This window comes from Streptococcus sp. 27098_8_148 (assembly GCF_041432105.1).
GTDB lineage: Bacteria > Bacillota > Bacilli > Lactobacillales > Streptococcaceae > Streptococcus > Streptococcus parasanguinis_AE.
In genome coordinates, this window is sequence record NZ_JAPVYY010000003.1 from 55,687 (window position 1) to 113,357 (window position 57,671).

The window sequence follows — 57,671 nt, forward strand, 5'->3', positions numbered from 1 at the left end:
TCAAATAAGAGACTCATGTTTACTCTAATCCTTTCATATAAATGTTCGTTTACACTTTAGTTACCTAGATCAAGATTTAGATAATGAAAACTAGTCAATTTTCTCAATAATGTTTCCAAGTCTATCTAATACAAGACAGGAATAGTCATTTAGTGGGATTATGTGAACATTAACGAGTTCTTCAGCAGCACAGAGAGAAACACGCATAGCAGATCCATTTCCAAAGCTATTGTAAGGATCACGATTGTCACTATTGATCCAACTACTAAACCGAGCAGCGTAGCCCGCATCGGGATACATTTTTCCATATTTCTTCATGGCGTCAATAAAGTCATCTTTCTGACCACCATTCATGATTGCTTCTGCGACGGCGCAGGTCATAACAGTATCATCTGTGAAAAAACAATCCTCACGAAATAAGGGAAAATCCTTCGTTTTAATATTGTTGCATTCGTAAACTGAACCTACAATGTCTCCAATAATTGCTCCTAGCATGGTATTCCTCCTTACGAACTATTGGTTTAGACTGACATTTCTACTTGCCATACTCTTTTATTTTATCAACATATTCGGTTAAAAGATTCTTTGAGTAAATTTTTTCATTTTTTGAATTTCTAACTTCTTTCCAAAGAATAGAAGCAACTTTTAATTTGTTTGAGTAGTTGCGACTATTTTCGTCTGCACAGAAATCCTTTAGAAATTGATTCCATTGACAAACCGAATGGTCATACTTAGCATAGTCTGAGTTTCCATAATAAACTTTTAGCATATCTTGGATTGTAAAACTCAAATCATTTTCTCTTTTTACTTTTCTCCAAGCAGTCGCCATATCAGCAGTAAATTTAAAGGGCGAAACATCTGTTAAAGTTGAGAAATATTCTCTAAAGTGTGCATTAAAGGAGAATCCGCATTCAAGTAAGGGCGTATCTAAGGTAACGACTTCTACTAGTTTCTTATTTCTTTTTGTTGATGATTTTTTAATCAAATTTCCCTTAAAGTACTGCTCAATAATATCATTGAGTTCTTGTTTTGTACCTCTATTTTCAAGCCCTAATGACTTGCATATCTGTGAAAGTTCATCACGATACCAGTAGTATTTATTAAACTCATCAAAGGATGATATTTTTTCAAACACAGGTCTGCTTTCTATCAATATAACACCTCCTTAAAAACAGTTTAGGTTTTCATCTCAAAATAATGGAGTTTTAGTTTCTTTATTTTGAGGATTAACTACGTTTCACTAACAAACTCACACACTCAGCGGTTCGAACTTACCGTATCATCCGTGAAAAAACAATCCTCACAAAATAAAGGAAAATCCTTCGTTTTGATATTGTTCCATCCGTAAACTGAACCTACAATGTCTCCAGTAATTGCTCCTAGCATAAGATTCCTCCTTCAAGACTGACATTTCTACTTGTCATACTCATCTATTTTATCAGCATATATCGTGTTTAATGGATAGATTTGTAATATCTTTCCAAACAATGATCACATTTTCCTCAGAATTAAACGAAAATCTAGATAAAGGCACAACGTTTCCGTTATAAATAATTTCCATATAATTCGACAAGTGTTTGGGGTTCACATACTCCACTTCAAACCCATCTTCTATTTCTAAGGTATATCCAGGTATTTGAGAAACAAAGTCTTTTCCATCTTCTAAAGAATCAAACACGACAAAATCTTTAGAATGATCATTTTGGCACAATTCCAATAGATACATCTTTCATTCTCCCAATATTTGAAAAGCTAACCGATATTTTAAGCAACTTACAATCAAATTATCTAGCCTTAATATACGCATTTATCATATAACGAAGATAATTAAGTTTGGTTTATCCAGGATCTACATCTATAGAAGTTATTTTATAACCATCCTCTTGGTATAAAAATTCTAATTGTAGGGTTAAATCTACTAATTCAGAATCGGAGGTCATCTGATATTCAACAGCAAAGCCAGTTTGATCATTAAATTCATAAACTTGTAATTGAGAATACTCATAATTCGGATGGAAATTACATTCTACACCATATTCATCAATTTTATCAAAATCATTTAATTGTAATGACTCGTCGATATATTCAAGTAACTCTTTTACATCAGTAACTTCTGAACCATCAACACAATCCATAATATCTCTATAATTATTTAGATGAATTGCTCTTAAAATCTTTTTAAGTACTTCAATTACTTTTTCTTCATTTTGGTAGTTCTCTTTGTACTCAAAATCATCGAATATTCCCATGATAATAATTCCTTTTTTTGTAATCAAGTTTAAATCTTATGAAAATTAAAAATGTTTCTCAAACAAGCTTACACACTCGACGTGATGCGTCTGCGGAAATAAATCAACCGGCTGGACTTTCTTCAATTCGTATCCCAACTCTTGATAGAGTTTGATATCACGCGCCATAGTAGCCAAATTACAGGAGATATAGGCGATGCGGTCAGCGCCTGTTTGGACGCTTGCTTTGATAAAGCTTTCGGTCAAACCCTTGCGTGGGGGATCGACTAGGATAGCAGTTGGCTGGATTCCTTCCTTGAGCCAATTCTTCATGGCATTTTCTGCTGTATCACAGACATAGTGGGCATTGGTGATGCCGTTTAAGCTAGCATTCTTCTGGCTATTCTCCACAGCTTCGGGGATAACTTCTACCCCATAGACTTCCTTGACATGCTTGGCAACTGATAGGCCAATGGTCCCGATTCCGGAATAGGCATCGATAACCACATCATCTTCACTTAAGTCTGCAAAGTCGATGGCTGTCTGATAGAGCTTCTCTGCCATTTCGGTATTGACCTGGTAAAAGGCTGGTCCAGAGATTTGGAAGCTATTTCCCAACATTTGGTCAGTAATGTAATCCTGACAATAAAGTGTCCGCCATTCTTTTCCAAAAATGGCATTGGTATTCTGGTCGTTGATATTTTGCATAACGGATTTGATGGCTGGGAATTGCTGGATCAACTGCTCGATCAACTGGTCCACACGGAACACCTTGGGACGAGTAGTGACCAAAATGACCATGATTTCTCCAGAATGATGACCTCGGCGGACCACCAGATTGCGAATTAAGCCAGACTGTTCCTTTTCATCATAAGGCTTGAGATCAAACCGACGAATCAAATCTCGAAGAGCCAAGACTACTTGGTCAATGACTGGATCTTGGATATAAAAATCTTCAATCGGCATCAAATCATGAGAGTTCTTCCGAAAGAAGCCTGTCTCTACCTGACCATTGACACGACGAACAGGGACCTGGGCCTTATTGCGATACTGGACAGGGTTGTCCATCCCCAAGGTCAGGGGTACTTCGATATCAGAGATTCCTGCCATCTTGTAGAGGCTATCCTTGACCTGCTTGGCCTTGAATTTCAGCTGCTCCGAATAAGCTAGGTGCCCTAAGTCGGCAATACCGCTTCGCAAGTAAGCTAGGTCTAGCTCTTCATTGCGGTGAGGGGATTTTTCTAGGTACTCCTCTACTTTTCCGTAGCCGATCTTCTTATTGACTTTGAGCACGCGCATGCGGATAACTTCTCCTGGCAGGGCATTCTCCACAAAAAAGACCAGGCCATCGACCTTAGCCACTCCTGCTCCCTCGTGTGTCAAATCGACAATCTCAACGGTTACAATTTCATTTTTCTTTAACATCATTTTCTATCTTTCTACAAATTAAAAGGGATGGAGTCCTAAACTCCTATCCCCTTATTATATCATCTCAGTCCCATTTGGTACAATTTCTTTTTATAAGCGTCAAAATCAACCAGCAATCCTTGGCCACCGTACATATCGTAGGCATCGACCCAATCCCCATTTTCTGGGATGGTTACTCGTTCAATTCCTTTTCCAGCACTACCGACTAGGCCAAGTCCATTGGTCAATAGGAAAGAGAAAGGAACATTGGTAGACGTCATGGCAAAGACTTTCCCAAGGGCTTCAGATCCCGTAAAGAGTTTGGTTGGATCCTTGATCTGATGCATGATAGCGGACATGACCTCTTGTTGGCGACGGGTCCGACCAAAGTCTCCTTCATCGTCCTTGCGGAAACGCGAGTAATTGAGAAGGGTCCGGCCATCCATCCGTTGTTTTCCAACCTTGATGGTTTGCTGCGGAACGACACCGTCTTTCATGTTCAAATCATCTGGTACTTCTACTTCACTGACCTTTTCGCCATCAACCGTTGAAAACTGCGCATTCATCTCGACCCCATTTGGGAAGAGGGTATCGATCGCTGTCGCAAAGGTCTTGAAATCGACCATGGCGTAATATTGGATGTCAATGTCAAAGTTATCTTTGAGCATCTGACGCACCAATTCAGCCCCTTGGTTGTTATTTTGCTCACCGATGGTGAAGGCAGTATTGAGCTTCTGGTCATAGTAGCCATCATATTCAGGAATATTTTGCTGGCTTACACCATCGATATGGACCAGTGTATCCCGCATGAAGCTGACCATCTTGATCTTGCCTTCTTTGTTATTAACATTGACCACCATGATGGAGTCTGTCCGGGTTTCATCTGACTTCTCACCGATCCGACCATCTGTCCCCAAGATCAGGATATTAACCCCATCTCGCGACTTCTTGCCGTTAAATTTCTCGACGACAGCAGGCTTGGCATCTTTACCAGCTGGTTTACTGTTGAGGCCTTTCACAAACATAAAGACCATGCCACCGATAATGAGCAAGAAAAAGAGAGCTATCCACTTGAGGATCCGCTTGACGCGGATCTTTTTCCGTGGTTTCCTAGGTAGATCGCTCGTCGCAGCAACTGCTTTTTTCTTTGTTTTTTTGCTACGTGATTGGTAAACAGGAAGGTCACCAATCGGTTCAGCAATCTCCCCTTGCACTTCTTCAGTAGCAGCTACTTCAGGCTGTTGAAGGGGTTCTGTTTCCTCATAAACTCCTTGGCTTTTTTTGAGCAAATAATTGTATTCTAGTTGTTCTCGTTCATTCAAATAATGAAAATTTGAGTATAAGTACTCTAATCGCTTTCGCTCATGGTGAGATAGAAAGTTGGATTCGTTACTCATCTTTTCTCCATTCCGTTATCTTTTATGGTATAGACCTGATACTGACCCAAGACTTTTGTCTGAATGCCCAGACTGTCTAATTCTTGATAGGCAAACTGCACTAGATCAGGCGCTTCATTTAGGAGGTCAATAATGAAAAAGTATTCTCCTAAAGCTGTTTTTAGGGGGCGACTTTCAATCTTGGTTAAATTGATTCCCCGCCAAGCAAAGGTGGACAAACCCTTATAGAGGGCTCCTGCCAGATTACTTGGCAAGGTTAAAGCCAAGCTAATCTTTTGACTCGAAAGATTTAAAGTTTCTGAAATCAAGGGCTCTTTTGTCCCTAAAACCCAAAAACGTGTGTAGTTGTCCTCGATTTCTTGGATATCTTTGGCCTGGACTTCCAAACCGTACTCACTGGCTGCTGCCAGAGGGGCAATAGCCGCAATCTCCAATTCTGGATGTTCTGCTACATAGCGGGCTGCATAGGCTGTTGAAGCCGTCATTTCCATAGCCACATCTGGATAATGGGCCCTTAGAAAAGCCTTCCCTTGGGCCAAGGCCTGTGGATGCGAATAGACCGTTCGAATAGGCCGATCTTTTCTAGCCACCAAGAGCTGTTGCTTGATGGGATAGACCACTTCTGCAACTGCCTGGATGGTCCCTTGGTGAAAGAGGTAATCGATGGTCTCGTGGACACTGCCTTCAATCGAGTTTTCAACTGGGACGACTGCAAAATCAATTTCTTGATTTTCATAGGCCTTAATAACATCTGTGATCGTCCGATAAGCGATGCGTTCAGAAGTTGGAAAGCTATGAGTGGCCACATCATGGGTAAAAGATCCCTTGGGACCAAGATAGCCTACAAGCATCGAATGATCTCCGCAATTTCTTCAGGTGTTTTGTCCTCGACATCCACAATATGGGTAGCAATATCCTCATACAAAGGCAAACGACCATCAAAAATCTTCTTGAATTCTTCTTTGGTGTGGTTTAAAAAGAGGGGACGTTGCATGGCTTTGTCATTTTGAATGCGTCTGTACAAGGTTTCAAAATCTACCCGCAGATATATGTTGTGAGGATTTTTTTCCAAGAGCGCACGGTTATGAGGGTTGACGACAATCCCGCCTCCAGGAGAAATAATGGCTGCTTCATTTTCCAATAAACGCTCCAGCATTTCAGCCTCGCGACGACGAAAGGCAGCTTCTCCTTCCACTGCGAAATAGTCATTGATCGACATACCGATCTCTTCAACAATTAATTCATCCATATCATGGAACTTTGGATCAAGAATGCGACCAACGGTCGTTTTCCCAGCTCCCATAAAACCAAGTAAAATTTTAGCCATGCAGTAAGGTCTCCAAATCTTCAAAAAAACTAGGGTAACTGGTGTTAATGGCCTCTGCCCGATCCAACACCACATTTCCATCTCTCACCAATAAGGCAGCAATGGCAGCCATCATCCCAATCCGGTGATCTCCAAAGGTCTCTAAGTCAGCTCCATGTAGGGGAGTTGGTCCGGTGATGACCATACCGTCTTCCGTTGGCACGACATTGGCACCCATAGCATTGAGACTATCTGCTACGACCTGGATGCGATCCGTTTCTTTCACACGAAGCTCCTCAGCATCCGCAATCACGGTCTGGCCATTTGCTTGTGTCGCTAGTAAAGCAATAATCGGCAATTCATCAATCAAGCGTGGAATCAACTCCCCATCAATCCGAATCCCTTTTAAGGACGAAGTCTTAACAGTGAGACTTGCAGAGACCGCTTTTTCATCGCGATCCTCCATGGTGAGATCTCCCCCCATTTCTTGAATCACTTCGAGAATCCCAGTCCGCGTTTGGTTGGTGCCCACATTTTCAATCTTGATCACACTATCTGGCAGAACGAGGCCAGCCACTAACCAAAAGGCTGCACTGGAAATATCTCCAGGAACGATGACTTCTTGACCTTGGAACTCTTGTCCGCCCTGGATGCGGATGATTTTTCCGTCTACCTGGATCTCTCCGCCAAATTGGCGAATCATATCCTCTGTATGGTCACGCGTCTTTTCCTTCTCGATAATCGTCGATTCACCCTCAGCCTGTAGAGCCGCAAAAATGAGAGCAGACTTGACTTGAGCCGATGCCATTGGCAAACGGTAATGAATCGGTTGGAGCTGACGGGTCCCTTTTTCATGTAAAGGTGGGCAATCGCGATCTCCCTGACCAGCAATCTCTACCCCCATCTGACGCAGTGGGATCGCGACACGATCCATGGGACGTTTGGAAAGACTATCATCTCCAACCATAGTCACTGCAAAATCCTGACCTGCTAGAACACCCGATATCAAACGAATAGACGTTCCTGAATTGCCCATGTCAAGGGGAGATGTCGGGGCTTGAAGACCTTGAAAGCCTACTCCTTGAATCCGAATCACATCCCCGTCATCTTGGATGGAGACTCCTAAATCTCGAAACACCTGGATGGTAGAAAGCACATCTTCGCCTCGCAAGATATCATAGACCTTGGTTTCGCCCTTTGCAAGACTTCCAAAAATAATGGATCGGTGACTGATGGATTTGTCACCAGGGACACGAATGGTTCCCTTTAGACCCTTGCTATTGGTTCTTAATTTCATTGCCATCTCCAGAGTGCTTTTCCACATATTCTATCATAAATAGGACATGAATTCAATTTTTGATCAAAAATTTGGAACAAAAAACGAATGTTTCCAAGCATTTTTTGAGCTTGTTTTCCTCTAGTGGCGAACGAAAATACCAGAGTCGAAATGACAACTCTGGTAGAAAATTCTACTTGTATAAATCTTGAATCGGCTCAAAGATGATCTTTTCAAGATCTGCAAGATAAATAGACAATTGTTGTTGTTTGGTGAAAAATTCATTCACAATCGGACTTGCTTGGATTTTTTCCATATAGTCCTTCATTTCTTGTTGCACAGCTTCTGTTGGAAGTTGACCGGATTGCATCAAGCCTTGCAGTTGATTTTGAAAAGCGACGTATTCGTCAAACAGCGTTTTCGCTTCTGGATTTGCTTCGATCGCTTGCTTGCTTTCTACGACAGCCTTGTATTCAGGAAGGTCTCGAAGGGTCCGAGAGAGTTCATTTGCTACATCATAAATATTTGCCATTTTCTAGGCTCCTTTACTGATAAGATACTTCTATTATACTGCTTTTCCTTCAATATTCCTAAAATGAAGCAGGACTTTTGACGCAAATCCTTCTGTAGACCTAGCGAGCAAGGACAGTATAAGACGTCGCCTGGCTGATCAATGTTTGAGCCCGCTCTTGATCCTCTGCATTTTTAAAGGTCAGCTGCAAAATCCCGTGGATATCTTCACGATTCTCTTCATTGATGTGAATATTAACCAAGGAAATCCCTTGTAGGAGTTGCAAGATTTCGAGGATCACACCTTCCTGATCGGGGACATCGATAAAGAGATCATAGGCACTATCGCGTCCAGCACGCTGATGGATCTGCATTTCTTTTCGGTGCTTGCGCCCTTCATGGAAAAAGGACCAAATAGCCTCCTCGTTATCAGCTTGAATGGTCTCGGCCACTTGATCCAAACGGTCTTTGAAATCTGCAATCCGCTCTAATATCGCTTGAGGGTTGGACAAGAGAATAGAAGTCCACATGCCTGGCTCACTTTCCGCAATCCGTGTCATATCCCGAAAGCCACCAGCCGCAAAACGGCGAGTCATTTCATGCTCTTCCCCATAAGCTACGGCCTGCTCGACCAGAGTCGAGGCTAAAATATGAGGAAAATGGCTGATCTGGGAAGTCACCCGATCGTGTTCCTCGGCGTCGATTTCAATAAATCGAGATCCCAATCCACTCAGAAGCTCTTTCAACTCTTCCATGGCACCCCCTGTCGTCAAGCTGGAAGGGGTAAAAATATAATAAGCATTCTCAAATAAGGTGGCATCTGCTGCTGCAGCACCTGTCTTATGACTACCAGCCATGGGGTGTCCTCCCACAAAGCGTACATCCTTATCTGTAAACACTTTTTCAGCTTGTGCGACAATTTCTGCCTTGGTAGAGCCTGCATCTGTCACCAGTACCCGGTCTTTCAAATGCAAGCTAGCTAAGGTTTCTAAGTAAGACTTGGTTTGCTTGATGGGAAGGGCCAAAATAATGATATCTGCTAAAGGGGCAAAAGCTGCGAAATCATCCGTCACTTGATCCACCATTCCTCTTTCAAGGGCGATGGTTCGAGAGGCTTCACTACGATTGTAACCAAGAACGGTCAAATGTGGGTGGGCCCTCTTAATGCCCAGCGCGAGGGATGCACCAATTAAGCCCAAGCCTGCAATATAAACAACTTTCTTCTCCAAAGGAAAACTCTTTCTCTTAAAAATTCTTCGTAAAATCCCGGTGCTTGGCAACGGCTTCTTTCAATTCTTCCAAGTTATCGGAAGAGAATTTTTCAAGCACTTCTGTAGCAAGGACTGTTGCGACCACTGCTTCCATCACTACACCTGCAGCTGGCAGAGCTGTTGGGTCGCTGCGCTCAACCGTTGCCTTATAAGGCTCATGGGTTTCAATATCCACACTCATCAAAGGTTTGTAGAGGGTCGGAATAGGCTTCATGACACCACGAACCAGAATGGGCTCACCGTTTGTCATGCCCCCTTCAAAACCACCAAGATTATTGGTGCGACGGGTATAGCCAGTGTCCTGAGACCAGATGATTTCATCCATGACTTGACTACCTTTTAGGCGACCTGCGTCAAAACCAAGACCAAACTCAACTCCCTTAAAGGCATTGATAGAGACCACTCCTTGAGCGATTTTGGCATCCAATTTCTTGTCCCATTGCACATAAGATCCTAGTCCAACAGGCACACCACCAACCAAGGTTTCTACAATTCCCCCGATGGTATCGCCATCTTTTTTCACTTGGTCAATGTAGGCCTTAACAGCTTCTTCTTGTTCTGGCACAACGATCGAAACTTCCGACTTCGCTACCTTTTCCTTGATTTCTGAAACGGTTAGATTCTCGGGAATTGCAATCTCGATTCCCCCAAAATTAACAATGTGGCTGGCTACTTCAAGGCCAATTTCTTCTAAAATCCGTTTAGCAACTGCACCAACGGCTACACGCATGGTTGTCTCACGGGCAGAAGAACGCTCTAAGGAATTACGAAGATCGTCAAAACGGTATTTGATCCCTCCGACTAGATCGGCATGACCAGGACGTGGCTTGGTGATCTTACGCAGATTTTTCTTTTTCTCTTCGACCGGTGCTACATTCATGATCTCCAGCCATTTTTGGTGATCCAGATTGGTCACATTCAGAGTAATCGGACCTCCCATGGTCAATCCATGACGGACCCCTGATGTGATCTCAACACGGTCACTCTCGATTTTCATCCGATCACCACGACCATAGCCACCTTGTCGACGTTTGAGCTCTTTATTAATATCCTCTTCAGATAAAGGAAGGCCTGCTGGAACCCCCTCGATGATGGCTGTTAGTCGAGGCCCATGGGACTCTCCTGCTGTTAAATATCTCATACGACCTTATTCCTTTCTTTCTAAAAAGTCCTTCATTTCTTGAAGAGGGATTTGATGAATCGCTGCTTGCCCCAACTCTGGAACAATTACTAATTTCAAGTTCGTCCCACGCGCTTTTTTGTCATGAGTCAAGGCTTGATAAAGGGCTTCTTTATCCCAGTTCTCATAGGTCACCGGAAGGCCAAATTTCCGGCACATTTCTTCGATTTGTTGGCTGATTCCTTTTGGCATCAAGCCCTTTTCTTCTGCAACTCGGGAGAGCTGCACCATGCCCATACTGACGGCTTCTCCATGCATAACCTGCCCATAACCAGCTGTCGCTTCAATAGCATGTCCAATAGTATGCCCAAAATTGAGATACAGTCGAATACCATTGTCCAACTCATCTGCCACCACATGGTCTCGCTTCACCAGGCAAGAATGGGAAATGATGCTCTCTGCATGCTCTAAAATACTCTCGCTGGAACCATCCATGGCTTCCAATTCTTCCCAGAGTTCAGTATCTTGGATGAGGCCATACTTGATGACTTCGCCCATCCCCTCGATCAATTCACGGTGTCCCAACGTGCTTAACACTTCAGGATCAATGAACACACCGTCCGGTTGGGCAAAGGTGCCCACCATGTTTTTGGCAAAGGCTGTGTTGACTCCAGTCTTTCCACCGATAGAAGAGTCCACCTGGGCGGTCAAGCTAGTCGAAATCTGAACAAAGGAAATTCCCCGCATATAAGTCGAGGCCGCAAAGCCAGCCAAATCACCAACTACGCCACCCCCAAGAGCAACGATTCCATCACTACGTGTCATACCCTGGGCAGCTAGAAAGTCATAAACTTTTGAAACAGTGGTCAAATTCTTACTGGCTTCCCCTTGAAGAAACTCAAAGCGCACCACTTGAAAACCAGCTTTCTCAAGGCTCTTCTCTACGATAGAGGCATATAGCTTAGCCACGCGGTTATCTGAAATGATAGCGACTTTTTTATCGCCCCAAAGAGTGCGCAGCCAGTCTCCAACCTGGTTGAGACCACCTCTTTCAATCACAATCTCATAGGAATGTCCTGGAATAGGTACCGATACGTTCATAGGGATCTCCTTCGTGTTATTCTTTCATTCTATCTTATCATGAAATAAGGCACATGTCTCAAACAAAATGAAAAAGAGACTAGAGCAAGACTGTTTTTTTAAAAATCAGTTCTTGTTCTAATCTCATAAAGCTTTTTCAATAGGAAAAGGTAAAACCCTCTCTTAGTCACATACAAATTGGTGATATTCTGTTGTCAATGCTTCCCATACAGACTCTGTAGGAAATACTTTCCCAGTCATCAATTCAAAGGCTGCTTCAGCTTGATAAAAGAGCATTCCTAGCCCATTTACCCTTTGATTTCCTTGATTCACCGCTAATTGCAGAAAGGGGGTCACTGCTGGATAGTAGGCCATCTCTACGATTAAGGCATGTGGGGGAAACGTCAAGTGACTCGCTATCGGAAGAGACTGACCATCCATCCCAACACCAGTGGCATTTAAGATGAGATCGGCTTGATTAAAGGAGCTTTGAACGTCTTCATTTTTCTCAATCGCATACAATTCTATCAAAAAATCAAAGCCATCTTCAATCAACTGAACGATTGAACGATAATGAACCAATCTCTCCTCTCTCACAAAGACAAGGATTCGTTTTACACCTAGATGAATGGCCTGTGCAATAATCGCTAAAGCTGCACCACCTGCCCCTAAGAGAACCATTGTTTTTCCCTTAATGGAGAAAGCTGGAGGTAAACTACGAAAGAAACCAATCCCATCCGTATTATAGCCCTTAAGCTTGCCATCACGGTGAACAATGGTATTGACAGAGCCGATCTTTCGGGCCATCCCATCCACTTCGTCTAGATAAGGAAAGACCTTCTGCTTATAGGGCATGGAGATATTGGCTCCAATCATATCCAACTTACGAATTTGGCTGATGGTGCTTTCTAAGTCTTCTTCAGCAATATCCCAAGCTAGATAAGCAGCATTGGTCGCTGTTAATTCATAGGCTAGATTATGGATAAAAGGAGAGATACTATGACGAATAGGATGGGCAATGACTGCTGCCATCCGAGTATAGCCATCAATCTTCATTCAATAACTCCCGAATTCTTCTCATATTTTCAAGAGGGATTTGACCTGGAGCACTTTCTTCTCCAACTCTAGCATAAGACCAAGAAGAGCCTGTCAAATCAGCTGTCAAACGTGAAATTTTCCCGATCTTACCCATGGAAATGGTGACATACTCTTGCTCAGGATTCAACGTCTTGAAACCACGCGTATAATTCATCAAATCAAGGACATCTTGTTCATTGTGGGCCATAACGGATACCTTGACTAATTTTGGAGAAAAACTGGTCAATTCCGATAAGATCTCCATCATATTTTCCGGTGTCTCTTGGAAATTGTGGTAGCTGAGAACAAGATTTGAAAATTCCAACATCTCTTCAAAGACTTCACGGTGACTATAATACTCAAAATCGATATAATCCGGATGATAGATGGATTGAATATCTTTCAGAATCCCAACATATTCCTCGTTGGTCAGCTCCATCTCTCCGCCTTCAGCTCGAGTCCGCAAGGTGAATAAAATCTCGCGTCCAGCAAATTTCTCAAAAACTGCAGGAGCAACAGTTAAGATCTCGCTTTTTTCTAAAAAGTCCGCACGCCACTCAATGACATCTGCATCCTCGTAACGCGAACTATCTAGTTGTTGCGCCTCTTCTAAGGAGCGAGGCATAATCGAAACAACTAACTTCATACATCCACCCTAATCGTAAATACTTTTAAGTAATTACTACTTTCTTCTTTCTTGTTCCATCGAAAATCTCCCGGAAGTCCGTATTCCGCTACATAGCGATGCTTACGACCTTGAAATCCCTTTTCGATTTGTTTTTTAAATTTTTCTTTGTTGACATTTGCCGCATTGGTACTGAGAATCAAGGTCCCACCTGGATTTAAAATCTCAAGAGCCTCGCTGACCAATCGATGATAATCTTTAGCGACTGAAAATGTCCGTTTTTTATTCCGCGCAAAGCTAGGCGGATCGAGCACGATCACATCATAGCTTAGGTCATGGCGTTTGGCATATTTGTAATAGTCAAAGACATCCATCACGACAAAACGATGAGCATCCAGCGCCAAGCTATTTGCCACAAAATGCGCTTCTGATAATTCTCTACTTCTCTTAGCCAGATCGACCGAAGTCGTCTCTACTGCCCCACCCATTGCCGCAGCCACAGAGAAGGCTGCTGTATAGGAGAACATATTGAGCAAGGACCTGCTGGCCGCTAAGCCCTCTACCAAGCTACCTCGAACTTCATGCTGATCCAAAAAGATCCCCGTCATCAAACCATCGTTGAGAAAGACTTGGTAAGAGACCCCATTTTCAAGAATCAAAAATTCTTGCGGAGCTTCTTCTCCATAGACATGAGCCGATTCATAATCTAATCCTTTAAAGCGAATCTTTTCATAGCCGCCTCGAACTTCTGGAAAAGCCTCTTGAAAGGCCGCTAGAATGGATTCCTTGATCTGAAATACGAAGGGATTGTACCAAGAAAAGACAACAAACTCACCATACAAGTCAACCGTAAAGCCACCAAAACCATCTCCCTCTTGGTTAAAAAGACGAAAGGCGGTCGTCGTTTCATCCGCATAATAAGAACGACGGTATTGCTTGGCCTTACTGAAAAGCTTTTTAAAAAAGTCTTGATCAAAAGCGACCAACTCTTGTGAAACAAACCATCCAATCCCTTTATTTTGTTCAGATAAGTATCCGACTCCTAGGGATTGTCCATCTCCTGAAAGCAATTGAACCGCTTGATCCAAAGCAGGAAGTGAGTCAAAATCTTGCTTTTCAAGAAGAGATTGTCCTTGTTTGATTTTTGTTGCGACTTGGCGACTGACTGTGAGTTTTTTCATACCCTCTATTATAGCAAAAGTCTGCAGTTTTCACAAAGAGAGGCTTTATTTACTGGAACTTTTTTTACCGTTTTATCCTAGCTTTCATCATTTAGCTTCAAATGATATAAAATGCCGGATCTTTCCTATTTCTTTCATCTCCTTTACAGTCATTTTTTTCTTTCTCCATAAAATTGTGGTATACTTGTATATGAAAATTTTTAGGAAATAAGACAAGGAAGTAACATTTTGTGAAAAAAATTACGAATTCGATACTCAATTTCATGAGTACCAGACTAGGATTTGTCTTGACCCTTCTGTTGCTCTACTGGTTCAAAACCATGTGGGCCTATTCAGTTGATTTTAATTTAGACATTCAAGGACCCTATCAGATTTTTCTAGCAGTGATCAACCCATTGCCGATCAGTCTGCTCTTCATCGGTCTAGCACTCTATATCAAACGAACCAAGCTCTTTTATAGTTTGGCCTTTGGGATCTACCTTCTCTTATTTATTTGGTTGATTTCCAATTCCATCTATTATCGAGAGTTTACAGACTTCGTAACGGTCAATACCATGTTGGCTTCCAGCAAGGTTTCTGCCGGTCTCGGAGCTGCTGCTTTAGAATTGTTCCGACCTTGGGATGTGATCTACATTCTAGATTTCCCTATTCTCGCTTTCTTCTTCTTTAAGAAGTGGATTCGAATGGACAATCGTCCCTTCAATAAACGAGCTAGTTTTGCGGTTACCTCTTTATCGGCCATGCTCTTTTCGGCCAACCTTTTCCTCGCAGAAATTGACCGACCTGAGCTCTTGACTCGTGGGTTCTCAAACTACTATGTCGTTCGTGCCCTAGGCTTACCAGCCTTTCTAGGTTACAGTGCTAACCAGACCTATGCTGCCAACAAAGAACGTTCCAAAGCCTCCGAAGCAGATTTAAAACCGGTGGAAGAATATATCCAACAGCATTATGCAAAGCCTAATCCTGAGTACTTTGGAATGGCCAAAGGCCGTAATGTTATCTACATTCACTTGGAAAGTTTCCAACAATTCTTGATCGATTACAAGTTGAAAGTAGACGATAAAGAATATGAAGTGACACCTTTCTTAAACTCACTTTACCACTCGAAAGAAACCTTTGCCTTTTCAAATGTCTTTAACCAAGTCAAGGCAGGGAAAACGTCTGATGCTGAGACCATGATTGAAACAGGCCTCTTCGGACTCAACCAAGGTTCCTTTATGGTGAACTATGGTGGAACCAATACCCAACAGGCTGCACCATTTATTCTTTCAAAAAATGGTTACAACTCGAGCGCTGTTTTCCACGGGAATGCTGGAAGTTTCTGGAATCGAAATACCGCCTATAAACAATGGGGCTACAATTACTTCTTTGATGCCAGCTACTTCACCAAACAAAACAGCAGCAATTCCTTCCAGTATGGTCTTAATGACAAATACATGCTCAAGGATTCCATCAAATACCTAGAAAGATTGCAACAGCCTTTCTATACGAAGTTCATTACGGTTTCCAACCACTATCCTTATACGACCAGCCTGTCAGGAGATGATCTTGGCTTTCCTCTAGCTAAGACTCAGGACGAAACCATCAATGGCTACTTTGCGACCGCTAACTACCTAGATTCTTCGATCAAGGCCTTCTTTGATTACCTGAAAGAATCTGGTCTTTACAAAAATTCCATCATCGTTCTCTATGGGGACCACTACGGAATTTCAAACTCCCGCAACCCAGCTCTTGCTCCTCTACTTGGTAAGAACTCTGAAACGTGGTCAAGTTATGACAATGCCATGTTGCAACGCGTACCTTATATGGTAGTTATTCCAGGTATGGATAAGGGTGGCATCATTGATACCTATGGTGGCGAAATTGATATGCTCCCAACCTTGGAACATTTGCTAGGCATTGAATCCAATAAATTCCTCCAAGTTGGTCAAGATATGCTCTCTCCAGAACATGATCAAATCGTCGCCTTCCGCTCCGCTAACTACTTTGTAACTCCAGAGTATACGAGCTATAGTGGCCGGACCTATTACACCAAAACAGGTGAGGAAATCACCAACCCAGACGAAAAAACCAAGGAAGAACTGGATAAGATTAGGGAAGCTGCTAACCTGCAATTGAAGATTAGCGATAGCATCCAGACCGGTGATCTCCTTCGCTTCTTCAAAGGCAATGATCTTGGAAAAGTCAATCCAGAAGATTATTCCTACACCAATTCCTTCAAGGCATTGAAGAAGATTGAAAAGGAAAAAGGTGACAAATCAACCAGCCTTTATAACCAACGTGGCAACCAGTCTACCGTTGATCTCTTCAAGGCACCAACTTATAAAGAATTGCACCCAGAAGATGATAGTTCTTCCTCAACAGAGACCAGTAGCAGTTCTTCTAAATAAAAAGAATCCCTGAGTTTAAAAACTCAGGGATTTTGTGATTTCTTTAAAAAGATTACGCTTTACCTTCATCTAGGACTTCAAAAACAGAAGCTGTTAAATTCTCCACGTAGAATGGTCGTTTATGACGACTATTCCCAACCATCAATTTCAATTTATTTGAATTTTGGAGGTAATATGGAAGTCCGCTGGCGTTGAAGATGACCAAGTACTTCTTGTCTCCTGTTAATTCATAGATGACAAGGCCACTGGTATCAGTTGCAGATTGAATAAAGACTTGTTGGTAGATTTTATCATAGCTTTCAAGTCCTAAGACAGGAAGACTTGTCTTCAAGGCGATCAAGCTTCGGATATAGGCAATTGATTCCTTGTTTTGACTGACCAGATCCCAATTAACCTGATTCACATAATCTGGAGCATTGTAGGAATTCATGGCCCGCTCACGATCCAAAGGTGTGATCTCTCCATCAGGACCTGTCGCTACCAATTTAGTCCGCATAAACTCTTGCCCCAATTGCATAAAGGTCATACCCTGGAAGAGCAGGTTCATGGCCGTAGCCAACTCTGAGCGCTTGACCAAGCCTGCTACTTCTTCATTTGGATGGAGGGTCTGAAGCAAGTCATAGAGATTATAATTGTCATGAGCCTCCACATAATTCAAAACCTGATTCGGACTTAAATAATGACCCAGCTCCGCACTACCTAGGACAGCACGCGCAACGATATTCTCTGTTGATTTTCGGCTGACAAAGCCACGTTTGATGGAACCATAAACCTCAGCTCCTTTAATAGCATCGCGCTCCGTGTCGTTAAAGAATCCAATACGTGGCAATTGCGCCGCATTGTCTTTCTTAGCCTTGTCCTCTGGTGCGAGACCGGTTCCCATGTCCCAACCTTCTCCGTAAAGAAGAATGCGTGGATCCAGAGCATCCATCGCCTCCCGAATAGCATTCATTGTCGTCACATCATGAATGCCCATCAAATCAAAGCGGAAACCATCGATCTGGTACTCTTTTACCCAGTGCGTAAGGGAATCAATCATGTACTTGCGATACATTTCATGCTCACTTGCCGTCTCATTACCGACACCTGTCCCATTTTGGAAGCGCCCATCTGGCTCCATCCGGTAATAATAATCCGGAACTGTATTTTGGAAAGGACCATGCTCCGTTGAGTAGGTATGATTGTAGACCACATCTATGACTACAGAAATCCCAGCTTCATGATAAGCCCGGATCATAGTTTTAAGCTCTTTCATGGTTTGTTTGGGATTGGATGGATCTGTTGAAAAACTGGTTTCTGGTGCAGAATGATTCTGAACATCGTAACCCCAATTGTAGGTCACACGACCTTCTTCATCGTACTGTTTATAGCGATCAGATATCGGCTGTAATTGCACGACATTGACCCCTAACTGACGGATATAATCAAAGGCAGTCACATCGCCATGGCTATTGACGGTTCCTTCTTGGCAAGCCCCCAGATAGGTCCCACGCAAAGACTCGTCCACACCTGATGTCGGTGACTTGGTCAAATCCCGAAGGTGCATCTCATAGATCACTGCTTGACAAGGATTGTCCAAGCGCCAAGGAGTCGCATCGGCTCCTTTTATAGTGCCCCAATCAAACTGACGATCTGCTCTTGAAAGAATGGCAGAGCGCATCCCGTCCGCTGTCGTTGCAATACTATAAGGATCGCGCGTCACTTGAGTATGGTGTTCAAAATGGACACGATATTGATAAGCCATGCCACTTAAATTTCCTAAAAAATCTAAAATCCAAACACCATGGGTATTTTCTGGGTGGTAGCTAGACTCTTGTTTGCCACGCGTCATCGGAATAGTTTTCCAGATAGGCGCATCCAGCTCGGTTGATTGATAAAGCAACAATTCAACTTTCTTAGCGGTAGGAGCCCACAATTTAAAGCAATGCTCCCCTTCTTCCTCACGATGGCCGAGCCAGCCTTGATACGCCCATTTAGCATCAAACTCTCTAGGGCGCATCGCCATATCGTAGGCATGAGGCTGACGATGGCTGTATGCATGACTCGTCAAAGCAGCTTGCAAAGAATAATAGACTGTATCGTCTCCATCGAGAATCCACACTTCTCGAACATGCCCTTCTGGTAAGAGTTCGATTTCAAAATCACGGGTCTTGGTGAGCCAATCCCCTTCTTTAACCAGGACATGGCCCCGGTTCAAGGCATCCTCACTCTCGTATACCAGATTTCCCTCTACTCCAAAATAATCCAACTTGGAGAAAGAGACTGATTTTCCTTCTACTTGATCCTGCCACTGCCACATATCATAGGCAAAATAATTTCCTTTTTGCTTATGAAAATGAAGCTTTACATGGTATTGTCGCATAACATTTTCCTATTTCCAATTTAATACCGAAGGAACCATTCCTCGTAAAACACGTAATGGAATCCAACTATTTGTTTTTATTCTTCAGATGGGTGAACCAAAGCATCGTTGTTGATTTCATCAATATTTGCAAAGAATTCCAAATGATTATGGAAGACTTCCAATTCAACTGGAGTATCTCCTCCGTATTCCCCATCTAGATTGATGCGGAATGGTTGAGCATTTTTTCCTAACATTTCAATCGTCAACTTCTTGGTCTTGAGATATTCTACATTTTCATCGTGCACATGTTTGCCCCCATTGATGGCCTGAATCATCAATGACAACATGTTAAAGAGCTTAGCAGTTTTTACGATAATCAAGGTAAAGTTCCCATCATCAAGCTTAGCATCTGGCGCGACACTTTCAAAGCCAGCAATCGAGTTGGTAAGAGCCACAAAAATCATAGACGCTGGCCCTTCAAAGACACCATTGTCATGCTCAATCCGTACCTTACGAGCCTTGTTTCGCGGCAACATTTTAGCTGCCTCAGCCACATAGGCAAAGTAACCCAAGCGAGACTTAACACTGCTTGGAACACTGAAGGTCAATTCTGTCATGGTTCCTGCAGCAGCAATGTTGATGAAATACTTGCTACCATAGGCACGACCAATGTCCATTTGAATGGTTTGGTTTTTTTCTATAATGCGGGCAGCTGCCACAGGATCTCCCATCGGGATCTTCAAGGCACGCGCATAGTCATTGGTGGTACCGGTCGGGATAAAGGCCATCTGCGGACGATTTTCCAGACCTGCAACCCCATTGACCACTTCGTTAATCGTACCATCTCCACCAGCAGCAATGATTAAATCAAAGCCTGCTTTTGCGGCTCTTTCTGCTTCATTTTGGGCAGAAAATGGTTCTGGAGTCGTTTGATAAGCGCTGGTTTCATAGCCCACGTCTTCGAGTACGTCCAAGACTTCCGCAATATTTTTCTTGATAATTTCTTGCCCAGAGGTCGGATTATAAATTAAACGGGCTTTTTTGATTCGTTCTACCATAAAGATCCTCTATAAACTTTCAAGCCAGGCCTCATCTTCTACCTGGATTCCTAATTCTTGTGCTTTGGTTAACTTGCTACCAGCGTCACTACCAGCAACGACCAAATCTGTTTTTTTGGAAACCGATCCAGTCACCTTAGCGCCCAGACTTTCTAATTTTGCCTTGGCTTCTGAACGCGTGAGTCGCTCTAGCTTCCCAGTCAAAACGACTGTCATTCCTGATAGGGCCGCATCAGCAGCGACTTTCTCACCAAGATAAGACAGATTGACTCCAGCTTCTTTGAGCTCTTGCAATAGGCACTTGGATCCTTCTTGTGCGAAATAACGCTTGAGGCTTTCAGCCACGACCATACCGAGACTGTCAATGCTGGCAATCCGTTCTGGATCAGCTGTAGCCAATTGATCAAGGTCATGGAATTCTTGGAGCAAGATTTGACTAACCTTGCTACCGACATGGCGGATCCCCAAACCAAAGAGTAATTTCTCAGCTGAGTTTTCTTTTGAAGCTTGAATGGCTTCATAGAGTTTTTCAGCAGATTTTTCTTTAAAGCCTTCCAAGGTCAATAGATCCTCGACTGTCAGACGATAGATCCCAGCTACATCCTCTACCAACTGAGCTGCGAAGAGTTTCTCTACAACAGCTGGACCCAAGCCTGTGATATTCATAGCATCCCGACTTGCAAAGTGGTTCAATCCTTCCTTAATCTGTGCTGGACAGAGTGGATTGATACAGCGAAGAGCCACCTCATCCTCAAAATGAAGCAACTCACTCTGGCAGCTCGGACAATGAGTTGGAATGGCTAATGCTTGATCAGATACCCGTTTATCTTTGACAACACGCAAGACCGCAGGAATGATATCACCCGCCTTGTAGACGATGACGGTATCATCCTGATGAATATCCTTTTCAGCAATATAGTCCACATTGTGCAAGGTTGCCCTGCTAACAGTGGTTCCTGCTAGCTGGACTGGAGTTAAATTGGCAGTTGGCGTCACAACACCGGTCCGTCCAACCGTCCAATCCACCGATAGGATTTTCGCTTCTTTTTCTTCAGCTGGAAACTTATAGGCGACAGCCCATTTAGGAGCCTTAACGGTAAAACCTAACTCTTCTTGAACAGCAAGGTCATTGACCTTGATGACGATCCCATCGATATCGTAGGGAAGATCTTCTCGAAGTTGAGCTACTTTTTGGATAAAGTCCCAAATTTGCTCCATATCCTCAGCCAGCACTCGCTCTTGGTTCACGACAAACCCTAAGCGGGCTAATTTCTCAAGCACGCCTTCCTGACTGCTTTGATCCGTCGGACTCACTTCTTGATACAAGAAGGTCGCGAGATTTCGCTTGGCCACGATTTTCGTATCCAATTGGCGAAGGGTTCCTGCTGCAGCATTCCGCGGATTAGCAAACTCAGGCTCGCCGTTTTCTTGACGGATCTGATTGACCCGATCAAAGGAAGCCCGTGGCATGTAACACTCGCCTCGAACTGTAATGTTCACTGGCTCTGGTAACACCAAAGGAATGTCCTTGACCCGCTTGAGGTTCTCTGTAATATCCTCACCGACAGAACCATCCCCACGTGTTGCGCCCGTTACGAGGACACCATTTTCATAGGTAAGGGAAATGGACAAGCCATCGATCTTCAGCTCACATACATAGCTGATAGAAGGAAATTCCTTACGGACACGCTGATCAAAGGCTTCTAATTCTTCACGCGAAAAAGCATCCTGCAAACTATAAAGGGGATACTGATGCTGGTATTTGGTAAAGCCTTTTAAAACCACCCCACCTACACGGTGAGTTGGACTCTCTGGTAAGATCTCATCTGGATGAGCGGTTTCTAGTTCCACCAACTCCCGATATAATTGATCATATTCACTATCTGAAACAGATGGAGCGTCTTTTGTGTAATACTCGTAAGCATATCGATTGAGTAATTCCACTAATTCTTTCATTCTGGTTTTCATGTTCTTATTTTATCATAAAATCTTAATTTAGCCTTGAATTTACTGCATTCTTAGCATGAAAAAAAGGAGCCAAAGCTCCCTTTTCTTATTTTGTAAAATCGATCCGTTTAGAAAGTTGATTGATGACAATCGCTCCAAAAATCAAGGATGCAAATTCGCCCAATCCCATGGTCAACCAGTTATAGAAGAATGGTTGGCCTTGAAGGTAATAAAGTTCCAAGGCAATCGTAAACATGGAGATGGAAAAGAAAATCGCAAACAAGAAATGGTCTAACCGAATAAGGCCGTTGAATACGAACTTGTTTTTGAACCGACCAAATAGAATAAGTCCAAGTCCTAGGAAGACAAAGGTTGAACCTCCACCAACAAAGACATCGATCCATCCAAAACTAAATAAGTTAGCAATCATACAACCAAGCGTCACCCCAATCAGATACTTCTTATTGTAGAAGGCTAAGAAATTCATCATCTCCGAAACGCGGAATTGATAGCCATAGTAGGCCATAGCGTTAAGAGGTGGGGTAATGGTCAATACGATATAAATCGCAGCAACAATGGCAATTTGTGCCATATCACGAGCAGTTAACTGTTTCATCTATTCTCCTTTAGCGGTTTTCCCGCGTGTAATATGCTTGGCGAAAGGATCTTAAGCACCAAGGGTTGAAGGTTTGATTTCTTCAACCTTTCAAGTATAGCATATTTTGAGGTTTTATGGTAGACTGAATTTATGAAAATACTAATTAAAAAATTTTTTGATAATGAAATTTTATCCTATCTCTTTTTTGGGGTTGCCACAACCATTGTTTCCGTCGGAACCCGCCTCTTCATCTATCAAGTGTCTCGTGATGAACGATTAGCGACCGCGATTGGAAACATCGCTGGGATCCTCTTTGCCTTTGCGACCAACGATACCATTGTCTTTAAACAAGAAAGAAAGGGCTGGTTTCAGCGCTTGATTCGATTTGCAATTGCGCGCTCTGGGACCTTTATTCTAGATATGGCCTTGACTGAGATTTTTGTCAAGCAATTCCCAGGAATTATCGGGCAATTTGTCAACAATAACAAGAGTCAAATCAATCTGATTGAAACCCTCTTTGCACAAGTGGCCATTGTGGTCCTCAATTACGTCTTTAGTAAACTCTTTGTCTTTAAAAACAAAAATAAGGCTTGAAACGATTGTTTCAAGCCTTATTCTTTTAAACTTCTATACTTGCATGCTCTGCACTTAATTGATAGATGGTGCCTTCAACCCCAAAATAATCCTTAGCTAGATCTTTCAATTCCTGCATGGCTGTTTGGGCCCGTTTGGCCTGCTCCTCGTTGATGGCTTCAATGACCAAAATAGCGTCCTTGGTATCTTCAGTTAGCATGGTTCTTTGAGCCTCACGCCAATTCAAGCAACGGCAAACGGCGCCTTCTTGGTCGTAGTAGATGATCTCCCCTTCCAAAGCTGGCGCATCTTCGTCAGCTCCTAATGGAAAGAAAGGTTCGCCTCCTTTCGCTTGACCTAGAGAGAGGCCACCCACCAATTTATCCATATCTTCTCCCCCACAAGGAAGGGCATAAGCCATCGACACGCTATTGTAAAGATCCACCAAAGGATTAATCGGATAGAATTCACGTCCCTGGTAAACCCGTTTTAAGAGCGCCTCGATGGAAGATCGGGCTCCTTTTTTTGTTTTAAACTTGCTAAAAGCTTGGCGCCACTCTTGAACGAACTCACTCTGGGTATAGTTTTCTTCATCGATAAATTCCAATGCTCTCTTGGCACCCTTGTCCAACAATTCTTTGAAATAAGGATCCTTGGCTTCATCTACTGTATTATCAATACCATACAAGGACATCACTGTAATTCTAGATGTTGGAAATAAATCCCAAAATGCTTGATCGACTGTCACTTTCATTGCTTTACCTCACTATAATGTCTTTTTTGACCTTTTTTGACTTGCTCCCAATCCAAGGTGATATTCTCACGAACTCGGATCAGATACTCCTCTAACTGTGCGACTTCTTCTTTGGAAAATCCTTTTAAGGCAGTTTTTTCAGAGTAAAGATGCTCCCCTAAAATGAAGGGGTAAATCTGCTTACCTTTTTCAGTTAATTCCCATTCCTTGATTTTAAGGTTTTCACCCCTTGGACGCTGTTGAATCATTCCTCGTTCTTCTAGTTTTTTTACGGATCGGGCAACAGTTGAGCGATCGACTTTTAAGAGCTCAGAGAGTTCTTCCTGAATCATTCCAGGTTGCTCGGCAATTCGCACCAGATAGAGGTATTGACCACGCGCCAAATCTAAATCTCGAAATTCAATATTTGATATAGAATCCAGTGCTCGCGCAATGATGCCTATCTCACGCAAAATACTCATCTCACTCCTCCTTTCCTATTGACAATAGCATAACACATTTTTATTGCAAATGCAATAAAAATAGATAAGAAAAAAAGAGGCTGGGACAAAAGTCCTAGCCTCTCAATTATTTTTGAATTGTCGAGCAAGACGCAGTGGTTGAGTGGGCTCTACTACGCTGATCCCATCAGCTTTTACAGCCCTACTCAACTGTGCGGAGGTGGGACGACGAAATCGAATTCTAACGAATGACCGATTTCTGTCCCACTCTCCCTTATTCCGTTTTTTCTTTTTTTATCAAGCGTAACCGACGCTTTAATTTTTGTGAAGCTTCTCTATGCCGAAAGTCCACTTCTTCTGATTTTAACTTAGAGACAATTTCTCCACTGCGCGTTTGGAACTTGGCTTCTCTGGCAAATTGGATACTGGCGTTTAAAATACAACCAATAATCATGATTTTTGCCACCAAGATGAACCAGAACATGATGACCGCTAGGACGACCGAACCGAAGAAACGAGCATCTAAGAAATGACTCACATAACGATCCACATATTTCCAAAAGATATTCAAGATCGCATACAGGACAGCAACAACAAAGGTCGCCCCTGGCAATACATATCTAAATTTTGGAATTTTGACATTTGGAAGGGTGTAATAGAGCAAGACCAGACTGACAAAAAGCAAAAGGTAGATGGTCGGCTCTGTCAAATTCAGTAAGCGCACATAAATCGTCCGATCAAATGAAAAGGTCTGATAGAGATAACGAACGATCATTTTCCCAAACATGGAAAGGATCAGCGAGAGTCCAAACAAACCCTGCAAGGCAAAACTGATCAGAAAGCTAAAGAGTCGCCCCCAGATAATACCACGCTCCTTTTCCACCCCATAACTCTTGTTATAGGCTTTTTGGAGGTAGGCAATGCTCTGAGAGAAGATCCACAAAGCAGAAACAATCGAAAAACTCAGTAAGCCTGTTGACGGTTTGGTCAAGACACTCGAAATCATCTGTGCCACTATTCGATATAAGGAGGCTGGCAAGACTTTTTGTAAGCTCAAAAGAATTTGGGTAGGACGAATATGAAAGTAGGGTAAAATATTGGCTGCAATCAGCATCAAAGGGAAAATGGAGATCAGCAAATAATAAGCCACCGCAATGCTGGTGATATCAGACTCTGCACTCTGATAAAACCGCACGAAGCCCTTTATAAATGGCTGTCCCAGTACTTTTTGTAGGACCTTTTTCATTCGTCACCTCCCCATTTTACTAAAAAAGAGCAAAGAGCGAAACCAGACACTTGCCTTCAGCTCCATTCTTTCCTCTCTATTTTTTAGTATGTTCCTTCTTCACCTTGACTAGTCAAGATCACTGGACCATCTTTTGTAATCACAAATTGATGCTCGTATTGACAAGAAAGTCCACCGTCGAGGGTCTTATGGGCCCAACCAGTTTCCATATCTGTATCAATCTCCCAAGTACCGGTATTAATCATTGGCTCAATCGTCAAGACCATCCCTTCACGTAAGCGAAGACCGCGTCCAGCACGACCATAATGCGGGACCATTGGTTCTTCATGCATGGTAGGCCCGACACCGTGTCCGACCAAATCACGCACCACGCCATAGCCTTTGCTTTCTGCATACTCTTGAATCGCTGCACCAATATCTCCCAAGCGATTGCCAACGACCGCTTTCTCAATTCCCTTATAGAGACATTCTTTGGTCACGTCCATCAAATCTTTGACTTCTTGCGAAACATTTCCAACCGCATAAGCCCAGCAAGAGTCCGCCAAGCCACCAGTATAGGACTCAGTGTATTTCTTCATTTGCGCCACATTGTCAAAATCTAATTTCGATACATCCAAAACAGATTTATCAAGCGGTTCTGATAAGACCATGTCTACCTTGAGGAGATCACCATCTTTGAGAATGACATGACGTGGAAAAGCATGGGCTACTTCGTCATTCAAACCACAGCAAGTCGCATAAGGATAGTCCATGAGACTACCTTCTACACCGATTTGAAGCGGCAAGACATTGGCTTCTTTACAGCGACGACGGACATATTCTTCTACTTCCCATAGGTCAAGCCCTGGCTTGATCAAGTCACGTAATCCAATATGGATACTGGCAAGGAAATCACCTGCACGATCCATGGCTTCAATTTCACGTTGTGATTTTAATGTAATCATTGTCTCCTCATTTCTTTTTGTTTAATTAATCTTAATTGTAATGGTTGCTTTCGCAACTAGCTGCAGATCTAAATACAAGCTAAAATCAACCAAGGCCGAACGTCTGGTTCGTCGAACTAGTTGTGGTTCAATGCGGATCACATCATCCACCTGCACAGCCTGTAAAAAATTGATGATCAACTGTTCGACAATCAAGCTACGCCCACTGTGTTGCATCATCTTGCGAATAATCTTCATCAGCACTTCGATCATGACCCCATTGGCCAAAACACCGCTTTTCTCCAGCATACTTGGCTCCACTGTGAATTGGTAATGGTCGTTCTCTGTCTGAATCTTTTGACCGATCTGCTCACTAAAGGTTGGTAAGCTCGAAAACTGCACCTTGCTAATCCGATCCATGACATCCCGACGCGTAATAACTCCCAGCAAGGTCTGGTTATTACGAACAACAGGAATCATTTCATAATCTTCAGCGATCATCCGTTGGCTAATCGTCGCAATGCTGGTGGACAAATTAGTGGTAAAAATGGTCCGTGACATCACCTTATCAAGGGTCGTCTGAGGCGCCTTATCTCCAGCATCTCTCATGGTTACGACTCCCACTACCATCTGGTGCTGATTGACAACCGGAAAACGACTAAAGCGATTCTTTCGAACCAAATCTAAATAATCCCTTACCGTATCCGTCTCAGAAAGATAGCCGTACTCATGGAAGGGCCGATAGACCTGCTCGACTGTCAAGATATCCGTCTTGATCTGCATGTTAGACAAAGCCTTATTGATCATGGTCGCGACGGTATAGGTATCGTGTGAAGTTCGGATGACTGGGATTTGTACCTGATTGGCCAGATCAATCACATCCTCACTCACTTCAAAGCCACCCGTCACTAAGACCGCATTGTCATGCTTAAGAGCCAATCGTTGGATGCTAGTGCGGTCACCCACGATCAAAAGCCCCCCTTCAGACACATAGTCAAGGACGTGCTTTTCTGTCATGGCACCGATATAAAATTTATTAAATTCTTTTTCGAGTCCCTCTTCACCAGCTAATATTTCAGAACCGGTGATTTCTAAAATTTCCCGATAAGTCAGGTGCTCTAGTACAGCTTTTTGCGATTTGACACGGATGGTCCCGCTTCTAGGACGCGTTTCGACAATTCCTTGATTTTCAGCTTCTTTAATGGCACGATAGGCCGTCCCATCACTGACATTCAAAAAATTGGAGATACTGCGGACACTGACCCGTTTTCCAATCGGTAATTTTTCGAGATAGTCTAAAATCTCTTGGTGTTTACTCATAGAAGTCCCCTCTACCTAGGCGGAAATCATAATAATCGCGCATTTTACGCGTATAGCGGTCACTCCCTTTGAATTGACGAAAGAGACGAAAACCAGCCTTCAAAGCAACCTTTTGACTCCCTGCATTTTCAACATGGGTGACAATCTTAAGCTCCTTCAGTTGAAATTTTTCAAACGATAGAGAGACCAACTCTTTGACCGCTTCTGTCATCAGACCCTTTCCCCAAAAATCTTTGTGTAAAAAGTAGCCTAACTCAGCCTCTCGCTTAATTTCATCCAACTTTTCAAACTTGATGGAGCCAATCATCTGATTGGTTTCCTTATCACAGATCGCCCAAACCCCCAAAGGATTTTTCATGAAATAGTTGGCTAGTACATATTGAGTTTCAGCAAGATCGGCTTGTGCAGGGAAGATAAATTGTAAATTTTCAGGATTCGAAGCAATCTTATAAAAATCTTCCGCATCCTCAAAGAGAAAAGGTCGTAAATACAACCTTTGTGTTTCAATTAGTGAATAGGCAGCTAAGTTCGTCCAAATATTCATTTCAAACTCCATTGTTCGTGTATCCAGCCGCCACTATCAGATCCCAAGTTCTGTCACTATTCCTCTACCAACTGGATGTCTGCTCCAAGTTGGGTCAATTTATGAATAATATCTGAATACCCGCGAAGGATGTATTCCACATTTGTAATTTCTGTTGTTCCAGAAGCCATGAGACCGGCGATCACTAAAGCCGCACCAGCTCGAAGATCCGTCGCTTTCACACTGGATCCTGTCAATTGATTTGGCCCTTCATAGATAATGTGGTCGTTTAAGGTCGAAATGGTGGCTCCCATTTTAGCCAATTCTGGCACATGGTTGACCCGTTTTTCATAAATCGTATCAACAATGCGCCCACGTCCTGCAGCCGTTAAGAGCAAAGGTGTGATCGGTTGTTGCAAATCAGTCGCAAAACCAGGATAAGGAGACGTTTTAATCTGGATCGCCTTCAAGCCCGTCTGCTTTTCTACAAAGATGCTATCTTCAGAAATGGTCATGCGCACACCCATTTCCTCTAACTTGGCAATATAGCTCTCCAAATGCTCATACAGGACATTATTGATCTGGATACCTTCTCCAATAGCAGCTGCAAGGGCAATATAGGTTCCAGCTTCGATGCGATCTGGAATCACCTGATGTCTCGTTCCATGCAATTGTGGAACACCATCAATGATTATGATATCCGTACCTGCTCCCCGAATATGGGCTCCCATGTTGTTGAGCAAGGTTACCACATCGATAATCTCAGGTTCCCGCGCAGCATTTTCGATCACTGTCCGACCTTCAGCCTTGACCGCTGCCAAAATCGTATTGATCGTTGCACCGACACTAACAGTATCCATATAGATATTTGCTCCTTGAAGAGGCTTGCCATCAGTCGCAAGTTTCATACTAGAGCCATCCATGGTCATAGCGGCTCCCATTGCTTCAAAGGCCTTCAAATGCAAATCGATCGGACGTGGTCCAAGGTCACACCCTCCAGGTAGTCCAACAGTTGCTTGACCATAACGTCCTAACAAGCTACCATAGAAATAATAGGAAGCTCGCAAGCTATTGATCTTTCCAAATGGCATAGGCATATTCTTCACCCCACGTGGATCAATGATCAAACTGTCTTCTTTGCGCTCGATCTTAGCGCCCATGATGGTCATGATTTCAATCAGACTCGCCACGTCGGAGATATCCGGTACCCCATCTAGGGTCACGATATCGTCCGCCAGAATGGTCGCTGGAATCAGGGCTACTACACTATTTTTTGCACCACTAATGGTCACCTCTCCTTTTAGAGGGCGACCACCATTTATTACAATTTTTTTCATCTTAATAATTTATTAGCTCTTTCAAGTCTTTTTTCCTTTTACTATCGTTTTTGGTAACGGAAATAAAAGGGACAACGTATTCAAAATACTGCATCTATTATACCACAGATTGACCTATTTTTCCATCTGTAGGAATTTTCAAAACGAAAAAAAGCTAGGATCAACTTGACCCTAACTTTTCCATTTCAACTAATTATTTTACAGCTTCTTTCAAGGCTTCTACCTTGTCCAAACGTTCCCATGGAAGGTCAATATCTGTCCGTCCCATATGGCCATAAGCCGCTGTTTGACGATAGATTGGACGTTTCAAATCTAGCATTTGGATAATCCCTGCAGGACGAAGATCAAAGAGCTCACGTGCTGCTTTTTCAAGCTTACTTTCAGCGACTGTTCCCGTACCGAAGGTATCAATCCGAACAGAGACAGGTTGAGCAACCCCAATGGCATAAGCCAATTGCACTTCTGCTTTCTTAGCAAGACCTGCTGCTACAATGTTTTTGGCAATATAGCGAGCTGCATAAGAAGCCGAACGGTCTACCTTAGTGGCATCCTTACCAGAGAAGGCACCACCACCGTGACGTGAGTAACCACCATAAGTATCCACGATAATCTTACGACCTGTCAAACCTGAGTCTCCTTGAGGCCCACCAATAACAAAGCGACCAGTAGGGTTGATGAAGAATTTAGTCTCCTCATCTAGATAAGAAGCTGGAATCACTTCTTTGATGACCTTGTTAATCACATCTTCGTGGATTTGTTCATTGCTGACATCTGGATCGTGTTGAGTTGAAATAACCACTGTATCCACGCGCACTGGGCGGTCGTTTTCATCGTATTCAACAGTAACTTGTGACTTGGCATCTGGACGAAGATAGCTGATTTCCCCAGACTTACGAAGCTCTGCCAAACGACGAACCAACTTGTGGCTGAGTGAAATTGGCAATGGCATGAGTTCTTCTGTTTCATCCACCGCAAAACCAAACATGAGACCTTGGTCTCCAGCTCCAATCAAATCAAGTGGATCTTGATCTGCATTTCCACGAACTTCCAAGGCTTCATTAACCCCTTGGGCAATATCAGGAGATTGTTCCACCAAAGATGGGTGTACTCCTACAGTCTCAGCAGAGAATCCATATTCCGTATTAGTATAACCAATCTCTGCAATGGTATCACGAACCACACGGTTAATATCCACATAAGCAGTCGTTGAAATCTCACCAAAGACATGCACGGAACCAGTATAAACAGCTGTTTCCGCAGCCACGTGAGCTTCTGGATCTTGCTCTAAAATAGCATCTAAAATAGCATCTGAAATTTGGTCTGCAATCTTATCTGGATGCCCCTCAGATACTGATTCAGACGTGAAAAGTTTACGTTCTGACATAAAAATGTCCCCCCTTAAAAAATATTGTTATAGAGTTACAAAGTACTGATAGAAGATTTCTACCACCTTATCGGGACCATATAACACTTCATTATAACACATTACATATGATATGGAAAATGATTTTTCAAAAAGCCCATTAAATCAGCTTTTTCGGTCTATGCACTACCCAGTTAAACTGACTTAAACAGTCCTCAAAGTTCCTAAAAAGTTCACAAAAATACCCCGTAGGGTATCTATCAATTGACGAGTTCAGCAGGCAAGATCTAGCACCCTCACACGGTGCTTTTTTATCTTCAAAAATGGTAGACATCCGCGTACCAATGGGTACTCGAAAACCTACCACCTACTTAAATGATAACAGTTCTTTAAAAATTTTCAACCCTATCTACTTTAATCAGTCTCCATTTTTAAATAATATACCTCCAATAAATACCAGGACTCCTAAAACCAAGGATAAAATATTTGGACCTGTCCAATAAGGATCTAGCGTACCTATGATGGAAACAATAAATAAGACGGCTGATGTATTTAAGAGACCCACATTTCCATTCCTCATAGCTATGAAAAGGATGAAAGTCGCAATCATAAAACAAATATAATGGATGGCACCAATATATAAGATCAGTAGATACATGGGGTTTCCTAAAAATAAAGGAAAAATCATAATACCAAGGTGGCAGACTGCTATTATAAGGGCGCTCCATAACCAAGACGAATGAAGAATGATCCTCTTTGGCGAATTTTCTTTATCATTGTTTGATTGTATATCAGCATTCAACAGATCGTTTACATCTATCTCTCCTTCTACTTGAGAGTTTTCCATCTCTGATTTAGTTTCAATAGATGATAGATCTTGTACTTTCACCTTGGACTCCCAGCTATCTGCAACTTTCTCAAACAAACCAAAAACACGACAAGCAATATAAATCGATAAGAGAAGATAAAAGAGACCGTAAAAACTTATACGAGTGATGAAAGAGTATACTGCACCTATCTCAACAAGAGAAGATAAAATGAGCAAGAGAGAAAATACTTTCTGAAGTTTCTCACTTGTATTTGTGATCATAACATTAATCAGAAGTAGAAACATTAACTCCATTACAATGTATCGAAGTGTAAAAGCGTAAATGTCACTCGTTCTATCCATACCAATCAATATAAATAGTGGAGAAATATTTGTAGAGGCAACAAATAGTACTAAATAAGCTATCGATGATTTCCAACTATCTTTACTTTTCCAATTGTTTAAAAGCTCCCTCATTTCTACATTCTTTATAAGCAAGCAAATCCATATTAAACAAATGATATTTAGCAGAAAGGAAATGTTCATCAGATTTGTTGGGGAAAAAGAGGGTAAAACAAGCATAAGTAGTTGGATAATCGAGAGGAGAAGAACAGCTATCAATCCTTCAACATTTAAACGTTGCTTCATGATTCTCCAAATTACCCAGCAAATAATCATTCCATTCCATATAGAAAAAATACTAGAGGTAGTGATCAGTGGTATATCTCCATTTAAATTTTGGGCATTATAGCTCTCTACTAGACTACTACCATAAGAAACAAGATAAAGAATTGCTTCAAGAATTAGCAGTATACCATACCATTTTTTTCTAGACATAGATTCTCCTCCACTTTCTAAGAAAAGTATTTAACGATTCATTTATTTAAATTATAACACAATTTGTAACCGTTTTCTTAGTGCGTTATCAGTACTAAATAAATAAAAAAGATAGGATTGAACATCCTACCTGCTAGCATCACTCTTCATTTTTAAGCAATACAATTCCAATTAAATCCAAAATACCTAAACATAAGGGAGCAATTCGAAATATTTCCCAGTCCGGATCAAAAGCCAAGATGATAGACAGCAGATAGAGTCCAACACTCGCATAGAGAAGGCTTTTATTCCCCTTCTTCATCCCTAGTCGAATTAGAGAGGCTCCAATCGCAAGACTTAATAAGTTTGGACCAAGGAAAATCAAAACGACAAATCCCCAACCATCACCCCAAGGTGCAAAGTAAAAGACAAACAATACAAGATAGATAATGGATATGTAAAATGTCACTGAAAGAAGAATAGAATGTAAGCTATTTTCTTTTGGAGGATTCTGAACAAATACAGAATTGGGATAATCTTCACTGATCTTGCTATGTTCTTTATTATCTTCAAAATGTTTCTCTTGATTTGTCATCATTTTCTCCTACCTTTCTTATATTTTTATGTTTTTCCTTTAACACCATTATACTTGATTCCATTATTCTTTTCATGATAGCCATCTATTCAATGCTATCTCTTAAAAATTAATTTGGACAGGTTTACAATTAGATTGTTAACATATCATGAAATAGTTGGGAAATCTTCCCTAAATAAAATCAGCCTCTGCAATAGCTCGTTTCACTTCTTCAATTGGTAAATTGACCAGTTCTACTTCTTTTTCACGGTAAAGATACTCGGCATATTCATCGATGCGGTATTGATGGATATAAACGACCCGCTTGCAGCCGACTTGAAGCAATTGCTTGGTACAATTGAGACAAGGAAAATGCGTCACATAAGCTGTAAAGCCTTTGGGAATTCCACGTTCAGCTCCTTGCAAAATCGCATTGACTTCCGCATGAATCGTCCGGACACAGTGTCCCTCGACCATGAGGCAGCCATCCTCTAAACAGTGATCTGTCCCAGAAACAGACCCATTATACCCGGTTGCAATGACCTTATTATCCTTAACTAGAACAGCGCCTACTTTCGCTCGATTACATGTCGCTCGATTCGAAATCAGTAAGGCCTGTGCTGCAAAATATTCATCCCATGCTAGTCGATTATGTGTCACCTTTATATCCTCCTCATATCGGTTACGATTATTTTCATTATAGCATGAAATCAACAAGAAAAAAAGGGAGTGGGAAAGAACTCCTAATATAAAAAAGGTTGAAAAGGTTCCCCAAACCTTTTCAATCTTCCCACCCCCGCACAGCTTCAACAGTCTGGGAGACTGTTGAAGGTTGCAGATAAAGGAAACATAGTTTCCGTCAACATAGGTCATCTTTAGAGCTTAAAAAGCGAATAAAGATACCAATCAACCACTGCGTCATACAGTTATTTCTATCATACATCAAAGGCTGGACAACTTTTGCCCAGCCTATTATAAACATTATTTACCAAGTTTTGCTTTAGCTGCATCTGCAAGAGCTGTGAAAGCTGCTGCATCGTTAACAGCCAAGTCAGCAAGCATTTTACGGTTAACTTCGATCTCAGCCAATTTCAAACCATGCATCAATTGTGAGTATGAAAGTCCGTTCAAACGAGCTGCCGCATTGATACGTGTGATCCATAATTTACGGAAGTCACGTTTCTTTTGACGACGGTCACGGTATGCATAGTAGTAAGAGTTCATTACTTGTTCTTTTGCAGTACGGAACAAGATATGTTTAGCTCCATAGTAACCTTTAGCTAATTTAAGAATACGTTTACGACGTTTGCGTGATACAACGCCACCTTTAACACGTGCCATTTATATTTCCTCCAATATTTCCTAGAATTCTTTACTTACAAATACGCAATTATTTTAAGCGAGTAAGCATTGCTTTGATACGTTTAAAATCTCCTGCATGCACCATAGATGCTTTACGAAGATGACGACGTTGTTTCTTAGTTTTTCCGTGGAAACGGTGAGAAGTGTAAGCACGGAAACGTTTAAGTCCACCAGAACCTGTACGTTTGAAACGTTTAGCTGATGCGCGGTGTGTTTTTTGTTTTGGCATGATATTTTCTCCTTTTTTTAACTTTCTGACAGATTATTTCTTGTCAGTTGCTGGCGCCAATTGCATGAACATTTGACGTCCATCCATCTTAGCTCGTTGTTCGATGATCGCCACATCTTGTGTCGCTTCAGCGAAGTCGGCTAAAACTTTAGCACCAATCTCTTTGTGGGTAATCATACGACCCTTAAAGCGAATGGATACCTTCACTTTATTTCCTTTTTCAAGGAATTTGCGAGCATTGCGAAGTTTTGTATCGAAATCACCCTTGTCAATTACTGGGCTCAAACGAACTTCTTTCACGGTCACAACGCTTTGTTTTTTGCGTTGTTCTTTTTGCTTCTTCTGGTACTCAAATTTGAACTTACCGTAGTCCATAATTTTCGCAACAGGAGGTTTAGCTTGAGGTTGAATGAGAACCAAGTCAACATTAGCGTCGTCCGCAAGTGCTTGCGCTTCGCTAAGTGGTTTGATACCCAATTGCTCACCTTCAAGACCGATTAAGCGAACTTCACGTACACGAATTTCATCATTGATGAATAAGTCTTGCTTTGCTATGGTTTTCACCTCTTTTTTATTATTCGAGAAAAACAAAGAACGGACCTGCAAAACAGGCCCGAACTACATGATGTATTTCATTTCTGAAACTTGATCCGTAGGGGCCAGGCAACTTGCGTCACAAGGCGAGAAGTTCTCACTTCTGCTTTTCTCAACTTTTATATGATATCAAGTTTTTTATTCTTTGTCAAGAAGTTTTTTTGCTTTTTCTTCAATAAATGCAACAACGTCTGCAATTCCAACACCCGTTGTGTCAAAATGAATGGCATCAGCTGCAGGTTTCAAAGGAGAAACGGTACGGTGGCTGTCCTTATAGTCACGCTCAGCGATTTCTTTTTTCAACAATTCAAGATCCGCTGTGATGCCCTTTTCAACATTTTCCTTATAACGACGTTCTGCCCGCTCCTCAACAGAAGCGACCAAAAAGATCTTCAACTCTGCATGTGGAAGGACGACTGTCCCAATATCGCGTCCATCCATAACGATGCCCCCCTCTGCTGCAATTTCTTGCTGTAGAGTGACAAGTTTTTCACGGATCGGCGCAAGCGCTGCAACCCATGAAACATTGTTGGTCACTTGGTTATCGCGAATCGGGTGAGTAATATCCACGTCCGCTACAAAGACAAGCTGCTCTCCTTCTTCCGAACGACCGAAACTAATTGGATACTGATCTAAAAGGGCTAAGAGGTCATCAACCTGTTCAGCTGTCAGATTATTTTGCAAAGCTAGGTAAGTCGCTGCACGGTACATAGCTCCTGTGTCTAGATACGTATAGCCTAGATCCTTGGCAATGATCTTTGCAACTGTGGATTTTCCACTAGAAGCCGGTCCATCAATGGCAATTTGAATTTGTTTCATGCTGTCCTCAACTCCTACTGAATCTTAACGACATCACCAGGATTGGCATACCAAGATCCTGTAGACATATGAGATGGATTTAACTGTTCCAATTGGGCAATGGAAATACCAGCACGCGCAGCGATCGCTGCTTCCCCTTCACCTGCTTGAACAGTGATCGTGCCTTCTTCAGAGTTCTCATCTTTTGAACTATCGTCTTTAGCCGCTTGGTCATTTTGTGCTGCAGGGGCTGATGATTTCTGTTCAACCTTAGTCTCTCCATTGTAGAAACCAGACATTTGTTTTGATTTATTGCTGCCACCTGTTGAAAGGAAGATCAACAAGCAGACCATCGCCACTACTACTACAAAGAAAATAATGGCTAAAATCGTCAATAGACGATCTGCCTTGATTCCGTTTAACTTACTCGTTCTTTTCAATGTTTCTTCTCCATCATCGTAAATATCTTCTTCCCATGGTTCTTTTGCCATGACTTCCTCCTTGTTTTTTCTCGTAAAAATCATTACAATAGAAGTATGAAAGTTACGTTAATTCCAGATCGTTGCATCGCTTGCGGTCTCTGTCAGACCTATTCTGAATTATTTGATTACCATGACAATGGCATCGTTAAATTTGCTGCTGAAGAGGACGACCTCCTTGAAAAGGAAGTTCCTGTCACAAACGATGTTCTCGAGGCTATTAAAGAATGCCCCACCCGTGCTCTCTTAAAAGATTAAGAGGGCTTTTTATTTGTTTGCATAATACATCTCGTAGTAATCCACATGGATGAAATTGTCCGTCAGGATTACTTCTCCCTTAAAATAAGGATTTAAGGCAAGTGCATTGATAAAGTATTTTTTCGGCCATTTACGCATACAGAATGTTCGACTGCGCGATCCATCATTAAATATGAGCTTGATCGATTTCTTATTAACTTCGACCTTTTCGATCGAGTCAATCTGCACCTTGATTGGAGTAAAAGGATTGGCTGTAATAATCCGTAAGATCCCATCCTCATAGATCGTGAAGTAACGATGGACCCCAATCGCGAGCAAGGCCATAAATAAAAAGAACGAAAACAAAACTAGCGTTGGCACACTAGAGCTCTCATACATCAAGGCCAGTCCAATAAAGACCGGAATCACTGCAATGGACCAATAAGTCACAAGAATAGATAAGTCCGGTTGCCAATGATAATGGACCTTTCCAAATATCTTAATCATGAGCGTACCCCCATCTAATAGTTTAGCATAAAAAACAAAAAAAAGGGAGCCAGACAGCCAAAATCACGAAGATTTTTAACTGCTTGCTCTCCTTTTAATTGGATTTATTAGTTGGAACTTTAAAGAAGTCTTTAGAAAGGTAATCTTTCCCACTAATCAAGTCGTATTCAACCATTTTCAAATCCTCTGCAATTTCTTGCGCTTCTCCTTCTAAGGCCTTTTTATCGACACTTGCTTTTTTCAGCACTTCTGTCAACAAAGCATAGTAAGGTGAAACTTTTGAATTGGTCTGTTCAAAGACCATAGCAGAGAAATCACTTGAATTAACCAAAGGATAGTTCAATTTCGGTGCATCAAAATTACTCCAAATGAAGTAGTCTGTCTGATACTGACTCTCCGGATTATTCTTAAAGGCGGACTCAGGATAAAGACCTGGCAAATGATCCCCATAAAATACCACTGTAATCTTCTTATCGATTTTAGAAAGACTTTCCAGGAAGGATTGGGTGGCGGTGTCGGTAAAGGTTAAAAGACGTGAATAATTCGTTAGCTTGGTATTTTCATCATCTGAAAAACCTCTGCCTGTTGCTGTTAAGTCTGAAGGTTCTCCTGCTATAAATGGGGAGTGATTTTGAATTGTAATGACAGAAAAGAACTGATTCTTTTTAGCATCCATCTCTTTTAATACTGCCTTATACGTAGATTCATCACTTATATGTACTTCTTGATAACCTAAATCATAATTCTTTTTATCATCAATACTTATAAATTTATTGAATTTCAATCTATTGTAAATTACATTTCTAGAATAATTAATTGGAGATTCGAAATGAATAACTTCTTTATTATTAAATGAATCACTAACTGAAATTAGTTTTTTCATTTTAGGAGCAACCTCTGAGTACAATACAGAAACTGTAGGATTAATATTATAAAAAGGTAACCCCGTCAATGTTTGGAACTCCATATTTGCAGTTCCACCACCATAACCATCCGATTGCATTAATCCACTTGTAACTTTTGCCTTAATTTCTTGAATTTTTGGTATAGGATTTCTAGATAAACTTACCCCTTCAATTCTTGATGGGTCAGCAAAACTCTCACTTAAAACATAAACAATCGTTTGATTATCAATTAACTCATTTCTATTTTTATTGATTTCTAAAGCTACTTGATCATATTTCTTCTCAATTTCTTTGATTTTTTCTTTACTATATCCCTTCGGTTCTATAATTGGATCTGTTGTTATTTGATTCAACCATACATATGACAACGATCGATATCTAGCGTTTATGGAATTTCCTAACCATTTTGTATCTTGGAAATTATTTAACAAAGTAATAATCGGAACGTCATCAATAATTTTTCCATTATCTTTTCTTTTAAAAATAGAATAAACATTAATGGACAATAAGAGCATAAGTCCTAATAAAACAAATCTTAAGATCGTTGCACGAATAATTCTACCTGGATAAATATATCTCCGTCCTATTATATAGATAAACGTAAAAATGACTAAGGAAATACTCACAGTCATTAAAACCGAAGCATCTACAAAACTAAATAAAACAGAAGGTTGAAATACCCAGACCAAATCACTTGGCAAAATTGGTTCCGCACGCATACTAAATTTTATAGCATTCGCAACAATAAACAGAACACCACCAAATAAAATTAATATTGTCGTAAATAAATATCTATTAAGAAATATGTATAGAAAAATAAACAGATAAGATAAGCATAATATCTGAAAGATTACACCTCCAGGAAATATTGAGTATCCAACCAAAGGTTCCCCATGTCCTAGACCCAATTGAATTCCTGTATTAAATAATATTGCAAGACTAATACTTGTAAATACAGCTAGCGAAAAACTAGACCTATTTTTTACTACATCAACTTGTCCTTTTACAAAAAGCAAGCCAACTAAAGTCAGGAAAATACTTAAGAGTAGCAAATAAAATTCTAAAATCCAAAATTGGCTCAAGGAGTACTTTCCTGCTCCTAATTTCTCAAAATTTCCAGATACATACCATGATGTACGATACAAAAAAGAAAGAATTTTAGAATCAGTAAAAATGAACGAACAAACTATGCTAGAATGCAAGACATATTCGAACAGTTTCCCAATAGGTTCTAATTTTTTTCTATTCGCTTTATTATCATATGATTTTTTGATCTGACCCAAAACATAAGAAATCACTAACAATGATAAAATAAATACTAGAGAATTAAATTGCCAAAAATTATTTTTTTGGAAATGATCAATCTTATAACTAGGATTATTAATATTAAGCGAAATATCAATCGAGTATGATAGTATTAAATAGATTACGTATGAAACTAAAATTTTAAGGAAAAAAATCCATTTTAAAGCGTATTGTGAAATTAGTAAAACTAGAATTAAGAATGCAATTCCAAACCAAATACCAAACTGATTAACTATGAACAATACAGATCCTGTTGATTTGATCTCTTTAGAAATCAAATTTTGTGTTAAGAAAGTGTTGCTTATAAAAAATAAAAGAAAGAGAGTTATACAGTACTTTTGTGTTCTTGTTATTTTATTATAAATTTTAAAAAGAAAATCTCTAAAATCTAATTTCCTCTTTCTCTTCATTTTTTATCCTTTCTAAAAATTTTTTTATCCCTGCAATTGAGTGTATATTCCGATACTAATTGTTAAAATATTTAAATACACTAACATATATTGCAAACTACATTCAAAATTCGAATCTTCATTTTGAATGGTCATATCTAAAAAACCAAATAATTTTCTAAACCATGATCCACAAAAAAGTGGCAAAAACATCAGAATAAAATAATAATAACGACCTTGTACACCACCTACAGTAATATCACCTTTGTGGTATACCCTAGGATCTCCTGAAATAGCAATTACTATTAATGAGGCAATACCTGCAAGTAAAAGAAGACAGTAATATTTAAAAAATGTTGGCATTTCAATTTTATTTTTTAATGCAATGACAAACATAGCGAAAAAGAAAGTAACTATCGAAATTGCAATTAAAAACGGAGACGATTCTGAAACATATTTCAATGGTTCAGAAACAAAGTCATGAATAATACCGTATGGCGCTAAAAGTAAAGTTCTAATTAATGGTAATGGATGTGTTACAAAATATAATAGTCCTGGTCCTTTGCCTGACAAAGCATTGTCTGAAGCAAACAATTTAATGATTCCAACGTATGTAAAGGAAATTAACAAATTTAAACCAAACAGGATTGAACTGAATTTTCTTACTGATTTATCCTGGTAATACTTATTTGGCAATATTGAAAATAGACTTCCAATTAATACAAACGGAAATTTTGCAAATGAAAATAATAATGTAGAGAATTGAAATGCAAAAGCATATTTTCTATCAATTTTACGTTCACCTGATAGAATATTTGTCAATAAAGCAAGACTAATTAATGTTGCTCCAAAATATAAATAATCATAATGATAACCTGCTATGATGTACAATACTGCAGGAAATGTAGAAAATAAATATATCGCTTCTCTATAAACTTTGCTGATTTTTAATGCAATAAATACTAGAATGGCATATGCTATTACTTCGAAGATTCTTCCCAAATAATAGGAAACAAACACTTTTTTAGAGATTAATCTACCTATATTCCATCCAATTGCACTAGGAATGAAGGCTGGATTATCAAATCCAACTCTTACTCCTTTAATTTTACTTTTCTTATGCTCAACATTGAACCAATAATTTTTATCTTTTTTACTAGGATTTCTTAGTGCATCATATTTAAAAACTGAATTATAATCTTCCAATTTCTCATTAGAATATTTAAAAATAGGACTATCAGAAATACTAATGACGTTTGGTAAATGAGACTCTTCATCTAATCCATATTGAACTGGTTTCACTACTGAAATGACACTACCAAAAATAATTATCAGAAAAAAAGCATTAATTGGCAATTTCTTTTTGTCTTTTGGATCAAAAAGAATAAAATAAATCACAATACTAATAATTAATAGTATAATTTTGAGATTGATAGTAAACTGAAATAAACTAGCCAAAAACACCCTTGAAAATAATACTAAAAATATAGCGATTAAAATATTTCTAATTTTAGTCTTATCAATAACTCCCATATAATTTACTCTACTTTCTTTTTATCATTCTTTTTAGTATATATTTCACAGCTCTTGCAGGACCGATTACGATATACTTCAAGGCTCCTTTGATCCCCCCAATTTGATTAAAGTCCACAAAGGTATGGGGTTGGAGATCTTCACGATTGTTCAATTGCTTATTATCAATAAATGGTGTCAGGACATGAGGATTTTGAGAGATCCTAAAGTCATATTTTTGGTCCCAAGCAATGTAGATCAACAAACGTTCGATCGCATGCAATATCGAATTTTGAGGTAGAGGTTCAGCTGGAACATCTGTTGCTGTCAAATTCAAATCAAAGAGTGGTTTCAAAGCATCATATTTAAACCAAACAAAGGTCCCATAACTCATGACAAAGGTATTGAGATTTTTGAAGTCAATCGTCTTGGTCGCTCCCATCCGTTCCCAGAGCTTATTCATCTCTGGTGAAATAAGAGCCTCATTCCAGGCAACCACTATTCGATTGTAACGGAAGAAAGTTGGAATATCTGCGATAGTGATTCCGACTTTTGGATTGGCTTCCATATTGGCTAGGATTTGATCAGCCGGTTTGACCAACATCTCGATCAATTCTTTCCGCCAAGATTCACCTGCCCAGAAATCTGCTTCTTTGGATTTCTTGGTATGGAAATGACCAACATAATCGTATTTTGAGAGTTGCTCTTTTAAGAGCAGCATTGGTAACACATCTCGTCCAATGTTTCCAGTCACTACAACCGTCGCATCTTGTGACCGATTAGAAAGAATTTGTTCAATAGCCTGCTTCTTCTCTTCTACATCTGTCGTGATCCATAAGTCATAAGCAAAATGAAAGGCTTGGAAAGCATCTAGAAACTCTTCTAAAAGGTCCACATAAAAGACATGAAGATGAACCGCAACTTTTTTACCAAACTCTCCAGCTAATTCCAGTTTTTTCAAGTACTTACGAGACAAGAGATAAGGATAGTCCGGACGATCTATCATAGACATGTGGTTGAGTATCAAATCCAATGGATAGTCCGATACACGCTCCAACTCGTCAAAAATATAAGGCATAATTCCTTCATTGTTTGCAATGGTTTTGACTTTGATGAAAGGAACCTTATGATTGAGAATCGCTGTAGGATTATAGTAAGAAAAGTCCGGATAGAGCATTCCTGTGGTGTCTTCATGAATGGTATCAAAGACAGTCTTATAGCGAAAACCAGCATCCAGGAAATTCGTTGTGACCTTGGTTTCGTAGTTATCGATCACATCCTGAACATTGGTAAAGTCCTGAACTCCCTGCCAAAATTCATGGAAAGTACTTGATTCAATAACCTGTTTTTTAAAGCTAAGATAATAACTCTGAATATGCTCGTTAAAATCCTTGTCTTTCCGGTAATTGGTCATTCCCCAGAAATCCACTTCATTATCCTGTTCGAACTGCTGATAAATTGGTTCTAGATCCCAAAGAGGTCCAAAGCAGGTATCATTCATGAGGGTAACCGAATCAAAATGAGCCAGTTGGTCAAAGCCAACTGTCTTCATTCCATCCCGCCAAGCCGCAAAGTCAAAGCCACTATTTTTGCGCTCTAGAATATCGTCTACCAGATGCTGTGCTACTAAATTAGACTTCACATCTTCTGGTAGTTGACTATTGGAGATAAAGACCACCCGTGAATACAAGGGGCGAATCTTTTCTAATTGATAGAGTACATGTCCACTAATAAAATTGAACTTATTGTAGTGAACATATAAAAGTAAACGTTGCATATTATTTCCTTATTCTTAAGAATTTCAAAATCTTTGTTGGAATGGTCCAACGGCGAGAATGGATGACTGTATTATATGCTTCTTTCGTAGCTTGTAACTCTGCCTCAAGATTTTTCAAACTATTTTGACAATCTAACATTTCGGCAGCAAAAACTTTTCCAATATAATCCGGTGCAGAGGGATTATCTATAGAAATCATTTTATAGCTCAGTTGATACACACCTTCTTCTTCAACTTCATAAATCAATTGAGGATCTGGTTCACTAAAAAGAAACAAATTATCTGTAACGATACCATTACTATAAACTGGCCAGCAAACCTTTCCGTTAGAATCTCTCAATTCAACATCAGAGTAATAACTTGGACTTTCAGACAGATCAACTCGGATAACAGAAGTTCCCTTCGGAATTTCGATTGCTAGACTATCTTCTTTTTGAAGAAGTTTGGTCATGGTACGATCTTCCGAATAAGTATTTTCTTCGTTACCAAAATAAATTGTAACAGACTCCATTCCGATGTGTGAAAGAGAATCCATTGGTTTGGAAAGGCGAATCTCATAAGTATTATTCCGATCTAAAAGAATCCTCGTCATCTCTTTAAAATCAGCATTTGGATACTTATCAAGATAGTCCAGTTGTGTTTGTAGTAACTTATGAAAACGACGTTCTAATCTTTTAAAATCAGTAGGACGAGAATCCGATCCTTGATTAATGGTATAAGCAACTGTCGCTTCATCCAGATAGGCTAAAGAAGTCCGTTGAAAGAGCTCCAATTGGAGGTTGAAAGTATCATCTGATGTCGTTAAGTCTAACTCTTGATTGACTTCTACCATCAGATCTCTATCAACTAGCCATGTAGAGGCCATGGTAAAGCCTCTTGTTGCCAGCATCTTTTCATAAGTATCTGCTAATGGGATCGTATGTTTGGCAAAGCCGGCCTTAGAAACGAGGGTTCCTTGTTCATCATAAATATCAAAATCTGTATTGGACCATTTGCAATCAGGTTCACTTTCTAATAAGTCAACCTGTTTCTGAAGTTTTAAAGGGTCTAACCAAAAATCATCTCCATCACAGCGGGCAATATACTTTCCACGTGCTTCTTTACAGATAGAGACCCAGGTTTTAGAAATTCCCTGATTCTCATCCTGATAAAAGGCACGAATCAGATCAGGGTAGTTGGCTTGATAATCCTGAATGATAGAACGAGATCCATCGCTTGAAGCATCATCCACCAAGATAATCTCATAATCAAACTCTGTCTCTTGGGCTAAGAAGCTATCAATCGTCTTCTTTAGCCAGGGCTCTTTATTAAAAACCGTACAAATAATCGAAACAAAAGGCGTCGTTTCCATATTTCCCTCAGTCTAGTCAGTCATTGACCATGTTCCATTGCGTTGGATTAAGCCACTTGCCGAATCCATTGCTGATTTATCATCCAAAGCGATATCATCTCGATTGATAAAGATCAGTGGAGTCTGGGTGGCATCTGAAAAGGCCAACATCTGCCCTTCCTCATCCCTTACTGTCACTTCCAATTTCATTTTTAAGTCATTTACAGTTGGCAGTGAACAAGTATAATGAACCGTTTTATGCCCAGTTCCACTCATCAGTTGATTCATAGAATTATCATTGTAGATCCAAATGTTCCGATCGATATCTGTTAAAGACAGAGCGATATAGGTCCTGATATCTTCACGAACATCAAAATCAATCTGGAACTGAATAGGATCTTGAGGACGTAATTTGTTTGAGCTTAACAACTGAAGCTGAAAATTTTCAACCAAGATATTTTCTTCCTGGTTTGAATTACCTGCTCCATTAGCTTCTCCTCCCTGTTGCAAAGGAGCTGTATTATCAAAACTGTACTGATTGGCAACATTTTCTGGACTCCCTAAAGCTTTCACCAATCCATTTTCAATCAAAACAGCCTTGTTACAATATTTCTTGACGGCTCCCATATCATGGGTAACCAGGATCGTGGTTTTCCCTGATTTCTTGCGCTCTTGGAAGTAATCGTTACACTTGCGCTGGAAGGCCTCATCTCCTACTGCTAGGACCTCATCCAAAATCAAGATATCGCCTTGGGCCTTAATGGCAACTGAAAAGGCTAGACGAACCTGCATGCCTGATGAGTAGTTCTTAAGCTTTTGGTTCATAAATTCATGCAACTCGGCAAAGTCTACGATATCATCATACATGGCATCAATTTCAGCTGTCGAGAAGCCTAGCATAGCTCCATTCATATAGACATTTTCACGACCTGTCAGTTCTGGGTTAAAGCCCACTCCAAGCTCGATAAAAGACACCAGTTTCCCATCGATAGTAACAGAACCTTTCTCAGGAACATAGATTTCAGAAATGATTTTCAAGAGAGTCGATTTTCCAGAACCGTTTCTTCCGAGGATCCCGAAAAAGTCTCCTTTTTCTACTTCAAAAGAAATATCCTTAAGAACATGTTGTTCTTTGTATCCTTTGATTCCTTTGAAGCGATTGACCAGGGCAGTTCGAAGGCTATTGGTTGCCTCTGTTGGCAACTTAAAGTACTTGCTGACATGGTCTACTTTTACTGCAATTTGTTTATCTGTCATTAGAGAATCTCCGCAAATTTCTTAGCATGTTTGTTAAAGTAAGCAAAGCCAGCAACAAAAATAAGAATTGGCAAGACATAAGGAATCAGAACCAAGAACTTATTTTCCACCAAAAGCCAGACAGGGGTGTTGGCCTTATCAATCAAGAAATAACGCATGTCTTGAATAATTTGAGCCAAAGGATTCATCATGACCAACTTAGCAGCCCATGGATTGCGGTCTGCAATAAAGGTAATCGGATAGATAATTGGCGTCGCATACAAGCCTGCTTGCAGGAGTACTTCCCAGACTTGACCCAAGTCACGGAAACGAACAAAAAATGTCGCTAAGATCAATGCGCATCCTGTCGCCATCAAGAACAACTCAAAGAACAACGGAATCACCATCAAAGCTGTCCAAGAAAATGTCACTCCATTAAAGAATGAAAAAATCAAGACAACAACCAGGTTAATAACAAAGTTGATGGCTGCTCCTGAAATCGCAGACAAGACAATGATGTGTTTGGAGAAGTTCAACTTCCGCAACAGGTCGCCTCGACTAACGATCGACACCATCCCCATAGATGTGGCTTCTGAGAAGAAGCCCCAGATTACATTGGCCAACAAGAGGGCAACTGGGAAATGGGGAACATCTCCACCCAAACGTAAGAATCGGATGAAGACAATATACATGATCGTAAAGGTCATCAAGGGCTTTAAAATGGACCAAAGATAACCAATCGCTGATCCTTGGTAGCGTAATTTAAAGTCTGTTTTGATTAATTCTCTTAATAAAATTCGATTTTTCTGACTAAAAACGTCAAACATTATTTTTTACCTCGATATGCAAACTTTGTCAGAATCAAGCTGGTAAACACAACCGTATGAAAAGCTCGGTTCTTCCGGTAACCATACTGACGAATCCGTCTCAGACGTTCTTTTAGTGGGACATCCATAATGGTCACAAAGTTTTCAATGATTTCTTTAGTTTGGGAACTGACAGGCAGATCCAATAAATTTTTTGCTTGTTCTTGACTGGAATTGATGAGATTCCAATATTTAGCAAACAAAATATGAGGGCGAACCCAGTTTTTGACCCGTTTTCTAAGGGTACGAGCTCCCAGAACATTGCTACTGTGCTGACGGTACAATTCTGTCGGCTGATCGATATAGATGAGCTTCCCAAAGGCAGTTGCCAACAAGGCCAAATACCAGTCATGCATAAGGAGTGCATGTTTTTCTTGACCTGTCCATAACTCTGCCAACGCGTGGTTTATCATGGCTACACCGCCAGTTACCGTATTTTCTGTCAGCTCTTGAATCAGTTCTGTATTGGCATGATCAGACTGGGTGCGAATCATACTCTCATGCTGCACGTTCAAGTTTTCATCGACCACTTTTAAATCTGTGTAGACCAGCAAAGGCACTTCTTGAGGGTACTTGGCCGCTTCTGCTACTTGCAAGGCAATCTTTTCTGGTAGCCAAACATCATCTTGATCACTGAAACAGTAAAGATCAGCTTTTTCATATTTCAGAAGTGCATGGAAGCTCTTGATGACGCCCAGATTTTCAATAGCTCCCTGGTTGATAAAGCGAATGCGCTCATCTTGGGCCACCAACTCTTGAATAATCTTCACCGTACCATCTGTCGACCCATCATCTCGGATCAAGAGTTGCCAGTCTTGATAAGTCTGGTCTTGGATACTTTTGACCTGCTCTTTTAGATACTGTTCACCATTATAGGTGGACAACAAGATATTTACTTTCATGATAAGAATAATTCCTCGTACTCACCTACAATTTTTTCCCAGGTAAAGTTTTGCTTCATATTAGCCTTGGCACGTTGACCCCATTCAGATACATCTTCTAAAGAATCAACCTGGTTGATCAAATGCGCTAAATTTCCATTTTCTTTGGTCCAATAGTGAGCTGTGTCCTTGGCAACCGTTTGGTTAAAGGACACTCCTAAAACTAAATTCAGATCCGTCTGGGCAAGAGCCTCTAAGAGCCCAGGATTAGTTCCGCCCACTTCATGACCATGGATATAGGCAAAGGCTTCTTTACGGATATACTTCAACAGGTCTTGATCATAGACCGTTCCTACAAACTTAACACGAGGATCCTGATCAAATCCAGTTCGAGCTCGGAGCTCCTCAAAATAAGGATTGCCTTCCTGGTTACAAATGATCACCAAATCCCGTTTGGTGGAAGAGGCCATAAATTCACGAATGGCGGTCTCATAATTATTTTCTGGGACAAAGCGGCCCAAAATTAGGTAATAGTTTTTTTCCTGAGTCTGCCACTTCTGATAGAATTCTCGAACCTTATTATCCTGACTGTTTAGTCTGGTCGGAGATAGGTCCGTCCCATAAGCAATATAGGTCGTCTTAGACCAAGAATAGGCTTCCTTGATATAAGACTCTATACCCGGGTTGTCAGAAATCACCAAGTCAGCGTGGCGTGTCATGACCTTTTCAGAATACTTGAGATAGGCTTGGATCGGCTTGGCCCACTTGGCCCGCTTCCACTCCAGTCCATCTGGATTGATATAAAATCGTCCGCCTATCTTATGGATCTTGCTTGCAAAAGGCGCCACAAAGGCTCCGATTGTATTGCCCAAGACGTAAAAAATCGGCTGTTCAATTCCTTGTTTCTTAATAAGCTTCAAGGCATAGTTGATGGCCATCATATCATAGGCGATGACACGCGCAGGCCCAAGCTTAGGGGCTTTAATGGTAAAACAATCCACACCCTTGTAGTCAAAATGTTGATAAGCTTGATCATTAGAAAGGCAGGCAACATGGTACTGGATATCTGGAGACACTTGATGCGAAACCAATTGGTCCACAAAAGTCTCAAAACCGCCATATTGAGCCGGAAGCCCACGACTTCCGATAATAAAAACATGTTGCATAGAGTTCCCTTTCAAATCATTCACAGTCTATTCAATTATACCATTTTCTAGGCTTTTTGCCTAATCCAAACAGAAAAGCGACCCTTGAGGGCCGCTTCAAATTTCTCTTATTTCACTTCTTGTTTATAGAACTCTTTCAAGGCATCTTGCCAAGTAGGAATAACGAATCCAGTAGCTTTCGCTTTTGCCAAACTCATTGTGGAGTTCAGTGGACGTTTTGCCTTAGCTGGAAATTGGCTAGAATCCACTGGCTTCACTTCTACATCCGTATCTTTGAGGATCTCAACCGCAAAGTCATACCAAGTTGTATCTTCTTTCGCATCGTTAGACAAGTGGTAATAACCATATTCCTTACGGTTTTCAGCCAAATAAGTCATAAACTCTGCAAGAGTACGGGTCCAAGTCGGACGACCATGTTGGTCATTAACAACTGTAAGTGTTTTGTGAGTCTTGGCAAGATTTTGCATGGTGAAGACAAAGTTCTTACCGTAGTTCCCGAAGACCCAAGCTGTACGGATGATATAGAAGTTAGACACATGCTTCTCAACCAATTCTTCCCCCATACGTTTGGTACGACCGTACTCAGTTTGAGGATCTGGTTGATCGTCTACTTCCCATTCTTGCCCTACTGGTTTATTCCCATCAAAAACGTAGTCCGTTGAGATATAAACCAAGGTTGCACCGTGTTTTTCAGACGCTTTTGCTACATTTTCTGTACCAGTCACGTTGATGGCATAGTCCAACTCTTTTCCTTCATCTTCTGCAGCATCAACAGCTGTGTAGGCAGCACAGTGATAAACCAAGGTTGGTTTTACTTCCGCAAATACCTCGTCTACTTTCTCTGCATTTGTAATGTCCATCTCAGCCACATCAACAGCTACATATTCTTCATTTCGTTCATCTAACAAATGGCGAAGTTCTGTTCCAAGCTGCCCATTTGCTCCTGTAATTAAAATCATGTTACGTTCCTTTCGAATGCTTTTTCTCTATCATTATAGCAAAAAAAGCAGAAGTTTTCTGCTTTTTACTTACTTTTCTCTTTGATGACATAGATTGGACGTTTCTTGGTTTCCATGAATATCTTACCGATATATTTCCCTAAAATCCCAATGGTTAGTAATTGGAACCCTCCTAGGAAAAGAATCACTGTCATAAGGGATGGCCATCCAGAAGTGGGGTCTCCAAATACTAAAGTACGGATCACAATCAGAATCACCATGATAAAGGCCAGAATCCAAGATAACAGTCCACCAATAAAGGCAATGTTTAATGGGGCATCCGAAAAATTGACAATCCCTTCAATCGAATACTTAAAGAGGGACCAAAAATTCCAAGACGTCTCTCCTGCCACGCGCTCTACATTTTTATATTCGAGGTATTCTGTCTCAAATCCTACCCAAGCAAAAATTCCTTTTGAGAAACGATTGTACTCCGAGAGCTCAAGAATCGCATCGACCATAGGACGACGCATCAAACGAAAATCACGCGCCCCGTCAACCATTTCCACTTGGCTAATATGATTGATCAATTTATAAAACATCCGTGCAAAGAAAGAGCGGATCGGTGGTTCCCCATCCCGGGTTACGCGTCTCGTTCCGACACAGTCTAAATTCGGCTGTTCCTCCAACTTCTGCTTCATTTCGATCAATAACTCAGGAGGGTCCTGCAGATCTACATCCATGACGGTCACGTATTCACCACTAGCACGCTCAAGTCCAGCGTACAGCGCCGCCTCTTTCCCAAAATTTCGAGAAAAAGAAAGGTAGTGCACATTTGAATCTGTAACATGTAGCTTTTGAAGAACAGATAGCGTACCATCTGAAGAGCCATCATTTATAAAAATATATTCAAACTTTTCTCCCATCTTCATCCGAACACGTTCCATTTCTCGATAAAACAATGGAATCGATTCTTCTTCGTTAAAACATGGGACTACAACTGATATAACCATTCATTGCTCCTATTAACATCTGCTACTAAATTATCAGTAAACTGTATATCTTCTAACTACCCTTTACAATACAGTTTTGCAAACAGTTTTAATAAACCGAGCTTTTCAATCAAGTTCATTGTAAAGATAGCTAGTTTAACCATAAACCTCTCATCTCTAATTTCTCGATCAAAAACAGAAAGAGTGGACTTCATTCCATTTATCCTGATCCAATCATTAATTTCTTTATATTGACGTAAAAACTCTGCACTTGTAGAATGTCTCCCACCGTCCAATAACCAATAAAGAGTAAATTTTTTTATAAAAAATTTAATTAATTTAGTTTCAGAAAAATCTTTAGGGATAATCGCTGCAATTTTATCAAGTACATTCTTGATATCTAAATTTGGGTTAAATCCTTTATTTAATGTATTAGAGGCACTATTCTCATTATAAAACCAATTATATCCACAATATGGGATAGTTCTTATATTTTTAGATTTTGTATATACCGTTAAGCTGAATAACAAGTCCTCAGCCAGCGGAATATCTGGAAAAGAAAGTTCGTGATCTACTAAAAATTTTTTTCTATAGATGCGAGCACATGGTGAAATCGATCTATATTTCGACCATTTATCTTTACCCAATTGGATAGAAAATAGTTGTTTACCATCTTGGTTTACTCTCTGAAGGCCACCAATAACTGCATCATCTATCCCACTTGATATTTCATCATAAAACACCTGCAAGTAATCTGGGTTTATATAATCATCACTATCGATAAACATGATGAATTCACCTTTTGCAAGCTTGATACCTTCATTTCTAGTATAGGCTGCACCTTTATTTTCTCGACTCAAAGTTCTAATATTTGGAGAAAATTGTTGGTATTCATTCAATATTTTAAACGAATTATCCTTTGAACCATCATCAATTGCAATAATTTCAAATGATTTAAAACTTTGATTCAAAACGGAATCTATACATCTTTTGAGATATAATTCTGCATTATATACTGGAATAATGACACTAATCTTAGGCGCTTCTTTCACAATCTTATCCTTTATATATTTTAATAGAACCCATAGTTTTTCAAATAATTAAGATATTCATACTTTTATATTGTTATCAAACCTCGAGCACGCAAACTTTAACCATTCGTATCCTGACTCTTTTTATAAAAACGATTTAAACATTTCGCTAATCCGTTTGGCCAAAAGAGTTTAAACATCATGTAATCTTCCTTTGTTCGAGTATTGTCACTAATGGTATTACTCGTTTCAGAGTCTTCATGAATACGATGGCACATTAATTTTTTTGGAACATATACAAATCTGCCATCAAATTTAGCCAAATGGTACCAGGCAAGCCAATCTAGACTAACTCTCCATTCCTCATCAAATCTAAAGCCCTTAACCAATTCTAAATTATAAGTTACAGCAGGGCAACAAATTGGATTTCCAAAAGCAAGAATCCGATTTCTCCACCACCTAGTTTTAGGGAATAATGAGATTGTTTTTAACATTAATGATTTGATTTTTAGATTTGAAGTCGGTTTAATGACCTCTCCATTTTTTTCTTCAAAATAATCAGAATAAAGAATGATAGCATCTTGATGCTTCTTTATCCTCTCTTGAATTTCCATTAAATAGGTTGGCTCATAATAATCATCTTGATGGGCTATTGTAGCATATTGGGTAGTAACAAAAGATAAAGCATTATTCCAATCTTTTCCAATCCCGCCACCTACAGTTGTATTAAACGGAATGGCATATTTTTGGCAAATACTTTCGATAAATACACTTGGAGTAGAAGTATACAAAATGATATTACTTTTTACGGTTTGGCTTAATAACGAGTTTATACAATCCTCTAAAAAAGGACTATCCCCATAAGCACAGATTACAAATGTATGATCATTCCACTGATTCATATTTTTGAATCTCCTTCCTTCTCATAATAACAAAGACAATCCAACTAGCAATGGTGTAAAACAACATAACAATAACAAAACTAAGCCCTGCTCCAAACAAGCCAAACTCCCTCATCACTATAGGCGTAAGAATATTCGTCAATAACGCCATTGCGACATAAACATAGAGTAGATAGACTTGTTTCCTCAATATAATTAAAAAATCACCTATGACAGAAGCTATAGAATATAAAAAGCCGGAAAGCACTAAAATAGTAAGTAATAAACCATAATTTGATAAATCAATACCACTTATAATATTCAAAATAGGAATCCCTATCAAATAGGCCAATATTGATACTACTAGTCCCAAAATCATAAGCAATAATAAAATCTTACGAATCATAGCATTAAATGTATGAAATCTTTTTTCTGACCATTGTTTTGCCAAATCGGTTATTAACGGTCTTAGTGCTAATACAAATAAACTCATAAAGAAAACAGGCATGAATAGAATACTGAAATCCCTTTGAGCACCTTCACGTAATACGCCCTCTACTAGCAATTTATCAATCACTTGTTTTGGATAATTCAATACATATACCAATAAAAAGCCGTTGACAAACAATGGAAGACAAGTTTTCATGATGCTAATTGACCGCTTAAATGTAGCAGATGAAATCTGATTAAAAGGTATCGTTCTTATTTGTTTGGATTGGATGTAATCACCCCCAAAAACAAAAAGAACATTAAAAAAACATAAACAAATTAAAGAAAAAATTAAAGAATTTGAAAGTAACAAACTAATTAGGAGAATGATTGTGCTTAAACTATAACGAAGCACCATTAATTTCCCTGCAATATCTAAACGTTCATGTTGTTGAAATAATCCTTGGAATAAATCAGAAAAAGCATCACATGAACGATAAATAACTGTTAGGATGATAATTAAAAATAAATCCCCTTTTCCAACATTATTTCCACTAAAAAATAAATACGGAAATAGTGAAACTAACATTAAACAAACTGTAATAACCCTAGTTAGCCAATATTCCAAATACGAGTACGTTTCTTTCAAATCAGTCGCCTGATAATTTCTAACTTGAAAAATACCAATGACAACCCATAGGTTTCCAATTGCATAAGCCAAACTAAAATTATCAGCATCACTTGCTGAAGTATAACGAGAGACAATTATCAAATACAATATAGAAACTGCAGCTGCTGCTATATTCCCTGCAAAATTCCAAAAATAAATACTCCTATTTACTTTATTGTTCATTTTCATTCTCACTTCTTAGTAAAGCTATAGTTTGTGACAATCTCTTAATCTGAACGGATTGCTTTGATACAGTACGAGTTAATGAAAAAATTAAAAATATTAATAAAAATGTACTTAATAAAAAAATAAAGTTACTTAGCGTCTGAATACCGAGAAATGAAGATATTGCTCCAATCAAATTAGGAAACCAAATGACTGGCAACGATAGCAAACAAAGAATGAGCCAAGAAATGACATTTCTCAGTTCAACGACTTTCTTTGCAACTAGGCGTAGAATATAAACGATAAAAATAATTACAATAAGGGTTAACCAAATATTTAGCATGTTATTTCTTATATCCTCCACCAATTCTAGCCAATAGCATTGCCATTGTCACCTTGATCATATAGTAAACAGACTTACTGAATGTAATCGATGATTCTCCGTGTTCTCGCTCGTTCATCAAGACCGGTACTTCTGCAACGGAATAGCCTGAGGTTAAGAGGGACACAATCGTTTCTGGTTCTGGATAATCACTTGGATATTGTTTAGCAAATTCTTCAATCACTTTTCGATCAGCCACTCGCAATCCTGATGTAGGATCTGTTACCTTTTGACCGGTTAAAATCTTAATTAATTTTTCAAAAAATGAAATTCCAATCCGTCGCGCGAAGGAGGATTGGAAACCTTGATTTTCAATGAAACGAGAGCCAATCACCATGTTCACATTCTTCTCTTGAAGGACTTGAAGCATCTTTCTGATAAATTCAGGATTATGCTGACCATCTCCATCCACTTGAACAGCATATTGATAGCCATTTTTAACTGCATATTGATAACCAGTCTGGACAGCACCACCAATTCCTAAATTAATCGGTAAATCGATAACATTAAAGTTGTTATTGCGACAAATTTCAAGTGTTTGATCTGTAGAACAATCATTGATAATGACATAATCAAATTCAGGTGTATGTTCTTCAATCATCTTGATTGTTTTTTCAATATTTCCACTCTCATTATAAGCAGGAATAATGATCAATAATTCTGAATTTCTCAATCCTATTGTTTTCCCTTCTAAGCATATCACTTCATTATACAATAATCAGTGCATATTTTCTACTTTATACTGTCCCCTCCCCCTTTTCATGGTATAATAGAGTGAATCGATGACGGAAGGACACCTTATGTTAAAGCTGGGAATTATTGGTACGAGTTGGATTTCACATGAATTTATTACAGCCGCTCATCAGACGGGCCACTATCACTTGCAGGCTGTGTATTCGAGAAAGATGAAGACAGCTCAAGAGTTTTGTGAGCCTTATGGAGCGATCTCTTGCTACACGGATTTCATCGACTTTTTAGACAGTGAGCCGGATGTGGTCTACATTGCCAGCCCCAATTCTCTTCATTTCGCTCAGGCCAAGCTTGCTATTTTAGCAAAGAAGCATGTCATCATTGAAAAACCGGCTGTGACCACCCCTTCTGAATGGAAGGAACTGATCAAGCTCGCTAATGAACACCAGGTCTATCTCTTTGAAGCTGCCAGAAATTACCAAGAAGCAGCCTTTCAAGTAGTTAAAAACTTCCTCTCTAACCAGGAAATACTGGGCGCCAACTTCACCTTTGCCAAATATTCTTCTAAATTGCCGGCCCTTCTTGCAGGTGAGATGCCCAATATTTTCTCAGATGTCTATGCAGGTGGAGCCTTGATGGATCTGGGAGTCTACTGCCTCTACTTGGCCATTGGCTTCTTTGGAGAACCGATCTTCAGCCACTACACCGCTCAGCAATTACCCAATTCGGTTGATCTCTATGGTCAAGGTGTCTTGATTTATCCAGAGTTTCAGGTTGCCATTCAGGCAGGGAAAAATATCACCAGCCATCTACCTGCTGAAATCTACACCAAGACTGGAACACTAACTCTCAATGCTGTAGCAGCCATCAACCAGGCTCGCTTCGTCAGCCATTCTGGAGAGGTCATCGACCTTCCGGTCCAGGCCTGCCCACACCAAATGCAAGAAGAGGCGGAAGCCTTTGCCCTTGCCATCGCTCATCAAAAGCCGTCTGCTTATCTTGAGTGGTTACAAACAGCTGAGCAGGTCCATGAAACCCTCTACCAGATGCGTCAAAGCGCTGGAATACAATTTAAGGATGAAAAAGAATGAAAGAACAATTTCCACAAAGCTGGAAAGACCAGTTAGAAACACTCGGATTTGATACATTCACTGAAATTCAGGAACAGATCTTCTCCCCAATTTATGAAGGAGAAAATGTCCTCGGGATCAGTCCTACTGGAACGGGTAAGACACTCGCCTACCTCTTTCCGAGCTTGCTCAAACTCAAACCGAAGAAGGCCCAACAACTCTTGATTTTAGCTCCTAATACAGAGTTAGCAGGACAAATTTTTGATGTCACCAAACAATGGGCAGAGCCTCTCGGTCTCCAGACACAACTCTTCCTTTCAGGATCTAGTCAAAAACGGCAAATCGAACGCCTCAAAAAAGGACCCGAAATCCTGGTTGGGACGCCTGGTCGGATCTTTGAACTGATCAAGCTGAAAAAGATCAAAATGATGAATGTGGAAACTATCATTTTAGATGAATTCGACCAATTACTGAGCGATTCTCAGTACCACTTCGTCGACAAGATCAGCCACTATGCTCCCCGTGACCACCAATATATCTATATGAGCGCCACAGCCAAGGTCGATCCTGACCAGCTAGAAGAAAATACTCTTCGCATTTCGGTTGATGGAGTTTCTTTGGACAATATCCAACATTTTTATATGCAAGTGGATAAGCGGGACAAGGTCGAATTGCTCCGCAAACTCGCCTACGTCGAAGATTTTCGTGGTCTGGCTTTTTTCAATAGCCTGTCTGATCTGGGTAGTGCTGAAGAAAAACTACAATACCGTGGTGTTGAGGCCGTGTCGCTGGCTAGTGATGTCAATGTCAAATACCGCAAGGTCATCCTGGAACGCTTCAAAGACCATCAGCTAACCCTCTTACTGGCCACCGATTTGGTCGCTCGTGGAATCGATATTGAACATCTTGAATGTGTGATTAACTACGATATCCCCCGTGATGTGGAGACCTATACCCACCGTGCCGGTCGTACAGGACGAATGGGGCATGATGGCTATGTGATTACCTTTATCACCCACCCAGAAGAACTCAAATCCTTAAAAAAATACGCTTCTGTACGTGAACTGGTTTTAAAAAATTCAGAACTCTTTTTAAATGAATAAGAAAATCCTCTGCTAGTGAATGAACTGCAGAGGATTTTTATGTTAATTTCCATTGTAATAAATGCGATGACTTTCAAGTTGATAATCCAACAACTCATCCACCGTTACAAAGGTATAGCCTTGTGATTTGAGGTAGTCAAGGACGGTCGGTAGAGCGTCAATCGTGGTTTGATGGATATCATGCATGAGGATAATCGAACCCGGTTTGACTTCTTTTTTCACTTCATTGAGAATAGCCGTCGTATTATGCGTCTT

General features: G+C 40.4%; 59 protein-coding genes, 1 pseudogene, 1 riboswitch and 1 other annotated feature (2 of these 62 only partly in view). Of the genes and pseudogenes, 5 read left to right on the forward strand and 55 right to left on the reverse strand.

The features are described 5' to 3' along the window. The 18 genes and pseudogenes from O3646_RS03270 to O3646_RS03355 form a co-directional block, all read right to left on the reverse strand. Positions 1-17, reverse strand: the start of a protein-coding gene (locus tag O3646_RS03270) for a phosphoribosylanthranilate isomerase (RefSeq protein WP_048789075.1). Its footprint begins 475 nt before the window's first position; only the first 17 of its 492 coding nucleotides appear in the window; it begins with the start codon at positions 15-17; its stop codon lies off the left edge, out of view. A gap of 73 nt (positions 18-90) precedes the next feature. Then, positions 91-495 carry an ADP-ribosylglycohydrolase family protein gene (locus O3646_RS03275; RefSeq protein ID WP_229040388.1) on the reverse strand — a complete coding sequence of 135 codons (405 nt, stop codon included), beginning with the start codon at positions 493-495 and terminating at the stop codon, positions 91-93. A 40-nt stretch (positions 496-535) separates the two neighbouring features. Then, complete coding sequence (locus O3646_RS03280; RefSeq protein WP_049518197.1) at positions 536-1,153, reverse strand: SAP domain-containing protein; 618 nt, start codon at positions 1,151-1,153, stop codon at positions 536-538. 104 nt (positions 1,154-1,257) lie between these two features. Continuing rightward, on the reverse strand, positions 1,258-1,386 hold the full coding sequence (locus tag O3646_RS03285; protein WP_080983022.1) for an ADP-ribosylglycohydrolase: 129 nt from the start codon (positions 1,384-1,386) through the stop codon (positions 1,258-1,260). A 61-nt stretch (positions 1,387-1,447) separates the two neighbouring features. Beyond that, positions 1,448-1,726 (reverse strand): annotated as a pseudogene (locus tag O3646_RS03290) (hypothetical protein); the annotation flags it as partial. Between the two features lie 112 nt (positions 1,727-1,838). Continuing rightward, the gene (locus O3646_RS03295; RefSeq protein ID WP_368385316.1) at positions 1,839-2,249 is read right to left on the reverse strand and encodes a hypothetical protein; all 411 of its coding nucleotides are present in this window, start codon (positions 2,247-2,249) and stop codon (positions 1,839-1,841) included. 45 nt (positions 2,250-2,294) lie between these two features. Further along, positions 2,295-3,653: a 23S rRNA (uracil(1939)-C(5))-methyltransferase RlmD gene (rlmD, locus tag O3646_RS03300; protein WP_371610580.1), complete on the reverse strand. Its 1,359-nt coding sequence runs from the start codon at positions 3,651-3,653 to the stop codon at positions 2,295-2,297. Positions 3,654-3,715: 62 nt separating this feature from the next. Beyond that, complete coding sequence (locus O3646_RS03305) at positions 3,716-5,032, reverse strand: LCP family protein (protein ID WP_371610535.1); 1,317 nt, start codon at positions 5,030-5,032, stop codon at positions 3,716-3,718. Further along, positions 5,029-5,883: a prephenate dehydratase gene (pheA, locus tag O3646_RS03310; RefSeq protein WP_371610536.1), complete on the reverse strand. Its 855-nt coding sequence runs from the start codon at positions 5,881-5,883 to the stop codon at positions 5,029-5,031. The genes O3646_RS03305 and pheA overlap by 4 nt, the downstream gene beginning before the upstream one ends. Beyond that, positions 5,874-6,359 carry a shikimate kinase gene (locus O3646_RS03315; RefSeq protein ID WP_320909268.1) on the reverse strand — a complete coding sequence of 162 codons (486 nt, stop codon included), beginning with the start codon at positions 6,357-6,359 and terminating at the stop codon, positions 5,874-5,876. Before O3646_RS03315 ends, pheA begins: the two co-directional genes overlap by 10 nt. After that, entirely contained in the window at positions 6,352-7,635 is a 1,284-nt protein-coding gene (aroA, locus tag O3646_RS03320; RefSeq protein ID WP_371610537.1) for a 3-phosphoshikimate 1-carboxyvinyltransferase, read from the reverse strand. The genes O3646_RS03315 and aroA overlap by 8 nt, the downstream gene beginning before the upstream one ends. A 172-nt stretch (positions 7,636-7,807) precedes the next feature. Further along, the gene (locus tag O3646_RS03325) at positions 7,808-8,146 is read right to left on the reverse strand and encodes a YlbF/YmcA family competence regulator (protein ID WP_003014453.1); all 339 of its coding nucleotides are present in this window, start codon (positions 8,144-8,146) and stop codon (positions 7,808-7,810) included. Positions 8,147-8,246: 100 nt separating this feature from the next. After that, positions 8,247-9,353: a prephenate dehydrogenase gene (locus O3646_RS03330; RefSeq protein ID WP_371610538.1), complete on the reverse strand. Its 1,107-nt coding sequence runs from the start codon at positions 9,351-9,353 to the stop codon at positions 8,247-8,249. Between the two features lie 16 nt (positions 9,354-9,369). After that, the gene (gene aroC, locus O3646_RS03335; protein ID WP_371610539.1) at positions 9,370-10,536 is read right to left on the reverse strand and encodes a chorismate synthase; all 1,167 of its coding nucleotides are present in this window, start codon (positions 10,534-10,536) and stop codon (positions 9,370-9,372) included. Positions 10,537-10,542: 6 nt separating this feature from the next. Beyond that, complete coding sequence (gene aroB / locus O3646_RS03340; RefSeq protein ID WP_371610540.1) at positions 10,543-11,616, reverse strand: 3-dehydroquinate synthase; 1,074 nt, start codon at positions 11,614-11,616, stop codon at positions 10,543-10,545. Between the two features lie 162 nt (positions 11,617-11,778). Continuing rightward, positions 11,779-12,651, reverse strand: coding sequence for a shikimate dehydrogenase (gene aroE, locus O3646_RS03345; protein WP_371610541.1), 873 nt, complete (start codon positions 12,649-12,651; stop codon positions 11,779-11,781). Beyond that, entirely contained in the window at positions 12,641-13,318 is a 678-nt protein-coding gene (gene aroD / locus O3646_RS03350; protein ID WP_049489247.1) for a type I 3-dehydroquinate dehydratase, read from the reverse strand. The genes aroE and aroD overlap by 11 nt, the downstream gene beginning before the upstream one ends. Then, a complete protein-coding gene (locus O3646_RS03355) occupies positions 13,315-14,478 on the reverse strand; it encodes a class I SAM-dependent methyltransferase (RefSeq protein WP_371610542.1) in 1,164 nt (387 codons plus the stop codon). The genes aroD and O3646_RS03355 overlap by 4 nt, the downstream gene beginning before the upstream one ends. A 230-nt stretch (positions 14,479-14,708) precedes the next feature. Here O3646_RS03355 and O3646_RS03360 point away from each other — a divergent pair, with 230 nt between their 5' ends. Continuing rightward, positions 14,709-16,868, forward strand: a complete 2,160-nt coding sequence (locus O3646_RS03360) for an LTA synthase family protein (RefSeq protein ID WP_049497311.1) — start codon at positions 14,709-14,711, stop codon at positions 16,866-16,868. 52 nt (positions 16,869-16,920) lie between these two features. On the opposite strand, the gene pulA is transcribed toward O3646_RS03360, so the two are convergent. The 4 genes from pulA to O3646_RS03380 form a co-directional block, all read right to left on the reverse strand. Beyond that, positions 16,921-19,230 (reverse strand): type I pullulanase, encoded by a 2,310-nt coding sequence (gene pulA, locus O3646_RS03365; protein WP_371610543.1) that lies wholly within the window; start codon positions 19,228-19,230, stop codon positions 16,921-16,923. A 77-nt stretch (positions 19,231-19,307) separates the two neighbouring features. Then, on the reverse strand, positions 19,308-20,270 hold the full coding sequence (locus O3646_RS03370) for a diacylglycerol kinase family lipid kinase (protein WP_003006748.1): 963 nt from the start codon (positions 20,268-20,270) through the stop codon (positions 19,308-19,310). Positions 20,271-20,279: 9 nt separating this feature from the next. Next, positions 20,280-22,238, reverse strand: coding sequence for an NAD-dependent DNA ligase LigA (gene ligA, locus O3646_RS03375; protein ID WP_368385310.1), 1,959 nt, complete (start codon positions 22,236-22,238; stop codon positions 20,280-20,282). Positions 22,239-22,323: 85 nt separating this feature from the next. After that, the gene (locus O3646_RS03380; RefSeq protein ID WP_049474757.1) at positions 22,324-22,833 is read right to left on the reverse strand and encodes a QueT transporter family protein; all 510 of its coding nucleotides are present in this window, start codon (positions 22,831-22,833) and stop codon (positions 22,324-22,326) included. Then, positions 22,831-22,937, reverse strand: a riboswitch (PreQ1 riboswitch). (Overlaps the previous gene by 3 nt.) Positions 22,938-22,965: 28 nt before the next feature. On the opposite strand from O3646_RS03380, the gene O3646_RS03385 reads away from it, so the two are divergent. Continuing rightward, entirely contained in the window at positions 22,966-23,409 is a 444-nt protein-coding gene (locus O3646_RS03385) for a GtrA family protein (RefSeq protein WP_003006737.1), read from the forward strand. A gap of 25 nt (positions 23,410-23,434) precedes the next feature. Here the strand turns inward: O3646_RS03385 and O3646_RS03390 are convergent, their stop codons facing one another. The 16 genes from O3646_RS03390 to O3646_RS03465 all read right to left on the reverse strand — a co-directional run bounded on the left by O3646_RS03390 (position 23,435) and on the right by O3646_RS03465 (position 36,966). Beyond that, positions 23,435-24,142 carry a B3/4 domain-containing protein gene (locus tag O3646_RS03390; protein WP_371610544.1) on the reverse strand — a complete coding sequence of 236 codons (708 nt, stop codon included), beginning with the start codon at positions 24,140-24,142 and terminating at the stop codon, positions 23,435-23,437. After that, entirely contained in the window at positions 24,139-24,603 is a 465-nt protein-coding gene (locus tag O3646_RS03395; RefSeq protein WP_371610545.1) for a MarR family winged helix-turn-helix transcriptional regulator, read from the reverse strand. The genes O3646_RS03390 and O3646_RS03395 overlap by 4 nt, the downstream gene beginning before the upstream one ends. Positions 24,604-24,856: 253 nt before the next feature. Next, positions 24,857-25,828 carry a YihY/virulence factor BrkB family protein gene (locus O3646_RS03400; RefSeq protein WP_371610546.1) on the reverse strand — a complete coding sequence of 324 codons (972 nt, stop codon included), beginning with the start codon at positions 25,826-25,828 and terminating at the stop codon, positions 24,857-24,859. Positions 25,829-25,911: 83 nt separating this feature from the next. Continuing rightward, on the reverse strand, positions 25,912-26,772 hold the full coding sequence (locus O3646_RS03405; RefSeq protein WP_049474762.1) for a methionyl aminopeptidase: 861 nt from the start codon (positions 26,770-26,772) through the stop codon (positions 25,912-25,914). 21 nt (positions 26,773-26,793) lie between these two features. Continuing rightward, positions 26,794-28,071, reverse strand: a complete 1,278-nt coding sequence (gene spxR, locus O3646_RS03410; RefSeq protein ID WP_003006721.1) for a CBS-HotDog domain-containing transcription factor SpxR — start codon at positions 28,069-28,071, stop codon at positions 26,794-26,796. Further along, entirely contained in the window at positions 28,064-28,615 is a 552-nt protein-coding gene (locus tag O3646_RS03415; protein WP_371610547.1) for a GNAT family N-acetyltransferase, read from the reverse strand. Before O3646_RS03415 ends, spxR begins: the two co-directional genes overlap by 8 nt. 56 nt (positions 28,616-28,671) lie before the next feature. After that, the gene (locus tag O3646_RS03420; RefSeq protein ID WP_049471988.1) at positions 28,672-29,931 is read right to left on the reverse strand and encodes a UDP-N-acetylglucosamine 1-carboxyvinyltransferase; all 1,260 of its coding nucleotides are present in this window, start codon (positions 29,929-29,931) and stop codon (positions 28,672-28,674) included. Positions 29,932-30,124: 193 nt separating this feature from the next. Next, positions 30,125-31,315, reverse strand: coding sequence for a methionine adenosyltransferase (metK, locus tag O3646_RS03425; protein WP_049490932.1), 1,191 nt, complete (start codon positions 31,313-31,315; stop codon positions 30,125-30,127). Between the two features lie 397 nt (positions 31,316-31,712). Further along, positions 31,713-32,939, reverse strand: coding sequence for an ABC transporter permease (locus O3646_RS03430; RefSeq protein ID WP_371610548.1), 1,227 nt, complete (start codon positions 32,937-32,939; stop codon positions 31,713-31,715). A 139-nt stretch (positions 32,940-33,078) separates the two neighbouring features. Then, the gene (locus O3646_RS03435) at positions 33,079-33,513 is read right to left on the reverse strand and encodes a hypothetical protein (RefSeq protein ID WP_223142016.1); all 435 of its coding nucleotides are present in this window, start codon (positions 33,511-33,513) and stop codon (positions 33,079-33,081) included. A gap of 171 nt (positions 33,514-33,684) precedes the next feature. Then, complete coding sequence (locus tag O3646_RS03440; RefSeq protein ID WP_049490930.1) at positions 33,685-34,152, reverse strand: deaminase; 468 nt, start codon at positions 34,150-34,152, stop codon at positions 33,685-33,687. A 321-nt stretch (positions 34,153-34,473) separates the two neighbouring features. After that, positions 34,474-34,833, reverse strand: coding sequence for a 50S ribosomal protein L20 (gene rplT, locus O3646_RS03445; RefSeq protein WP_000124830.1), 360 nt, complete (start codon positions 34,831-34,833; stop codon positions 34,474-34,476). Positions 34,834-34,882: 49 nt separating this feature from the next. Continuing rightward, a complete protein-coding gene (gene rpmI, locus O3646_RS03450) occupies positions 34,883-35,083 on the reverse strand; it encodes a 50S ribosomal protein L35 (RefSeq protein WP_003003453.1) in 201 nt (66 codons plus the stop codon). Between the two features lie 33 nt (positions 35,084-35,116). Then, complete coding sequence (gene infC, locus O3646_RS03455; RefSeq protein WP_003003721.1) at positions 35,117-35,647, reverse strand: translation initiation factor IF-3; 531 nt, start codon at positions 35,645-35,647, stop codon at positions 35,117-35,119. A 16-nt stretch (positions 35,648-35,663) separates the two neighbouring features. Next, positions 35,664-35,792, reverse strand: a sequence feature (ribosomal protein L20 leader region). 23 nt (positions 35,793-35,815) lie between these two features. After that, the gene (gene cmk / locus O3646_RS03460; protein WP_003006695.1) at positions 35,816-36,496 is read right to left on the reverse strand and encodes a (d)CMP kinase; all 681 of its coding nucleotides are present in this window, start codon (positions 36,494-36,496) and stop codon (positions 35,816-35,818) included. Between the two features lie 14 nt (positions 36,497-36,510). Further along, on the reverse strand, positions 36,511-36,966 hold the full coding sequence (locus O3646_RS03465) for an SAG1386/EF1546 family surface-associated protein (protein WP_049522866.1): 456 nt from the start codon (positions 36,964-36,966) through the stop codon (positions 36,511-36,513). Positions 36,967-37,011: 45 nt separating this feature from the next. Between O3646_RS03465 and O3646_RS03470 the strand changes: the two genes are divergently transcribed. Beyond that, positions 37,012-37,212 (forward strand): ferredoxin, encoded by a 201-nt coding sequence (locus O3646_RS03470; protein WP_003003472.1) that lies wholly within the window; start codon positions 37,012-37,014, stop codon positions 37,210-37,212. A 9-nt stretch (positions 37,213-37,221) separates the two neighbouring features. On the opposite strand, the gene O3646_RS03475 is transcribed toward O3646_RS03470, so the two are convergent. The 16 genes from O3646_RS03475 to O3646_RS03550 form a co-directional block, all read right to left on the reverse strand. Next, the gene (locus tag O3646_RS03475) at positions 37,222-37,698 is read right to left on the reverse strand and encodes an EbsA family protein (protein WP_049522867.1); all 477 of its coding nucleotides are present in this window, start codon (positions 37,696-37,698) and stop codon (positions 37,222-37,224) included. A 94-nt stretch (positions 37,699-37,792) separates the two neighbouring features. Then, positions 37,793-40,318 (reverse strand): LTA synthase family protein, encoded by a 2,526-nt coding sequence (locus tag O3646_RS03480; protein WP_371610549.1) that lies wholly within the window; start codon positions 40,316-40,318, stop codon positions 37,793-37,795. A gap of 24 nt (positions 40,319-40,342) precedes the next feature. Further along, the gene (locus tag O3646_RS03485) at positions 40,343-41,830 is read right to left on the reverse strand and encodes a DUF2142 domain-containing protein (RefSeq protein WP_049522869.1); all 1,488 of its coding nucleotides are present in this window, start codon (positions 41,828-41,830) and stop codon (positions 40,343-40,345) included. A 10-nt stretch (positions 41,831-41,840) separates the two neighbouring features. Further along, a complete protein-coding gene (locus O3646_RS03490) occupies positions 41,841-43,586 on the reverse strand; it encodes a rhamnan synthesis F family protein (RefSeq protein ID WP_247920162.1) in 1,746 nt (581 codons plus the stop codon). Between the two features lies 1 nt (position 43,587). Next, the gene (locus O3646_RS03495; protein ID WP_049522871.1) at positions 43,588-44,937 is read right to left on the reverse strand and encodes a glycosyltransferase family 2 protein; all 1,350 of its coding nucleotides are present in this window, start codon (positions 44,935-44,937) and stop codon (positions 43,588-43,590) included. A 12-nt stretch (positions 44,938-44,949) separates the two neighbouring features. Beyond that, positions 44,950-46,173, reverse strand: a complete 1,224-nt coding sequence (locus O3646_RS03500) for an ABC transporter ATP-binding protein (RefSeq protein ID WP_049522872.1) — start codon at positions 46,171-46,173, stop codon at positions 44,950-44,952. Next, on the reverse strand, positions 46,173-46,979 hold the full coding sequence (locus O3646_RS03505) for an ABC transporter permease (RefSeq protein WP_003003247.1): 807 nt from the start codon (positions 46,977-46,979) through the stop codon (positions 46,173-46,175). Before O3646_RS03505 ends, O3646_RS03500 begins: the two co-directional genes overlap by 1 nt. Then, a complete protein-coding gene (locus O3646_RS03510) occupies positions 46,979-47,920 on the reverse strand; it encodes a glycosyltransferase family 2 protein (RefSeq protein ID WP_049522873.1) in 942 nt (313 codons plus the stop codon). Before O3646_RS03510 ends, O3646_RS03505 begins: the two co-directional genes overlap by 1 nt. Continuing rightward, the gene (cps2T, locus tag O3646_RS03515) at positions 47,917-49,065 is read right to left on the reverse strand and encodes a beta 1-4 rhamnosyltransferase Cps2T (RefSeq protein ID WP_049522874.1); all 1,149 of its coding nucleotides are present in this window, start codon (positions 49,063-49,065) and stop codon (positions 47,917-47,919) included. Before cps2T ends, O3646_RS03510 begins: the two co-directional genes overlap by 4 nt. A gap of 107 nt (positions 49,066-49,172) precedes the next feature. Next, a complete protein-coding gene (rfbD, locus tag O3646_RS03520) occupies positions 49,173-50,024 on the reverse strand; it encodes a dTDP-4-dehydrorhamnose reductase (protein WP_049522875.1) in 852 nt (283 codons plus the stop codon). Positions 50,025-50,089: 65 nt separating this feature from the next. Next, positions 50,090-51,016 carry a glycosyltransferase family 2 protein gene (locus tag O3646_RS03525; RefSeq protein ID WP_049522876.1) on the reverse strand — a complete coding sequence of 309 codons (927 nt, stop codon included), beginning with the start codon at positions 51,014-51,016 and terminating at the stop codon, positions 50,090-50,092. A 56-nt stretch (positions 51,017-51,072) separates the two neighbouring features. Continuing rightward, the gene (locus O3646_RS03530; protein WP_239683028.1) at positions 51,073-52,047 is read right to left on the reverse strand and encodes a glycosyltransferase family 2 protein; all 975 of its coding nucleotides are present in this window, start codon (positions 52,045-52,047) and stop codon (positions 51,073-51,075) included. Positions 52,048-52,145: 98 nt separating this feature from the next. Continuing rightward, the gene (locus O3646_RS03535; protein ID WP_049515577.1) at positions 52,146-52,928 is read right to left on the reverse strand and encodes a glycosyltransferase; all 783 of its coding nucleotides are present in this window, start codon (positions 52,926-52,928) and stop codon (positions 52,146-52,148) included. Beyond that, positions 52,912-54,189, reverse strand: coding sequence for a polysaccharide biosynthesis protein (locus O3646_RS03540; RefSeq protein ID WP_065427739.1), 1,278 nt, complete (start codon positions 54,187-54,189; stop codon positions 52,912-52,914). The genes O3646_RS03535 and O3646_RS03540 overlap by 17 nt, the downstream gene beginning before the upstream one ends. Further along, a complete protein-coding gene (locus O3646_RS03545; protein WP_049515582.1) occupies positions 54,179-54,514 on the reverse strand; it encodes a DUF2304 domain-containing protein in 336 nt (111 codons plus the stop codon). Before O3646_RS03545 ends, O3646_RS03540 begins: the two co-directional genes overlap by 11 nt. 1 nt (position 54,515) lies before the next feature. Further along, positions 54,516-55,226, reverse strand: a complete 711-nt coding sequence (locus O3646_RS03550; protein ID WP_031574211.1) for a glycosyltransferase family 2 protein — start codon at positions 55,224-55,226, stop codon at positions 54,516-54,518. A gap of 127 nt (positions 55,227-55,353) precedes the next feature. Here O3646_RS03550 and O3646_RS03555 point away from each other — a divergent pair, with 127 nt between their 5' ends. After that, positions 55,354-56,334, forward strand: a complete 981-nt coding sequence (locus O3646_RS03555; protein ID WP_371610550.1) for a Gfo/Idh/MocA family protein — start codon at positions 55,354-55,356, stop codon at positions 56,332-56,334. Further along, positions 56,331-57,416 carry a DEAD/DEAH box helicase gene (locus O3646_RS03560; RefSeq protein WP_371610551.1) on the forward strand — a complete coding sequence of 362 codons (1,086 nt, stop codon included), beginning with the start codon at positions 56,331-56,333 and terminating at the stop codon, positions 57,414-57,416. The genes O3646_RS03555 and O3646_RS03560 overlap by 4 nt, the downstream gene beginning before the upstream one ends. A 42-nt stretch (positions 57,417-57,458) precedes the next feature. Here the strand turns inward: O3646_RS03560 and O3646_RS03565 are convergent, their stop codons facing one another. Further along, positions 57,459-57,671: the end of a polysaccharide deacetylase family protein gene (locus tag O3646_RS03565; RefSeq protein WP_371610552.1), read on the reverse strand. The gene runs 1,170 nt beyond the window's last position; the window shows 213 of its 1,383 coding nt (coding positions 1,171-1,383); its start codon lies off the right edge, out of view — the gene reads right to left on this strand; its stop codon occupies positions 57,459-57,461.

Coding starts and splice junctions, on each gene's coding strand:
- O3646_RS03305 (WP_371610535.1), bottom strand. CDS start 5,032: ATGAGTAACGAATCCAACTTTCTATCTCACCATGAGCGAAAGCGATTA.
- O3646_RS03395 (WP_371610545.1), bottom strand. CDS start 24,603: ATGAGTATTTTGCGTGAGATAGGCATCATTGCGCGAGCACTGGATTCT.
- O3646_RS03480 (WP_371610549.1), bottom strand. CDS start 40,318: ATGAAGAGAAAGAGGAAATTAGATTTTAGAGATTTTCTTTTTAAAATT.
- O3646_RS03470 (WP_003003472.1), top strand. CDS start 37,012: ATGAAAGTTACGTTAATTCCAGATCGTTGCATCGCTTGCGGTCTCTGT.
- O3646_RS03355 (WP_371610542.1), bottom strand. CDS start 14,478: ATGAAAAAACTCACAGTCAGTCGCCAAGTCGCAACAAAAATCAAACAA.
- pulA (WP_371610543.1), bottom strand. CDS start 19,230: ATGCGACAATACCATGTAAAGCTTCATTTTCATAAGCAAAAAGGAAAT.
- aroE (WP_371610541.1), bottom strand. CDS start 12,651: ATGAAGATTGATGGCTATACTCGGATGGCAGCAGTCATTGCCCATCCT.
- aroA (WP_371610537.1), bottom strand. CDS start 7,635: ATGAAATTAAGAACCAATAGCAAGGGTCTAAAGGGAACCATTCGTGTC.
- O3646_RS03285 (WP_080983022.1), bottom strand. CDS start 1,386: ATGCTAGGAGCAATTACTGGAGACATTGTAGGTTCAGTTTACGGATGG.
- O3646_RS03490 (WP_247920162.1), bottom strand. CDS start 43,586: ATGCAACGTTTACTTTTATATGTTCACTACAATAAGTTCAATTTTATT.
- O3646_RS03500 (WP_049522872.1), bottom strand. CDS start 46,173: ATGACAGATAAACAAATTGCAGTAAAAGTAGACCATGTCAGCAAGTAC.
- O3646_RS03435 (WP_223142016.1), bottom strand. CDS start 33,513: ATGACAAATCAAGAGAAACATTTTGAAGATAATAAAGAACATAGCAAG.
- O3646_RS03385 (WP_003006737.1), top strand. CDS start 22,966: ATGAAAATACTAATTAAAAAATTTTTTGATAATGAAATTTTATCCTAT.
- cps2T (WP_049522874.1), bottom strand. CDS start 49,065: ATGCAACATGTTTTTATTATCGGAAGTCGTGGGCTTCCGGCTCAATAT.
- O3646_RS03510 (WP_049522873.1), bottom strand. CDS start 47,920: ATGAAAGTAAATATCTTGTTGTCCACCTATAATGGTGAACAGTATCTA.
- ligA (WP_368385310.1), bottom strand. CDS start 22,238: ATGAAAACCAGAATGAAAGAATTAGTGGAATTACTCAATCGATATGCT.
- O3646_RS03415 (WP_371610547.1), bottom strand. CDS start 28,615: ATGAATATTTGGACGAACTTAGCTGCCTATTCACTAATTGAAACACAA.
- O3646_RS03505 (WP_003003247.1), bottom strand. CDS start 46,979: ATGTTTGACGTTTTTAGTCAGAAAAATCGAATTTTATTAAGAGAATTA.
- rfbD (WP_049522875.1), bottom strand. CDS start 50,024: ATGATTTTAATTACAGGAGCAAATGGGCAGCTTGGAACAGAACTTCGC.
- O3646_RS03420 (WP_049471988.1), bottom strand. CDS start 29,931: ATGAAAAAAATTGTAATAAATGGTGGTCGCCCTCTAAAAGGAGAGGTG.
- aroB (WP_371610540.1), bottom strand. CDS start 11,616: ATGAACGTATCGGTACCTATTCCAGGACATTCCTATGAGATTGTGATT.
- O3646_RS03495 (WP_049522871.1), bottom strand. CDS start 44,937: ATGGAAACGACGCCTTTTGTTTCGATTATTTGTACGGTTTTTAATAAA.
- rplT (WP_000124830.1), bottom strand. CDS start 34,833: ATGGCACGTGTTAAAGGTGGCGTTGTATCACGCAAACGTCGTAAACGT.
- O3646_RS03485 (WP_049522869.1), bottom strand. CDS start 41,830: ATGGGAGTTATTGATAAGACTAAAATTAGAAATATTTTAATCGCTATA.
- spxR (WP_003006721.1), bottom strand. CDS start 28,071: ATGAGTAAACACCAAGAGATTTTAGACTATCTCGAAAAATTACCGATT.
- pheA (WP_371610536.1), bottom strand. CDS start 5,883: ATGCTTGTAGGCTATCTTGGTCCCAAGGGATCTTTTACCCATGATGTG.
- O3646_RS03475 (WP_049522867.1), bottom strand. CDS start 37,698: ATGATTAAGATATTTGGAAAGGTCCATTATCATTGGCAACCGGACTTA.
- O3646_RS03535 (WP_049515577.1), bottom strand. CDS start 52,928: ATGAATCAGTGGAATGATCATACATTTGTAATCTGTGCTTATGGGGAT.
- O3646_RS03400 (WP_371610546.1), bottom strand. CDS start 25,828: ATGAAAAAGGTCCTACAAAAAGTACTGGGACAGCCATTTATAAAGGGC.
- O3646_RS03405 (WP_049474762.1), bottom strand. CDS start 26,772: ATGATTACATTAAAATCACAACGTGAAATTGAAGCCATGGATCGTGCA.
- O3646_RS03465 (WP_049522866.1), bottom strand. CDS start 36,966: ATGGCAAAAGAACCATGGGAAGAAGATATTTACGATGATGGAGAAGAA.
- O3646_RS03540 (WP_065427739.1), bottom strand. CDS start 54,189: ATGAACAATAAAGTAAATAGGAGTATTTATTTTTGGAATTTTGCAGGG.
- O3646_RS03295 (WP_368385316.1), bottom strand. CDS start 2,249: ATGGGAATATTCGATGATTTTGAGTACAAAGAGAACTACCAAAATGAA.
- O3646_RS03430 (WP_371610548.1), bottom strand. CDS start 32,939: ATGTCTAGAAAAAAATGGTATGGTATACTGCTAATTCTTGAAGCAATT.
- O3646_RS03560 (WP_371610551.1), top strand. CDS start 56,331: ATGAAAGAACAATTTCCACAAAGCTGGAAAGACCAGTTAGAAACACTC.
- metK (WP_049490932.1), bottom strand. CDS start 31,315: ATGTCAGAACGTAAACTTTTCACGTCTGAATCAGTATCTGAGGGGCAT.
- O3646_RS03380 (WP_049474757.1), bottom strand. CDS start 22,833: ATGAAACAGTTAACTGCTCGTGATATGGCACAAATTGCCATTGTTGCT.
- O3646_RS03315 (WP_320909268.1), bottom strand. CDS start 6,359: ATGGCTAAAATTTTACTTGGTTTTATGGGAGCTGGGAAAACGACCGTT.
- O3646_RS03370 (WP_003006748.1), bottom strand. CDS start 20,270: ATGGTAGAACGAATCAAAAAAGCCCGTTTAATTTATAATCCGACCTCT.
- O3646_RS03390 (WP_371610544.1), bottom strand. CDS start 24,142: ATGAAAGTGACAGTCGATCAAGCATTTTGGGATTTATTTCCAACATCT.
- O3646_RS03525 (WP_049522876.1), bottom strand. CDS start 51,016: ATGGTTATATCAGTTGTAGTCCCATGTTTTAACGAAGAAGAATCGATT.
- O3646_RS03275 (WP_229040388.1), bottom strand. CDS start 495: ATGCTAGGAGCAATTATTGGAGACATTGTAGGTTCAGTTTACGAATGC.
- cmk (WP_003006695.1), bottom strand. CDS start 36,496: ATGAAACAAATTCAAATTGCCATTGATGGACCGGCTTCTAGTGGAAAA.
- aroC (WP_371610539.1), bottom strand. CDS start 10,536: ATGAGATATTTAACAGCAGGAGAGTCCCATGGGCCTCGACTAACAGCC.
- O3646_RS03325 (WP_003014453.1), bottom strand. CDS start 8,146: ATGGCAAATATTTATGATGTAGCAAATGAACTCTCTCGGACCCTTCGA.
- rlmD (WP_371610580.1), bottom strand. CDS start 3,653: ATGTTAAAGAAAAATGAAATTGTAACCGTTGAGATTGTCGATTTGACA.
- aroD (WP_049489247.1), bottom strand. CDS start 13,318: ATGAAGTTAGTTGTTTCGATTATGCCTCGCTCCTTAGAAGAGGCGCAA.
- O3646_RS03545 (WP_049515582.1), bottom strand. CDS start 54,514: ATGCTAAATATTTGGTTAACCCTTATTGTAATTATTTTTATCGTTTAT.
- rpmI (WP_003003453.1), bottom strand. CDS start 35,083: ATGCCAAAACAAAAAACACACCGCGCATCAGCTAAACGTTTCAAACGT.
- O3646_RS03555 (WP_371610550.1), top strand. CDS start 55,354: ATGTTAAAGCTGGGAATTATTGGTACGAGTTGGATTTCACATGAATTT.